The sequence below is a fragment of the Ruegeria sp. YTSC199 genome (genome assembly GCF_059609725.1).
This window is the reverse complement of the sequence record NZ_JBXWMF010000008.1, coordinates 111,813-168,794: the sequence shown is the minus strand read 5'-3', so window position 1 is coordinate 168,794 and position 56,982 is coordinate 111,813. Positions and strand designations below refer to the sequence as shown.

Annotated in this window: 52 protein-coding genes, 1 tRNA gene and 2 pseudogenes (2 of these 55 running past the window's edge); 32 read left to right on the top strand and 23 right to left on the bottom strand. The window is 59.6% G+C overall.

All coding sequences use genetic code 11. The features are described from left to right. The 5 genes in view from AC2FEE_RS10270 to radC are tightly spaced (at most 35 nt apart) and all read left to right on the top strand, a layout consistent with a single transcriptional unit that may run on beyond the window. Window positions 1-924 carry the 3' portion of an ABC transporter substrate-binding protein gene (locus AC2FEE_RS10270; protein WP_496864897.1) on the top strand. 12 nt of this gene lie to the left of the window's left edge, so 924 of the gene's 936 nt are visible here — the last part of the coding sequence; its start codon lies off the left edge, out of view; the stop codon is at window positions 922-924. Beyond that, on the top strand, window positions 921-1,595 hold the full coding sequence (gene tenA, locus AC2FEE_RS10265) for a thiaminase II (protein WP_496864895.1): 675 nt from the start codon (window positions 921-923) through the stop codon (window positions 1,593-1,595). The genes AC2FEE_RS10270 and tenA overlap by 4 nt, the downstream gene beginning before the upstream one ends. Further along, window positions 1,592-2,320 (top strand): ABC transporter ATP-binding protein, encoded by a 729-nt coding sequence (locus AC2FEE_RS10260; RefSeq protein WP_496864893.1) that lies wholly within the window; start codon window positions 1,592-1,594, stop codon window positions 2,318-2,320. The genes tenA and AC2FEE_RS10260 overlap by 4 nt, the downstream gene beginning before the upstream one ends. Further along, on the top strand, window positions 2,317-3,051 hold the full coding sequence (locus AC2FEE_RS10255; RefSeq protein WP_496864891.1) for an ABC transporter permease: 735 nt from the start codon (window positions 2,317-2,319) through the stop codon (window positions 3,049-3,051). Before AC2FEE_RS10260 ends, AC2FEE_RS10255 begins: the two co-directional genes overlap by 4 nt. A 35-nt stretch (window positions 3,052-3,086) precedes the next feature. Beyond that, window positions 3,087-3,842: a RadC family protein gene (gene radC, locus AC2FEE_RS10250; protein ID WP_496864889.1), complete on the top strand. Its 756-nt coding sequence runs from the start codon at window positions 3,087-3,089 to the stop codon at window positions 3,840-3,842. A 4-nt stretch (window positions 3,843-3,846) separates the two neighbouring features. Here radC and AC2FEE_RS10245 read toward each other — a convergent pair whose 3' ends face one another. The 3 genes from AC2FEE_RS10245 to secA all read right to left on the bottom strand — a co-directional run bounded on the left by AC2FEE_RS10245 (window position 3,847) and on the right by secA (window position 9,170). After that, the gene (locus tag AC2FEE_RS10245) at window positions 3,847-5,403 is read right to left on the bottom strand and encodes a phosphate ABC transporter substrate-binding/OmpA family protein (protein WP_496864887.1); all 1,557 of its coding nucleotides are present in this window, start codon (window positions 5,401-5,403) and stop codon (window positions 3,847-3,849) included. A gap of 25 nt (window positions 5,404-5,428) precedes the next feature. After that, window positions 5,429-6,352, bottom strand: a complete 924-nt coding sequence (locus tag AC2FEE_RS10240) for a hypothetical protein (protein WP_496864885.1) — start codon at window positions 6,350-6,352, stop codon at window positions 5,429-5,431. 100 nt (window positions 6,353-6,452) lie between these two features. Further along, entirely contained in the window at window positions 6,453-9,170 is a 2,718-nt protein-coding gene (secA, locus tag AC2FEE_RS10235) for a preprotein translocase subunit SecA (protein ID WP_496864884.1), read from the bottom strand. A 176-nt stretch (window positions 9,171-9,346) separates the two neighbouring features. On the opposite strand from secA, the gene AC2FEE_RS10230 reads away from it, so the two are divergent. The 3 genes from AC2FEE_RS10230 to AC2FEE_RS10220 are packed head-to-tail and all read left to right on the top strand — an operon-like array spanning window position 9,347 to window position 11,883. Further along, on the top strand, window positions 9,347-10,195 hold the full coding sequence (locus tag AC2FEE_RS10230) for a peptidylprolyl isomerase (protein WP_496864883.1): 849 nt from the start codon (window positions 9,347-9,349) through the stop codon (window positions 10,193-10,195). A 6-nt stretch (window positions 10,196-10,201) separates the two neighbouring features. Beyond that, a complete protein-coding gene (gene argJ, locus AC2FEE_RS10225; RefSeq protein ID WP_496864881.1) occupies window positions 10,202-11,428 on the top strand; it encodes a bifunctional glutamate N-acetyltransferase/amino-acid acetyltransferase ArgJ in 1,227 nt (408 codons plus the stop codon). Window positions 11,429-11,484: 56 nt separating this feature from the next. Beyond that, window positions 11,485-11,883 (top strand): (deoxy)nucleoside triphosphate pyrophosphohydrolase, encoded by a 399-nt coding sequence (locus tag AC2FEE_RS10220; protein ID WP_496864880.1) that lies wholly within the window; start codon window positions 11,485-11,487, stop codon window positions 11,881-11,883. Between the two features lie 79 nt (window positions 11,884-11,962). Here the strand turns inward: AC2FEE_RS10220 and AC2FEE_RS10215 are convergent, their stop codons facing one another. Continuing rightward, window positions 11,963-12,382, bottom strand: coding sequence for a putative quinol monooxygenase (locus AC2FEE_RS10215; RefSeq protein ID WP_496864879.1), 420 nt, complete (start codon window positions 12,380-12,382; stop codon window positions 11,963-11,965). A gap of 330 nt (window positions 12,383-12,712) precedes the next feature. Here AC2FEE_RS10215 and AC2FEE_RS10210 point away from each other — a divergent pair, with 330 nt between their 5' ends. The 10 genes from AC2FEE_RS10210 to AC2FEE_RS10165 all read left to right on the top strand — a co-directional run bounded on the left by AC2FEE_RS10210 (window position 12,713) and on the right by AC2FEE_RS10165 (window position 23,622). After that, on the top strand, window positions 12,713-14,656 hold the full coding sequence (locus tag AC2FEE_RS10210) for an AMP-binding protein (protein ID WP_496864958.1): 1,944 nt from the start codon (window positions 12,713-12,715) through the stop codon (window positions 14,654-14,656). A gap of 78 nt (window positions 14,657-14,734) precedes the next feature. Further along, window positions 14,735-15,553: an ABC transporter ATP-binding protein gene (locus tag AC2FEE_RS10205; protein ID WP_496864878.1), complete on the top strand. Its 819-nt coding sequence runs from the start codon at window positions 14,735-14,737 to the stop codon at window positions 15,551-15,553. A 29-nt stretch (window positions 15,554-15,582) separates the two neighbouring features. Beyond that, window positions 15,583-16,569: a branched-chain amino acid ABC transporter permease gene (locus tag AC2FEE_RS10200; RefSeq protein ID WP_496864876.1), complete on the top strand. Its 987-nt coding sequence runs from the start codon at window positions 15,583-15,585 to the stop codon at window positions 16,567-16,569. A gap of 3 nt (window positions 16,570-16,572) precedes the next feature. Beyond that, complete coding sequence (locus AC2FEE_RS10195) at window positions 16,573-16,830, top strand: hypothetical protein (protein ID WP_496864874.1); 258 nt, start codon at window positions 16,573-16,575, stop codon at window positions 16,828-16,830. A 3-nt stretch (window positions 16,831-16,833) separates the two neighbouring features. Continuing rightward, entirely contained in the window at window positions 16,834-17,910 is a 1,077-nt protein-coding gene (locus tag AC2FEE_RS10190) for a branched-chain amino acid ABC transporter permease (RefSeq protein WP_480591815.1), read from the top strand. A 70-nt stretch (window positions 17,911-17,980) separates the two neighbouring features. Continuing rightward, window positions 17,981-19,264, top strand: coding sequence for an ABC transporter substrate-binding protein (locus AC2FEE_RS10185; RefSeq protein WP_496864872.1), 1,284 nt, complete (start codon window positions 17,981-17,983; stop codon window positions 19,262-19,264). Window positions 19,265-19,335: 71 nt separating this feature from the next. Continuing rightward, window positions 19,336-20,169, top strand: coding sequence for an ABC transporter ATP-binding protein (locus tag AC2FEE_RS10180; protein WP_496864870.1), 834 nt, complete (start codon window positions 19,336-19,338; stop codon window positions 20,167-20,169). 19 nt (window positions 20,170-20,188) lie between these two features. After that, the gene (locus AC2FEE_RS10175; RefSeq protein ID WP_496864868.1) at window positions 20,189-21,409 is read left to right on the top strand and encodes a phenylacetate--CoA ligase family protein; all 1,221 of its coding nucleotides are present in this window, start codon (window positions 20,189-20,191) and stop codon (window positions 21,407-21,409) included. Window positions 21,410-21,638: 229 nt separating this feature from the next. After that, the gene (locus AC2FEE_RS10170; RefSeq protein ID WP_496864956.1) at window positions 21,639-23,195 is read left to right on the top strand and encodes an ABC transporter permease; all 1,557 of its coding nucleotides are present in this window, start codon (window positions 21,639-21,641) and stop codon (window positions 23,193-23,195) included. A 76-nt stretch (window positions 23,196-23,271) separates the two neighbouring features. Next, entirely contained in the window at window positions 23,272-23,622 is a 351-nt protein-coding gene (locus AC2FEE_RS10165) for a DUF2794 domain-containing protein (protein ID WP_496864867.1), read from the top strand. On the opposite strand, the gene AC2FEE_RS10160 is transcribed toward AC2FEE_RS10165, so the two are convergent. The 3 genes from AC2FEE_RS10160 to AC2FEE_RS10150 all read right to left on the bottom strand — a co-directional run bounded on the left by AC2FEE_RS10160 (window position 23,619) and on the right by AC2FEE_RS10150 (window position 26,188). Continuing rightward, complete coding sequence (locus tag AC2FEE_RS10160) at window positions 23,619-24,356, bottom strand: C40 family peptidase (RefSeq protein WP_496864866.1); 738 nt, start codon at window positions 24,354-24,356, stop codon at window positions 23,619-23,621. The two genes, AC2FEE_RS10165 and AC2FEE_RS10160, sit on opposite strands and share 4 nt — an antisense overlap. Then, the gene (locus AC2FEE_RS10155; protein ID WP_496864864.1) at window positions 24,353-25,735 is read right to left on the bottom strand and encodes a leucyl aminopeptidase family protein; all 1,383 of its coding nucleotides are present in this window, start codon (window positions 25,733-25,735) and stop codon (window positions 24,353-24,355) included. The genes AC2FEE_RS10160 and AC2FEE_RS10155 overlap by 4 nt, the downstream gene beginning before the upstream one ends. A gap of 63 nt (window positions 25,736-25,798) precedes the next feature. Next, window positions 25,799-26,188, bottom strand: coding sequence for a hypothetical protein (locus tag AC2FEE_RS10150; RefSeq protein WP_496864863.1), 390 nt, complete (start codon window positions 26,186-26,188; stop codon window positions 25,799-25,801). Window positions 26,189-26,332: 144 nt separating this feature from the next. Between AC2FEE_RS10150 and AC2FEE_RS10145 the strand changes: the two genes are divergently transcribed. From AC2FEE_RS10145 to AC2FEE_RS10110, 8 genes are all read left to right on the top strand, one after another. Then, the gene (locus AC2FEE_RS10145; protein ID WP_496864862.1) at window positions 26,333-26,983 is read left to right on the top strand and encodes a carbonic anhydrase; all 651 of its coding nucleotides are present in this window, start codon (window positions 26,333-26,335) and stop codon (window positions 26,981-26,983) included. A 104-nt stretch (window positions 26,984-27,087) separates the two neighbouring features. Continuing rightward, window positions 27,088-27,624 (top strand): SRPBCC family protein, encoded by a 537-nt coding sequence (locus tag AC2FEE_RS10140; RefSeq protein WP_496864861.1) that lies wholly within the window; start codon window positions 27,088-27,090, stop codon window positions 27,622-27,624. 130 nt (window positions 27,625-27,754) lie between these two features. Then, window positions 27,755-28,891 (top strand): LacI family DNA-binding transcriptional regulator, encoded by a 1,137-nt coding sequence (locus tag AC2FEE_RS10135; RefSeq protein ID WP_496864860.1) that lies wholly within the window; start codon window positions 27,755-27,757, stop codon window positions 28,889-28,891. 17 nt (window positions 28,892-28,908) lie between these two features. Then, the gene (locus AC2FEE_RS10130) at window positions 28,909-30,264 is read left to right on the top strand and encodes an ABC transporter substrate-binding protein (RefSeq protein ID WP_496864859.1); all 1,356 of its coding nucleotides are present in this window, start codon (window positions 28,909-28,911) and stop codon (window positions 30,262-30,264) included. A gap of 57 nt (window positions 30,265-30,321) precedes the next feature. Further along, complete coding sequence (locus AC2FEE_RS10125; protein WP_496864858.1) at window positions 30,322-31,554, top strand: carbohydrate ABC transporter permease; 1,233 nt, start codon at window positions 30,322-30,324, stop codon at window positions 31,552-31,554. Continuing rightward, complete coding sequence (locus AC2FEE_RS10120) at window positions 31,554-32,762, top strand: carbohydrate ABC transporter permease (protein ID WP_496864856.1); 1,209 nt, start codon at window positions 31,554-31,556, stop codon at window positions 32,760-32,762. Before AC2FEE_RS10125 ends, AC2FEE_RS10120 begins: the two co-directional genes overlap by 1 nt. 5 nt (window positions 32,763-32,767) lie before the next feature. Beyond that, on the top strand, window positions 32,768-34,015 hold the full coding sequence (locus tag AC2FEE_RS10115; protein ID WP_496864855.1) for an MGH1-like glycoside hydrolase domain-containing protein: 1,248 nt from the start codon (window positions 32,768-32,770) through the stop codon (window positions 34,013-34,015). Beyond that, window positions 34,015-35,061, top strand: coding sequence for an ABC transporter ATP-binding protein (locus AC2FEE_RS10110; RefSeq protein WP_496864854.1), 1,047 nt, complete (start codon window positions 34,015-34,017; stop codon window positions 35,059-35,061). Before AC2FEE_RS10115 ends, AC2FEE_RS10110 begins: the two co-directional genes overlap by 1 nt. 69 nt (window positions 35,062-35,130) lie before the next feature. Here the strand turns inward: AC2FEE_RS10110 and AC2FEE_RS10105 are convergent, their stop codons facing one another. From AC2FEE_RS10105 to AC2FEE_RS10090, 4 genes are all read right to left on the bottom strand, one after another. Next, window positions 35,131-35,661, bottom strand: a complete 531-nt coding sequence (locus tag AC2FEE_RS10105) for a hypothetical protein (RefSeq protein WP_496864853.1) — start codon at window positions 35,659-35,661, stop codon at window positions 35,131-35,133. Window positions 35,662-35,850: 189 nt separating this feature from the next. Then, window positions 35,851-36,873 (bottom strand): aspartate-semialdehyde dehydrogenase, encoded by a 1,023-nt coding sequence (locus AC2FEE_RS10100; RefSeq protein WP_496864851.1) that lies wholly within the window; start codon window positions 36,871-36,873, stop codon window positions 35,851-35,853. 110 nt (window positions 36,874-36,983) lie between these two features. Next, window positions 36,984-38,018, bottom strand: coding sequence for a glycosyltransferase family 4 protein (locus AC2FEE_RS10095; protein WP_496864850.1), 1,035 nt, complete (start codon window positions 38,016-38,018; stop codon window positions 36,984-36,986). Between the two features lie 23 nt (window positions 38,019-38,041). Further along, the gene (locus AC2FEE_RS10090; RefSeq protein ID WP_496864849.1) at window positions 38,042-39,214 is read right to left on the bottom strand and encodes an MFS transporter; all 1,173 of its coding nucleotides are present in this window, start codon (window positions 39,212-39,214) and stop codon (window positions 38,042-38,044) included. A 142-nt stretch (window positions 39,215-39,356) separates the two neighbouring features. Here AC2FEE_RS10090 and AC2FEE_RS10085 point away from each other — a divergent pair, with 142 nt between their 5' ends. Continuing rightward, a complete protein-coding gene (locus AC2FEE_RS10085; protein WP_496864848.1) occupies window positions 39,357-40,499 on the top strand; it encodes a DUF3095 domain-containing protein in 1,143 nt (380 codons plus the stop codon). A gap of 4 nt (window positions 40,500-40,503) precedes the next feature. Here the strand turns inward: AC2FEE_RS10085 and AC2FEE_RS10080 are convergent, their stop codons facing one another. Both AC2FEE_RS10080 and AC2FEE_RS10075 read right to left on the bottom strand, forming a co-directional pair. Further along, a complete protein-coding gene (locus AC2FEE_RS10080) occupies window positions 40,504-41,274 on the bottom strand; it encodes an HpcH/HpaI aldolase family protein (RefSeq protein ID WP_496864846.1) in 771 nt (256 codons plus the stop codon). A gap of 10 nt (window positions 41,275-41,284) precedes the next feature. Continuing rightward, entirely contained in the window at window positions 41,285-42,697 is a 1,413-nt protein-coding gene (locus tag AC2FEE_RS10075) for a pyridoxal phosphate-dependent decarboxylase family protein (protein WP_496864844.1), read from the bottom strand. 238 nt (window positions 42,698-42,935) lie between these two features. Between AC2FEE_RS10075 and hpaR the strand changes: the two genes are divergently transcribed. Beyond that, a complete protein-coding gene (hpaR, locus tag AC2FEE_RS10070; RefSeq protein WP_496864843.1) occupies window positions 42,936-43,370 on the top strand; it encodes a homoprotocatechuate degradation operon regulator HpaR in 435 nt (144 codons plus the stop codon). A 439-nt stretch (window positions 43,371-43,809) separates the two neighbouring features. Further along, a pseudogene (locus AC2FEE_RS10065) lies at window positions 43,810-44,456 on the top strand (fumarylacetoacetate hydrolase family protein). Between the two features lie 3 nt (window positions 44,457-44,459). Here the strand turns inward: AC2FEE_RS10065 and AC2FEE_RS10060 are convergent. Next, window positions 44,460-45,668: a winged helix-turn-helix domain-containing protein gene (locus AC2FEE_RS10060; protein WP_496864842.1), complete on the bottom strand. Its 1,209-nt coding sequence runs from the start codon at window positions 45,666-45,668 to the stop codon at window positions 44,460-44,462. A gap of 4 nt (window positions 45,669-45,672) precedes the next feature. Next, a complete protein-coding gene (locus AC2FEE_RS10055) occupies window positions 45,673-46,698 on the bottom strand; it encodes a LacI family DNA-binding transcriptional regulator (RefSeq protein WP_496864840.1) in 1,026 nt (341 codons plus the stop codon). A gap of 115 nt (window positions 46,699-46,813) precedes the next feature. Here AC2FEE_RS10055 and AC2FEE_RS10050 point away from each other — a divergent pair. Beyond that, window positions 46,814-46,890: transfer RNA gene (locus tag AC2FEE_RS10050), tRNA-Arg, on the top strand. 351 nt (window positions 46,891-47,241) lie between these two features. After that, window positions 47,242-47,548 (top strand): annotated as a pseudogene (locus tag AC2FEE_RS10045) (IS3 family transposase); the annotation flags it as partial. A 108-nt stretch (window positions 47,549-47,656) separates the two neighbouring features. Here AC2FEE_RS10045 and AC2FEE_RS10040 read toward each other — a convergent pair. The 5 genes from AC2FEE_RS10040 to AC2FEE_RS10020 all read right to left on the bottom strand — a co-directional run bounded on the left by AC2FEE_RS10040 (window position 47,657) and on the right by AC2FEE_RS10020 (window position 52,891). Continuing rightward, window positions 47,657-48,658: an endonuclease/exonuclease/phosphatase family protein gene (locus tag AC2FEE_RS10040; RefSeq protein WP_496864839.1), complete on the bottom strand. Its 1,002-nt coding sequence runs from the start codon at window positions 48,656-48,658 to the stop codon at window positions 47,657-47,659. Between the two features lie 11 nt (window positions 48,659-48,669). Beyond that, entirely contained in the window at window positions 48,670-49,716 is a 1,047-nt protein-coding gene (locus AC2FEE_RS10035) for an ABC transporter ATP-binding protein (protein ID WP_496864838.1), read from the bottom strand. An 11-nt stretch (window positions 49,717-49,727) separates the two neighbouring features. After that, window positions 49,728-50,621 carry an ABC transporter permease subunit gene (locus AC2FEE_RS10030; RefSeq protein ID WP_496864837.1) on the bottom strand — a complete coding sequence of 298 codons (894 nt, stop codon included), beginning with the start codon at window positions 50,619-50,621 and terminating at the stop codon, window positions 49,728-49,730. A gap of 11 nt (window positions 50,622-50,632) precedes the next feature. Next, window positions 50,633-51,514, bottom strand: coding sequence for an ABC transporter permease subunit (locus AC2FEE_RS10025; protein ID WP_496864836.1), 882 nt, complete (start codon window positions 51,512-51,514; stop codon window positions 50,633-50,635). Window positions 51,515-51,586: 72 nt separating this feature from the next. Beyond that, on the bottom strand, window positions 51,587-52,891 hold the full coding sequence (locus AC2FEE_RS10020) for an extracellular solute-binding protein (protein WP_496864834.1): 1,305 nt from the start codon (window positions 52,889-52,891) through the stop codon (window positions 51,587-51,589). 233 nt (window positions 52,892-53,124) lie between these two features. On the opposite strand from AC2FEE_RS10020, the gene AC2FEE_RS10015 reads away from it, so the two are divergent. Further along, window positions 53,125-54,138 carry a LacI family DNA-binding transcriptional regulator gene (locus tag AC2FEE_RS10015; protein WP_496864832.1) on the top strand — a complete coding sequence of 338 codons (1,014 nt, stop codon included), beginning with the start codon at window positions 53,125-53,127 and terminating at the stop codon, window positions 54,136-54,138. Between the two features lie 18 nt (window positions 54,139-54,156). Here AC2FEE_RS10015 and arsB read toward each other — a convergent pair whose 3' ends face one another. The 3 genes in view from arsB to AC2FEE_RS10000 are tightly spaced (each overlapping or abutting the next) and all read right to left on the bottom strand, a layout consistent with a single transcriptional unit that may run on beyond the window. Beyond that, window positions 54,157-55,209 (bottom strand): ACR3 family arsenite efflux transporter, encoded by a 1,053-nt coding sequence (gene arsB, locus AC2FEE_RS10010; protein WP_496864830.1) that lies wholly within the window; start codon window positions 55,207-55,209, stop codon window positions 54,157-54,159. Further along, window positions 55,206-56,471, bottom strand: coding sequence for an organoarsenical effux MFS transporter ArsJ (gene arsJ / locus AC2FEE_RS10005; RefSeq protein WP_496864829.1), 1,266 nt, complete (start codon window positions 56,469-56,471; stop codon window positions 55,206-55,208). Before arsJ ends, arsB begins: the two co-directional genes overlap by 4 nt. Continuing rightward, a protein-coding gene (locus AC2FEE_RS10000) for an ArsJ-associated glyceraldehyde-3-phosphate dehydrogenase (protein WP_496864827.1) crosses the window boundary here: on the bottom strand, window positions 56,468-56,982 show its 3' portion. It continues 484 nt past the right edge of the window; the window shows 515 of its 999 coding nt (coding positions 485-999); its start codon lies off the right edge, out of view — the gene reads right to left on this strand; its stop codon occupies window positions 56,468-56,470. The genes arsJ and AC2FEE_RS10000 overlap by 4 nt, the downstream gene beginning before the upstream one ends.

Sequence of the window (56,982 nt, the reverse complement as noted above, 5' to 3'; positions counted from 1 at the left end):
ATCACAGCTATCGCCCTGCTGGCCGCCGCGCCCGCCTGGGCCGAGGATAAGATGACCGTTCTGCTGGACTGGTTCATCAACCCCGACCACGGCCCCATCATCGTGGCGCAGGAAAACGGTTACTTTGCCGATGAAGGACTTGAGGTCGAAATCATTCCGCCCGCCGATCCCTCGGCGCCACCGCGTCTGGTGGCCGCTGGTCAGGCCGATCTGGCGGTGTCTTATCAGCCCCAGTTGCACCTGCAGATACACGAGGGCCTGCCGCTGAAACGCGTCGGCACGCTGGTTGCCACTCCGCTGAACTGCCTGCTGGTGCTTGAAGACGGCCCGATTGAAACGCTGGCCGACCTCAAGGACAAGAAGGTCGGGTTCTCTGTCGCCGGTGTGGAAGAGGCGGTTCTGTCCGCGATGCTGAACACTCATGACGTCGCGCTGGACGATATTGAGATGATCAACGTGAACTTCTCGCTGTCGCCGTCGCTGATGAGCGGTCAGGTGGATGCAGTGATCGGGGCCTTCCGTAACTTTGAACTGAACCAGATGGATATCGAAGGCGTCGCGGGCCGTTGCTTTTATATCGAGGAAGAAGGCGTACCGCCCTATGATGAGCTGATCTATGTGGCCAACCCCGAAACGATGGACGCCGACAAGGTCGCGCGTTTTCTGGCTGCCACCGAAAAGGCGACCCAGTTCATCGTGAACAACCCGGAAAAAAGCTGGGAGATTTTCGCCGCCACCTCACCCGAGTTGCAGGACGAGCTGAACGCCCGCGCCTGGGTCGACACTCTGCCCCGCTTTGCATTGCGCCCCGCGGGTTTTGACGCTGGTCGCTATGCCCGGTTCGAGGCGTTCCTGAAAGACAGCGGCATGATCGACAGCATCAATCCGGTCAGCGCCATCACCATCGACGTGACCGAGCAATGAGCAGCTATGGCACAGCTTTCAAGCTGATGCGTGATGCGGCGCAGGGGCCGTGGCGGGATTATACCCGCCACGCCTTTGTCGAAGGCATGAAGGACGGCACCCTGCCGCGCGCGGCGTTCCTGCACTATCTGCGGCAGGACTACGTGTTCCTGATCCACTTTTCCCGCGCCTGGGCGCTGGCGGTGGTGAAATCCGAGACACATTCCGAGATGCTGACAGCCGTTGCGACGGTCAACGCGCTGGTGGCCGAAGAGATGCAGCTGCATATCGGTATTTGCGCGGCAGAAAGCATCTCGGGCGAAGAATTGTTCGCGACCGAGGAACGGGCGGAAAACATGGCCTATACTCGCTTCGTGCTTGAGGCCGGGTATAGTGGCGATCTGCTGGATCTGCTGGCCGCGCTGGCGCCCTGTGTGATGGGATATGGTGAGATCGGTGCCCGGTTGGCCGCCGAAGCCACATCCGATACCTATCAGGACTGGATCAACACCTATGCCAGTCCAGACTTCCAAGAGGCGTGTCAGGCGGTTGGACAACTGCTGGATTCGGCTCTAACAAGGCGCATTGGCGCGGATTTTCAAGCGTCCCCTCGTTGGCGGCGCCTGTGCAAGACCTTCCGCACCGCAACCGAGCTTGAGGTCAATTTCTGGGAAATGGGTCTGACCCCGTGACCCCGGCACCCGACCTGACCATCACCGGGTCGGCCACAATCGGCAGCGCGACTCTGTTCGCACCGTTGACCCTGACCCTTGGGGCAGGGCAATGGACGTGCCTGTTGGGCGGGTCGGGTGTTGGAAAAACCACGGTTCTGCGCTTGGTTGCAGGACTGGACACCGGGGCCGAGTTCACCGGCCAGATTGAGGCCAGCGATGGTCAGCCGGTGACCGAGCGCGTGGCCTATATGGCGCAGGACGATCTGCTGTTGCCCTGGGCGACAGTGGCGCAGAATGTTTCACTGGGCGCACGGCTGCGGGGTGAGAAGCCGGATCTTGACCGCCGCGACCGGCTGATCGAACGGATGCGCCTGCAGGACCATATGACCAAGAGAGCCAGCGAACTCTCGGGAGGGCAGCGGCAACGCGTGGCTTTGGCTCGCACGTTGATGGAGGATCGGCCGATTGTGCTACTCGATGAGCCGTTTTCAGCGCTCGACGCGCGCACGCGCGCGGACATGCAGGATCTGGCGGCTCAGGCTTTGCAAGATCGTACCGTCCTGCTGGTCACCCATGACCCGGCTGAGGCCGCCCGGCTGGGCCAGTCCATCATGGTGATGACGCGGCACGGTCTGACCCCCTGTCAGCCCCCAACCGCGCCCGCGCCGCGCAAGGTCGATGACCTTGGGTCGCTGGAGACACAAGGCGCGCTGCTGCGTCTTTTGCGAACGGAGGCGGCGTGAAGTACCTTTCGGCCCTTGCCGCGACCCTGTTTGCACTGACGGTATGGCAGGTCATTGTCTCGCTGACCGGTCTGCCCAATTTCATCCTGCCCGGCCCCGCTTTGGTCGCAGAAACATGGTGGCAGAACCGCTGGTTGATTGCCGAGCACACGTGGATTACTGCAATCGAGGTGGTGGTTGGCCTTGCCTGCGGCACGGTTCTGGGTGTTCTGACCGCATTGCAACTGGCCAATTCCCGCGCCGCGCGGGTTCTGGTGCAACCGATGCTGGTGTTCACGCAGGCACTTCCGGTCTTTGCTCTGGCGCCGCTGCTGACCCTCTGGCTGGGCTATGGGCTGTGGTCCAAAGTGGCGATGGCAGTGCTGATCATTTATTTCCCGATCACCTCGTCTTTTTTTGACGGGCTGATGCGGACGCCGCCCGGATATCTCGATCTGGCGCGCGCCATGCAGGCCAGCCCGCGCGCGGTGTTATGGCATATCCGGATACCTGCGGCCTTGCCCTCGCTGGCGTCGGGGATGCGACTGGCGGCGGTTTATGCGCCCATCGGGGCGGTGATCGGTGAATGGGTCGGCTCCTCGAAAGGTTTGGGGTATCTGATGCTGTTGGCCAATGGCCGGGCCAAGACCGATCTGATGTTTGCGGCGATGCTGACGCTGGGGGTGTTCTCGATCCTGCTGCATATGCTCGTCCGCCGCGGCACGGCCCGCATGGCAGGAGAGGCGCGTTAACCTTTCGGAAACCGATTCTGCGCCAGTCTTGGGGTATGACCCAGGACGCCTTTGCAGAAGCCCCGATGCTGTTTGAAACCGACGAAGCCCCGGAGCAGCCGCTGCCTTTGGGGCGGTTGCCATCCTATATCAAAGATCACCGCAAACGGCTGCGCGAAAGGTTCATGTCCGGTGGATCGGCGGCAATGCCGGATTATGAGCTGTTGGAACTGGCCCTGTTCCGATCCATCCCCCGGCAGGACGTCAAACCACTGGCGCGGGCGCTGATGGATACGTTCGGCGATTTCAACCGGGTGCTGACCGCACCCGAGGAACGGCTGCGCCAGATCAAGGGCGTTGGGGATACGGTCATCACCGATCTGAAAATCCTCGAGGCCTGCGCCCATCGCATGGCGCGTGCGCGGGTGATGCAGCGGCATGTGATCTCAGGCTGGGACGCGCTGCTGGATTACTGCCATACCACCATGGCCCATCGCGAGACCGAGCAGTTCCGGGTGTTCTACCTGGACCGCAAGAACGTACTCATCGCCGATGAGGAACAGGCCAAGGGCACCGTCGATCACGTGCCGGTCTACCCGCGCGAGGTGGCGAAACGGGCGTTGGAACTGAACGCATCGGCCCTGATTCTTGTGCACAACCACCCATCAGGCGATCCGACCCCGTCGCAGTCGGATATCGACATGACCAACCGGATTCGGGACGCCTGTCTGGCCTTGGGCCTGACACTGCATGACCACCTGATCATCGGTAAATCGAATGAACTGAGCTTTCGCTCTGAAGGATATCTGTAGTCGGTCACCTGACCCAGACCTCGACCCGGCGATTGACCTTGCGGCCCCAGTCGGTGTCATCGCAGGCCATCGGCATGGCCTCGCCGAATCCCTCAACATCAAGTTCGATACTGTCTGGGATCGCTGTTTCTATCGCTGCCAGCACCGCGTTTCGCACCGTTTTTGCCCTCAGCAGGGCAATCCGCGCATTGGCCGCTGCTTCGCCTTCGCCGTCGCTAAAGCCGACAAAGACCAGTTTGCGTGCATCCAGCGTACCGGCCTCAAGCTGCTGGGCCAGGTATTGGATGTTCGACCGCGATTGCGCATCAGGCCGCGAAGACCCTGCCTCGAACCGGAAAGACAGCGACAAACGGGACAAAGGCCGCAATGTCGTGACCATACGTTGCAGCTCTTCCAGACCAACCTCGGCACCACCCGAAGCAACGGCATTTGCAAACCGGTTTCCCTGCAGCTCGATGGGCATCCTCTCGGGTGCCTGATCGACAAAACCCGCATCGCGGATCACCATTTGGGCGTCAGAGCTTTGGGTATAGGCCAGAAACTGACGTGCGATACGGGGCAGGCGGCGCTGGGGCAGATACAGGAACATGGGCGAGGTCAGCGGGTAATCCTCGGTCTTGATCGTTTGCCGGGTGGCCATCAGAGCATGACCGCACCCCCCGGTCAGCGGCAGGGCACGGGCCATATCGGCCTCGGCCTGGCTGGCGATACCGATGGCAAAGGGATCATCGGCAACGGTACGTACTAGGTCGCTGCTGCGCGTATGTCGAAGGACGGCGTCCGACAGGGAGGCTTCGGCGGGGATCAGTAAACGATCCTCGACCCCTTGCGCTAATCCCGACCCGGCATCGGGCAGATGCAAGGCAATAGGTGCGTCCGGCCCACCCAAGGCGGACCAGTTGGCAATCTCACCGGACAGCACCAGCGCGAGATCGGATAGGGAAATATCAGGGACCGGGTTGTCGGGTGCTACAATTGGAACAAGCGCGTCCAGTGCCACAACCCGCGACCGGCGCGCACGGGTCAGGTCTCCCATACCGGCGGCCTCGGCAGCCTTGTTCTCAGCCGGGCGGATTTCACGTAAGGCCATCACGATATCGGTTTGCCCTGCGATCAGGTCGGTAAAACCGCGACCTGTATTGCTGATGTCGAAAAAGAACCGTCCAAGCGGGGCTTCGCGCCCGGTCTGGTGCAGTTCATACATCAGTTTGTCGCTTTGCTGCGTAAGGGGCGTTGCGGACAACCCCTCCTGTTCAGCAAAGCCCATCAGAAGCGCGGGCAGTACCTTCTCGGCCATAACGGACGATCCCGAAAACCGCAGCTCGGCCACGAAATCGATCAGATTGGGACAAGCGGGCCCGTCGCAGCTGACCCCTGAGCCGTCGACGGTCAGCTCGCCGAATTGGGTGTCCACGCGGTAAAACTCGCCATCGAATCCCAGAAGGGTTCCGGTCACCTCGACCTTACCGTCATGAGAGGTGAGCGTAATGTCTTGCGCCTGAACGGCCGAGGCAAATGTTGCCGAAAACAGCGCGGCTGTCGCCACACGAAGGAATGTCATTGGGAGTTCGAGCCTGCCTGCGGTTTTAATTTGCCGCGATTGTCAGGTTTTGAAACAGATTATTCAACACCAGAAACTCACCGGTTCTGGAACAATCCGGAAAGTTCAGCGTCAGATCGCGCGACCGCAGGCTCCGGTCATACTGCAGTTCCAGGGACTGAACGCTCAGGTCCTGACCGCAATTGGCCTCGGTCACCTCGGCCTCGACGGTCACTACGATCGAACCCGATTGGCGGGATTTCGCCGCCGGAAAGGAGTAGACCTCGACGTTGCGGGCATCGTGGAACGCAGGCTGGGCCAGATGCACGACGTTGCCGGTACCCTGCGTGTCGGACCCGGCCGAGACATGACCCGCGTCGCCATAGCTGGCGCCGAATTCCAGCGCATGCAGCTGAAGCTCGGTTTCACCCTGCCACTGCAGGGCGACGCGGGAATACTGGCCAATGTCGGGAATGTGAGTGGTGGCCACGGTCCCTTTCTGATCGTCAAGCGAGATCAGAAAGATCGCGTATTCCGACAGGGCCGGTATGGTCAGATCCAATGTGCCGTTTGCGTCTGTTTCCTGCGTGACGGTCAGGCCGCTGTGATGTACCTCGATTCGTTCATTGCCGTGGCAGGGGGCTTTGACGATCAGGCGGGCGGCGGCACCGGGGACGGCACGAGCCCGGGCGCTGAGGCCACAATCGGAGCGGTCAGAGGGGGTTGACCGGCTGGGCTTTAACGTCCGTTGCGTTGATGACGTGATCTGGTCTGTTCCCGGAGCGGCGGGCGAGGAAGTCAGAACGATATCCTCCAGCCCGGACACAGCTGCGTTCGGGGCGGCGGCCGCAATTTCAGGATCCTGCGAACCGTTTGGTCCGGCAGGAAACCCGTTTTGCATCAGGTAACCAATCGCCAACGCGCATACGACTGTGCCGCCGGTGGTCACGTAGTTCTTAATTACAAACAAGACACTCTCCCCAGTTGAAGGAGCGAGTCGCAGATTGATTGTGAAACACGGCCAATATGTGGCCGTGGGGAGGACTCAATGTGTCTGTAATCGGGTGACGTTAGGTCAGGCGCCCGTGGCAATGTTTGAACTTTTTGCCCGACCCACAGGGGCACCGGTCATTGCGCGAGGGGTTGCCCCATGTGTTGGGATCGTTCTCGTCAAAACCGGGCAGCGGATCGCCCGAGGCTTGGGCCTCGGCCGTGGCTTCGGCACGGTCCGTGGCCTGATCAACGGACTTTTGCGCCTGTGCCTGTTGAGCCGCCATCTGCGCCAGCATTTCCTTTTGCTCTTCCTCGGTTAACGGACGCACGCGAGACAATTGCTGGGTCACGGTTTCGCGCAGGCTGTCAAGCATGCCTTCGAACAGCTGGAAGCTTTCGTTCTTGTATTCGTTCAGCGGATCACGCTGGGCATACCCGCGAAAACCCACGACCGAGCGTAAATGCTCCAGCGTCAGAAGATGCTCGCGCCATTTGCTGTCAATGGTCTGCAGCAATACCTGCTTTTCGATGTTGCGCATGTTCTCAGGACCAAAGGCGGCCGCCTTCTGCGCCATCATCTCGTCGGCGGCGTTAATCAGACGTTCCCGCACCTGTTCGTCATCCACGCCTTCTTCGGCGGCCCAGTCCTGTACGGGGGTGTCGATGGTCAGCTTGTCCTTGATCGCCTCGTGCAGACCGTCTGTGTCCCACTGATCGGCATAGGATTTCGGCGGCATGTATTCGTCGATCAGGTCGTCGATCACCTGTTCGCGCATATCCGAGACGATCTCAGACAGATCGTCCGACGACATGATCTCACGCCGTTGGCTGAACACCACTTTCCGCTGGTCGTTCATCACGTCGTCGAATTTCAGAACGTTCTTGCGCATGTCGAAGTTGCGGCCTTCAACCTTGGACTGCGCGCGTTCCAGCGACTTGTTGACCCAAGGGTGAACGATGGCCTCGCCTTCTTTCATTCCCAGTGTGGTCAAGACCTTGTCCAGCCGCTCTGATCCGAAGATGCGCATCAGGTCGTCTTCGAGGCTCAGGTAGAACACCGTGCGGCCCGGGTCGCCCTGACGGCCCGAACGACCGCGCAGCTGATTGTCGATGCGGCGGCTTTCATGCCGTTCGGACGCCATCACGTAAAGACCACCAGCGGCAAGAACCTTTTCTTTCTCTTCTGCGTGATGTGCCTCTTCGGCGGCGCGCAACTGGGCCGGGTCGGCTTCGGGGTTTTCGGCCAGCGCCTGTAGAACTTTCATTTCCACATTGCCGCCCAACTGAATGTCGGTGCCGCGACCTGCCATGTTGGTGGCGATGGTCACTGCGCCCAGACGGCCGGCATCGGCGACAATTTGCGCTTCTTGCTCGTGCTGGCGGGCGTTCAGAACGTTGTGCGCGATGCCTTCTTTTTGCAGCAGCTGGCTCAGCAGTTCGGATTTCTCGATCGACGTGGTGCCCAGCAGGACCGGTTGACCCTTTTCCTGCGCCTCTTTGGTCTGTTCGATCATCGCGTTGTATTTCTCGGCACCGGTGCGATAGACCTGATCGTCTTCGTCCACACGGGCGATCGGCTTGTTGGTTGGAACCTCGACCACGCCCAGACCGTAGATTTCGGCAAACTCCTCGGCCTCGGTTAGCGCGGTGCCGGTCATGCCGCTCAGCTTGTCGTACAGGCGGAAATAGTTCTGGAAGGTCACGCTGGCCAGCGTCACGTTCTCGGGTTGGATCTGTACGCCTTCCTTGGCTTCGATGGCCTGATGCAGGCCTTCCGACAGGCGGCGGCCCGGCATCATGCGGCCGGTGAATTCGTCGATCAGCACGACATTGCCGTCACGCACGATGTAATCCTTGTCGCGCGTGAACAGCTTGTGCGCGCGCAGGCCCTGATTCACGTGGTGCACGACCGTGGTGCTTTCGGGATCATAAAGCGAATGGCCTTCGGGGATCAGGCCTGCGGCAATCAGCTGCTGCTCCAGAAACTCGTTGCCCTCGTCGGTGAAGGTCACGTTGCGGGATTTCTCGTCCAGAGAGAAGTGATCATCGCTCAGCGACGGAATCAGAGCGTCGATGGCGGTGTATAGGTCCGAGCGGTCCTGCGACGGGCCCGAAATGATCAGCGGCGTCCGCGCCTCGTCGATCAGGATCGAGTCGACCTCGTCCACGATCGCGAAGTTGTGGTATTTCTGGTAAATCTCGGCCAGATCGGCCTTCATATTGTCACGCAGGTAATCGAAGCCCAGCTCGTTGTTGGTAGCATAAGTGATGTCACAGGCGTAGGCGGCTTTCTTCTCGGCATCGGGCTGGCCCGACCAGATCACGCCGGTGGTCATGCCGACGGCAGCAAACACCTTGCCCATCCATTCCGAGTCCCGCTTGGCCAGGTATTCGTTCACCGTGACCACATGCACGCCCTTGCCGGTCAGCGCGTTCAGATAGGCGGGGAAGGTGGCGACCAGCGTCTTGCCCTCACCGGTTTTCATTTCCGAGATGTTGCCCTGATGCAGGAACGCGCCACCCATCAGCTGCACGTCAAAGGCGCGCAGGCCCAGCGCACGCTTGGCGCCTTCGCGGACATTGGCAAAGGCCTCGGGCAGCAGGTCATCCAGGCCTTCGCCGCCCAGCGCGCGTTTGCGCAGTTCGGCGGTTTTTTCGATCAGGCCTTCATCCGACAATTTCTCGAACTCCGGCTCCAGCGCGTTGATCTTTTCGACCAGCGGGCGGGTCGCCTTTATCTTGCGGTCGTTCGGTGTTCCGAACACCTTTTTGGCGAGCGTTCCGAGTCCCAGCATGTTCACTCCAGCGGATCTGTTCTTATCGTGGTTGCGACAGGCTTGCCCACCTTGCGCGCAACCCATAGATACGGGGGGTGAAAGGCGGCCCTGTCCAAGGCTTCAAAGCGATGTAAGCGGCAGGTCCCAGAGTGTCAACGCCACGCCCTGTCGCGGCAAAGAAATAGGATGATTACATGCCCAAAGGCCTCACTTTTTTGCCATCGCTGGCGTTTGCCGCAACGATGGCCTTGCCACTGGCCGCCGAAACCAAACCCGACGCCAGCACTGTTATCGCGCGCGTGAACGGGGATGAGATCACATTGGGTCACGTCATCGCCACCGGGGCAGTTTTGCCCGAGCAATACCGACAGATCGAAGATGACGTCCTGTACGAGCTGATCGTCGACCAGTTGATCCAGCAATCACTGCTGGGTCAGCAACAGGACGCATTGACCAAGCTGAATACGCTGGCGCTGGACAACGAGACGCGCTCGTTGCTGGCGGTGCAGACGGTAAACGCGCTGATCGAGGAAGAGCTGACGGATGAGGCGATCCAGGCGGCCTATGACGCGCAATACGCGGATTTCCAAGGTGCGGATGAGTTCAACGCCAGCCACATCCTTGTGGAAACCGAAGAAGAAGCCAAAGAGATCAAAGCCCAGCTGGATGACGGCGCCGATTTTGCCGAGCTGGCCAAGGAAAAATCAACTGGCCCGTCCGGTCCGAATGGGGGTGAGCTGGGCTGGTTCGGCGCGGGCCAGATGGTGCCAGCCTTTGAGGCGGCGGTGATCAGCCTGGAAAAGGGTCAGGTGTCAGAGCCGGTGAATACCCAATTCGGCTGGCACGTGGTCACCCTGAATGACAAACGCAAATCTGAAGCACCCGAACTGGATCAGGTCCGTGCCGAGCTGGCCCAGACCTTGCAACAAGAGGTCATTCAGGCCCGGATCGACGAATTGACTCAACAAGCCGAGATTGAACGCCCGGCACTGGAAGGTGTTGGTCCCGAAGTTCTGCGTCAGACCGACCTGATTCAGGAGTAAACGCTCGTGGCCACGATCACCAAGGTCTCTCCGCTGGCTCCGGCGGCTTTTCCCGATTTGCCTGCAATTGACGGTGTGCGCTTCGCCACCGTCGAGGCAGGCGTGCGTTATCAGGGCCGCACCGACGTTATGCTCGCGGTATTGGATCCGGGCACTTCGGTGGCCGGAGTCTTTACCCGATCGGCCACCCGCGCGGCACCGGTGCTGGATTGTCAGGACAAGATCGGTGGGGCCAGTGACGGTCCAGCGGCGATCCTTGTGAACTCAGGCAATGCCAACGCTTTTACCGGGCACCATGGCCAAACCTCGGTGGCCGAGGTGACGCAGGCTGTGTCCAAAGCCACCGGCGTTCCGGTCGAGCGGGTTTTTACCTCGTCGACCGGCGTGATCGGCGAACCGCTGCCCCATAACCGCATCGTGACGCAGCTTGAGGCGTTGAAATCCGGCCTCAGCCGTCATGCCATCGAGGATGCCGCGCGCGCCATCATGACCACCGACACTTTCCCGAAAGGGGCGTCGGCACAGGTCGAAATCGACGGCAAGACAGTCTCTATTGCAGGGATTGCGAAGGGCTCGGGCATGATCGCGCCGGATATGGCGACGATGCTGGTTTACATCTTCACCGACGCGCTGGTCGAGCAATCGGCGCTGCAGGCGATGCTGGGCGCGCAGACAGATCGGACGTTCAACTGCATCACCGTGGACAGCGACACCTCGACCTCGGACAGCCTGCTTCTCTGCGCCACCGGAGCTTCGGGCGTCGATGCCACTGGCAACGCAGCCTTTGCAGACGCGTTGGAAACCGTGATGCTGGACCTTGCGCAGCAGGTGGTGCGCGACGGTGAAGGGGCCACGAAATTCGTCGAAATCCGTGTGACCGGAGCGGCCTCGGACGCAGATGCCAAGGTGCATGGTTTGGCCATCGCCAACTCTCCGCTGGTGAAAACCGCTATTGCGGGCGAAGACCCGAATTGGGGCCGCGTGGTCATGGCCATCGGCAAATCCGGCGCGGCGGCGGACCGTGACCTGCTGAGCATTTCCTTCGGCGACATTCTGGTGGCCGAAAAAGGCTGGGTCAGCCCGGATTACCGCGAGGAAGACGCCGCCGCCTACATGAAAGGTCAGGATCTGGTGATCGCCGTTGATCTGGGACTGGGCGCGGGAAAATCCACCGTTTGGACCTGCGACCTGACGCGTGGGTATATCGAGATCAACGCGGATTATCGCTCTTGAAGCCGGAGCAATTCCAGCAAAAAGTGGAGCCCGGATTTGCGTCCGGGATTGCAACCATGAAGACTGTCTTAGTGTCTGCTGTCGCCCTGATCGATATTGAGGGCCGGGTGTTGCTGGCACAGCGCCCCGAGGGCAAATCTATGGCCGGTCTCTGGGAATTCCCCGGCGGCAAGATCGAACCCGGCGAAACCCCCGAGGCCGCCCTGATCCGCGAGTTGCACGAGGAACTCGGCATCGACACCTGGGCCTCGTGTCTCGCCCCGTTGACCTTTGCCAGCCACAGCTATGAAGATTTCCACCTTCTGATGCCGTTATTTGCCTGCCGCAAATGGGAGGGTATCCCGCAATCTAAGGAAGATCAGGCGTTGAAATGGGTGCGTGCGAATGATTTGCGCAATTATCCTATGCCAGCGGCGGATGTACCGCTGATACCTATCCTGCGAGACTGGTTGTAGCCCAAAACGCCGGGGCTTTGAATTTGCTGGCTGTCTTTCGGTTCGGGCCAGCACGTTTGGCTGTTTACACTGACCTCGGTCAGCGGGCAAAGCCTGCGATCTTCTCCAGGTAGACAGCTGGTGCGTCTGCAAAGACCTCTTTGAGATCATCTTCGGCCGGGCCATAGACGGCTATGCTTTCGACAGTGAAGGTGGCAAAAAAATCGTCAGCGAAATTTGAGCCAAAGTTCCCCATATGGACCATTGCTGCCGCATTGTCGGCGTAACGTTCATAGATATGTACCGTGTCGCCGGACCGCATGTATTCATAGATCAATGCATCGGGTTCGTTGGTCATCGTTGCGTCCGACATCCGAGTCAACAGTGGCACAACGTTGTCCGCCATGCCTTCGTTGATGGACATAACAATGCTCCAGTGGACGTCGTCAGAACTCTGATCATCCGCCAATGCGCCGGTTGACGCAAAGGCCAGTATTATGACTGCTAAAATGTGTTTCATATCACTCTCCCAAAGAAAATAAGGTTCAGGATCGCATTCGAGTGTCCCTACGTCAACTTTCGGGCATCGTGAAGGGAGAGATGCGTTTTTTGCCACCTCACCCTTTCCCAATGAGACTACATTGGTTTGGCGCAGCACCTTCCCGGTCGCCTGTTACAATTCGTAATAATTGAGAAAACATCAGGCAAAACTTGACGCTGATCTTTCTCGCGTCCCTTATCGGGGCATTGGCGTTCGGGCACCATCCCGGACCCGCCATTTCCGACCCGGAGGAGGGGTCGGGTGGGGAGGAGAGAAAGATTGGCTCAGACGCAGTCGGGCGCGGACGGGATGGCCTCCCTTCCGGCGCTGCTACATCGGAATGCGACACAGTTCGGGGATGCCCCGGCCTATCGGGAAAAGGAATTCGGCATCTGGCAAGGCTGGAACTGGGCGGAAACTGCCGCCGAGGTCCGCGCGCTGGCGCTTGGATTTCTGGAGATTGGCGTTGAAAAGGGTGACCATATTGCCGTGATCGGTCGCAACCGTCCGGCGCATTACTGGTCGATGGTTGCCGCGCAGATGGTCGGTGCCGTTCCGGTGCCTCTGTATCAGGACTCGGTGGCCGAAGAGATGGCCTATGTGCTGGAGCATTGCGGCGCGAAATACGTGGTCTGCGGTGATCAGGAGCAGGTCGACAAGGTCATCGAGATTCAGGAAAACCTGCATCAGGTCAAACACATCCTCTATACCGACAAGCGCGGGATGCGGAAATATGACCATTCCCAAATGAATGCGCTGGAAGACATCATGGCCGAAGGTTATGCGGGCCATCAGCGGTTTGATGCGGAACTGGACAAGCGGACCGCCGCGATCACCTATGACGACACCTGCGTGATGCTCTATACCTCGGGCACCACAGGCAAGCCAAAGGGCGTGGTGCTGTCGAACCGCAACGTGATCGAGAGCGCCAAAAACTCGGCCAAGTTCGATCACCTGACCCGGAACGAGGATATCCTGTCCTATCTGCCGATGGCCTGGGTGGGGGATTTCATCTTTTCCATCGGCCAGGCTTACTGGTGCGGCTTCTGTGTGAACTGCCCCGAAAGCGCCGACACGATGATGACAGACCTGCGCGAGATCGGGCCTACTTACTTCTTTGCCCCGCCGCGCGTGTTTGAGACACAGCTGACCAACGTGATGATCCGGATGGAGGATGCGGGCAAGCTGAAGCAGCGCATGTTCCACCACTTCATGGCCCACGCCAAGAAGGTCGGCGGGCTGTTGTTGGACGGCAAGCCGGTGGGCTTTGGAGATCGCCTTAAATACGCGCTGGGCAACCTGCTGGTTTATGGGCCTCTCAAGGACACGCTGGGCTATGGCCGCTTCCGTGTTGGCTATACGGCGGGTGAGGCGATCGGGCCGGAGATTTTCGATTTCTATCGTTCGCTGGGCATCAATTTGAAACAGCTCTACGGCCAGACCGAGGCCACCGTTTTCATTACCGTTCAGCCGGACGGTGAGGTGCGTGCGGATACCGTTGGTGTACCTGCGCCGGCAGTCGAGTTGAAGATCGACGACAGTGGCGAGATCCACTATCGCTCGCCGGGTGTGTTCGTTGAGTATTACAACAACCCGGACTCGACAGCCTCGACCAAGGATGCCGAGGGTTGGGTAGCCACCGGAGATGCGGGGTTCATCGAGGAAAGCAGCGGCCATCTGCGGATCATCGACCGGGCCAAGGATGTGGGCAAGATGGCCGATGGTTCGATGTTCGCGCCGAAATATGTCGAGAACAAGCTGAAGTTCTTTCCCGATATTCTTGAGGTCGTGCTGTTCGGCAATGGCAGGGAATATTGCGTGGCGTTCATCAATATCGACCTGACGGCGGTCGGAAACTGGGCCGAGCGCAACAACGTGGCCTATGCGTCCTATCAGGAACTGGCAGGCCATCCGCGTGTGTTAGAGACTATCAAGTCCCACGTGGAAGAGGTGAACAAGTCCGTGGCGGCTGATGAGATGCTGTCTGGCTGCCAGGTGCATCGCTTTGTGGTGCTGCACAAGGAACTGGATGCGGATGACGGTGAAATGACCCGCACGCGAAAGGTGCGGCGTGGATTCGTCGAGGAGAAGTTCCAGGACATCATTGATGCGCTTTACGACGGGTCCAAGCGTGTCTCGACCACGACCGAGGTGACCTATGAAGACGGTCGTAAGGGTTCGATTTCAGCGACGCTGGAAATTGTCGATGCGCCTGTGGTTGCTACGGCTCAGCACAAGGTTGCAGCGGAATGAGGGCCGGTCATGCGCCGCTCGACCTGCGGTCGTCGCCCCGCCCGCCGTCCCGTATTTGCGTAAGTCAGGGAGTGACTGATGCTGGATAGTTCCGAAGGATATGTCACTGAAGACGGCCGCAAGATCGGCGCTGTGGTGATGGAGATGAAAAACATCACTCTGCGCTTTGGTGGTGTGGTGGCAATCAAAGACATCTCGTTTGACATCCGCGAAGGCGAGATTCGCGCCATCATCGGACCGAACGGGGCGGGCAAGTCCTCGATGCTTAACGTGATCTCGGGGTTCTATGTCCCGCAGGAGGGTGAGGTCTGGTTCCATGGCGCCAAGCGCCCGCCAATGCGGCCCTATGAGGTGGCACGGCAGGGCATAGCGCGCACGTTCCAAAATATTGCTCTGTTCGAAGGTATGAGCGTTTTGGACAACGTCATGACCGGGCGGCTGAACTACATGAAGACCAACCTGTTCCAGCAGGCCTGGTGGAAGGGCAAGGCCGAGGCGGAAGAGGTGGAAAACCGCGAGGCGGTTGAGAAAATCATCGATTTCCTTGAAATCCAGCACATCCGCAAGACACCCGTTTCCCGCCTGCCTTACGGTTTGAAAAAACGGGTCGAGTTGGCGCGCGCGCTGGCGGCCGAGCCCAAGCTGCTGCTGCTGGATGAGCCGATGGCCGGCATGAATGTCGAAGAGAAAGAGGACATGAGCCGCTTTATCCTCGACGTAAACGACGAGTTCGGCACCACCATCGCCCTGATAGAACACGACATGGGCGTGGTGATGGACCTGAGCGACCGGGTGGTCGTGATGGATTACGGCAAGAAGATCGGCGACGGCACACCGGACGAGGTGCGCAGCAATCAGGACGTCATCGACGCCTATCTGGGGGTCAGTCATGACTGAGCATCGGACAGACATGGGGAGAGGCGCAGATGCCTGAACAACTCGTATTCGCGATGGAGGTCATCCTCAATGGTCTGATGGCCGGGGTATTGTATGCGCTGGTCGCGCTGGGATTTGTGCTGATCTACAAGGCCTCGGGGATTTTCAATTATGCGCAAGGGGTTATGGCCCTGTTTGCGGCGATGACGCTGGTCGGGATCATGAACGGGCAGGTACCCTTTGCGCATGTGATCAACGCGACCTTCGGCACTCATGTGCACGATTTCGGCTGGAATGTACCAGCGTTGCTGGCGATCATCCTGACAATGGGCGTCATGGTGCTGCTGGCCTGGGCGGTGCAGCGGTTCGTCATGCGTCATCTGGTGGGGCAAGAACCGATTATTCTGTTCATGGCCACCATCGGCTTGGCCTATTTCCTTGAAGGCGTCGCCGACCTGATGTGGGGGTCCGAGATTAAGACATTGGACGTTGGCCTGCCGCAGGGCATCAACCTGTGGATCGATGAGAGCACCTTTAATATTTTCGGATACGGCTTTTTCATCGACAATCTCGACATCGTGGCGACCGTGATTGCAGCGCTGCTGGTGGCCGCACTGGTGGCGTTCAGCCAGTACACCAAGCAGGGACGGGCAATGCGCGCCGTGGCCGATGACCATCAGGCCGCGTTGTCGGTGGGCATCTCGCTGAACTTCATCTGGATCATGGTGTGGTCGGTTGCGGGTTTCGTGGCGCTGGTCGCAGGTATCATGTGGGGCACAAAGTCGGGCGTGCAGTTCTCATTGTCGCTGATCGCGCTCAAGGCGCTGCCGGTTCTGATGCTGGGCGGGTTCACCTCGATCCCTGGCGCCATCGTCGGCGGGTTGATCATCGGTGTGGGTGAGAAACTGTTCGAGTTCGCCATTGGCCCGATGGTCGGTGGTGCGACCGAGAACTGGTTCGCCTATGTGCTGGCGCTGATCTTCCTGGTGTTCCGACCGCAGGGCCTGTTCGGCGAGAAGATTATCGAGAGGGTGTAGGGCATGACAAAGCTGATTGCCATCATCAACATCATCTCGTGGGCTGGTTTCTGGGCCTTCGGCTATATCGCACTCACCTCGGACGATCTGACAGACGGTCAGCTGACCATCGCTGCGATCCTGGCCTTCGCCGGGCTGATCATGGGCGTGCTGGCCTATCTGAAACTGGTCCGCGCCTCCGAGGCGAGCGGATACGCCAAAGGCTCGAACCAACTTGACACTGAAGCCCGCAATCGGGCGCAGGAAGAATGGGAAAAGTAAGACATGTTCTATCGTGAGGCCGGGGACTTCAAAACCTCGTACATTGATGACAGCCAGACCTTTCCGATCAAGTTCGACCGGTATCGGTACTATGTCGTGCTGGCAGTGGCGTTTGGCATCATTCCCTTCCTGATCAACGACTATCTTGCCAACGCGCTGTTGCTGCCGTTCCTGATCTACGCGATTGCGGCGATCGGGTTAAATATTCTGGTGGGCTATTGCGGTCAGGTGTCGCTGGGCACCGGGGGGTTCATGGCCGTGGGCGCTTATGCCTGTTACAAGCTGATGACCGCTTTCCCGGATGTCAGCATGTTTATCCACGTGATCCTGGCCGGAGGGATCACGGCCTTTGTCGGCGTGCTGTTCGGTCTGCCATCACTACGGATCAAGGGCTTCTATCTGGCGGTGGCCACGCTGGCAGCGCAGTTTTTCCTGGTGTGGCTGTTCAACCGGGTGCCGTGGTTCTACAACTACTCGGCTTCGGGTCAGATCAACGCGCCGGAACGTGATGTGTTTGGCATTATCATCACCGGGCCGAACGCGCCCGCATGGGCGACCTATCTGTTCTGCCTGATCTTTCTGACCGTCTGTGCCCTGATCGCGCGGAACCTGACGCGCGGCACGACGGGGCGCAGCTGGATGGCGATCCGCGACATGGATATCGCGGCTGAGATAATCGGGGTGAACCCGCTGAAGGCGAAACTGACCGCATTTGCCGTCAGTTCGTTCTTTGTAGGTATCGCAGGTGCGCTTTTTTTCGCGGTCTATCTGGGCGCGGTCGAGGTTGGCGAGGCCTTCGGCATTCAGAAATCGTTTCTGGTGCTGTTCATGATTATTATCGGCGGGTTGGGCTCGATTTTCGGCTCGTTCGCGGGGGCGGCCTTTCTTGTGCTGCTGCCGGTGGTACTGAAAGTGGTGGGCGCCGACTGGCTAGGCTGGCCCACGGATATCGTGGCGCACCTGCAACTGGTGATTGTCGGCGGACTGATCATCCTGTTCCTGATCCTGGAGCCGCATGGTCTGGCGCAGCTGTGGCGCGTGGCGAAAGAGAAACTCAGACTCTGGCCGTTCCCGCACTAGGGCCGGCCCAATCAGATAACGGGTGCAAAGCCCGATCCCACATCGGATAAACCAAGGGAGGAGACACCCGATGAAATTGAAACTGGCAACCGCGGCGCTTGGCGCCCTGATGGCCGCAGGGCCGGCTCTGGCGGATCTTGTGATCCCCGATCTGAGCTATCGCACCGGACCTTATGCAGCTGGCGGCATTCCGTTCTCGGACGGGTATAACGACTATTTCACCCTTTTGAACGAACGCGATGGTGGCATCGGTGGCGTTCCGATCCGCGTGGTCGAATGCGAAACCGGCTACAATACCGAAAAAGGGGTGGAGTGCTACGAATCTACCAAGGGCGAAGGCGCGCTGGTGTATCAGCCGCTGTCCACCGGCATCACCTATCAGCTGATCCCGAAAGTGACCGCAGACAACATTCCGCTGCACACGATGGGCTATGGCCGGACTTCGGCCAAGAACGGCACCGTGTTCAGCCACGTGTTCAACTACCCGGCCAACTATTGGGACGGGGCCTCGGGTGCGATCAACTATCTGCTTGAGGAAAACGGTGGCGACCTGAGCGGCAAGAAAGTCGCGCTGATCTATCACAACTCGGCCTATGGCAAGGAACCGATCCGCACGCTGGAGGAGCTGTCCAAGAAGCACGGCTTTGAGCTGGTCGCCCTGCCGGTTGATCACCCGGGTCAGGAGCAGAAGTCACAGTGGCTGCAAATCCGCCGTGATCGTCCCGACTATGTCCTGATGTGGGGCTGGGGCGTGATGAACCAGGTGGCCGTGCAAGAGGCTGCAAATATCCGCTTCCCGATGGAAAACTTCATCGGCATCTGGTGGTCCGGTTCGGAGAACGACGTTGTGCCCGCCGGTGAGGCCGCGAATGGCTATAAGGCGCTGACCTTCCATAATGTGGGCACCGACTTCCCGGTTTTCGACGATCTGAAGACACACGTAGTTGATGCGGGCAGAGCCGCAGGCGCGGGCGATCAGGTCGGTACGGTTCTGTATAACCGTGGCCTCTACGCGGCCGTGCTTGCCGCCGAAGCGATCAAGAAGGCGCAAGAGCTTTCGGGCAATGCCGATATCACCGCCGCCGAAATGCGCGAAGGCATGGAAGCGCTTGAGATGACAGAGGCGAAAATGGTCGAGCTGGGCCTGCCGAACTTCGGTCCGACCTTCTCGGTATCCTGCGACAACCACGGCGGTGATGCGCTTGTGGGTGTGACTCAGTGGGATGCGGCGAACAAGACCTGGTCGCTGATCTCGGAGTTCAAACCGACTGATGGCGAAGTGATCGGCGCGCTGATCGACGAAGATTCAGCGGCTTACGCAGCAGAAAACAACATCGAATCGCGCTGCAACTAAGGCGCTTTTGAACACCGGGGCGGCGGTGATCTGCCGCCCCGAACCCCACACTCGCACAAGGACACGCGCAGATGCTGGATGCGGCTCAAAACACCGAAGTTCAGGCAGAAACCCTGCTTGAGGTGAACAACATCGAGGTGATCTACAACCACGTCATCCTGGTTCTGAAGGGTGTCAGCCTGACCGTACCCAAAGGGGGCATTACAGCTCTGCTCGGTGGTAACGGGGCGGGTAAGACCACGACGCTTAAGGCGGTGTCGAACCTGCTGCAATCAGAACGCGGCGAGGTCACCAAGGGCTCGATCAAATATCGCGGAACCAGCGTGCATGAAAGTGACCCGGCCGATCTGGTCGAAAAGGGCGTCATCCAGGTAATGGAAGGCCGCCATTGTTTCGAGCATCTGACGGTCGAAGAAAATCTGCTAACCGGCGCCTACACCCGTAAGGACGGGAAAGCGGCGATCCAGCAGGACCTTGATCTGGTTTACACCTATTTCCCCCGCCTCAAGGAACGCCGCCGAAGCCAGGCGGGTTACACCTCGGGCGGTGAACAGCAGATGGTGGCGATGGGCCGGGCCCTGATGTCGCGCCCCGAAACGATTCTGCTGGACGAACCCTCAATGGGTCTGGCGCCGCAGCTGGTCGAAGAGATTTTCAGTATCGTGAAGGACCTGAACGAGAAAGAAGGCGTGTCCTTCCTGCTGGCCGAACAGAACACAAACGTCGCGCTGCGGTTTGCCCATTACGGATACATTCTGGAATCAGGCCGCGTGGTGATGGATGGCCCGGCCGCCGATCTGCGTGAAAACCCGGACGTAAAGGAATTCTATCTGGGCATGTCGGATGAGGGGCGCAAAAGCTTCCGCGACGTACGCTCATATCGCCGCCGCAAGAGGTGGTTGTAAGCGGATGGAGGATATGGTCATGACGAATTATTACGACGCGCTCGAAACCCGCTCAGCCGACCAGCGTGCCTCCGATCATGCACAGGCATTGCGTGTTCAGCTTCAGCGGGCCTTGTCCGCGCCGGGGTTCGAGGCGCATCTGGCCGGTGCGAACACTGATGCTGTCGCCTCGGTCGATGATCTGGTGAAACTGCCGGTTCTGCGCAAATCCGATCTGGCACAGGCACAGGCATCGCGGCCTCCGTTTGGCGGGTTTACCGTCAAACCGGCGCGGCATTTCCACCATGTGTTTCAATCCCCTGGCCCGATTTACGAGCCCGGCAGCACCGATCCCGATTGGTGGCGCATGGGGCGGTTCCTGCATGCGGCGGGCGTTGGTCCGGGCGATATCTTGCAGAACTGCTTTGGTTACCACCTGACCCCTGCGGGCATGATCTTTGAAAGCGGCGCGCGGGCTGTGGGGGCAGCAGTGCTGCCCGCCGGCACCGGTCAGACCGAGTTGCAGGTGACTGCCGCGCGGGATGTGGGCTGCACGGCCTATGCCGGAACCCCGGATTATCTGAAGGTCATTCTGGACAAGGCGGATGAGATGGGCGTGGCGTTGGGTTTCAACGCCGCGGTAGTTGGCGGCGGTGCTCTGTTCCCGTCCTTGCGTCAGGAATATGCCGACCGGGGTATATCCTGCCTGCAATGCTATGCCACCGCTGATCTGGGCAATATCGCCTATGAGAGCGCCGCGATGGAGGGGATGATCATCGACGAGCATGTCATCGTCGAGATTGTCACCCCGGGCACCGGCAACCCAGTCGCTGCGGGCGATGTGGGTGAGGTCGTGGTGACCTCGCTGAACCCCGACTATCCGCTGATCCGGTTTGCGACCGGTGATCTGTCGGCGATTATGCCGGGGGAGTCCCCCTGTGGCCGCACCAATCTGCGGATCAAGGGCTGGATGGGCCGGGCCGATCAGACCACCAAGATCAAAGGCATGTTCGTGCGCCCCGAGCAGGTGGCCGCGCTGGTCGACAAGCATGAAGAGATCGTCAAGGCTCGCGTCATCGCCGCCCGTCAGGGCGAGATGGATACCATGACCGTTCAAATCGAAAGCCCCCGTGGCGATGACGCGGCCTATGCCAAATCAGTGGTCGAAGTGTTGAAGCTGAAAGGCGCGATCGAGGTTGTGGCCCCCGGATCGCTGCCCAAGGACGGGTTGGTGATTGAGGATCAGCGGGTTTACGAGTGACCCAGAAAAACGGCTCTGCGGCAGTATGTGCCGCAGATTTGTTTCGCAGCCCACTGGTGTTTCTTAGCGTTTTGGTCAATTAAAGGCGGAACCTGCGCCTTTGCCTGTCACAACCGGAAACATGGCCGAAATCGAATTTTCAGAACACGGAACGCGCCATAGGGGCGTGTTTGGCACCCGGCTGGTTGGCTCGGTGGCCTGTCTGGTGGCGGCCGCGTGTCTGTTGCCAATGGTGGCGGTTGTTCTGGCGGCGGTGACGGGTGGGACGGAAACGATCTCGCATCTGGTGGAAACGGTTCTGCCACGGTATGCGCTGACGACGGTGATACTGGTGGTTCTGGTGGCGATTGGCACCTTTTCCATCGGGGTGGGCGCGGCGTGGCTGGTGACGATGACCCGGTTTCCCGGTGTGCGTTTTCTGGAAATCGCCTTGGTTCTGCCGCTGGCCTTTCCGGCCTATGTGCTGGCCTATGCCTATACGTTCATTCTGGACCATCCCGGCATTGTCCAGACCACCCTGCGCGACCTGACCGGCTGGGGCCCGCGCGACTATTGGTTCCCCGAGATCCGCTCGACCGAGGGCGCGGCGGTGATGCTGATCCTCGTCCTTTACCCCTATGTCTATCTGCTGGCCCGTGCCGCGTTTCTGCAGCAAAGCGCCACCGCCTTTCTGGCGGCCCGCGCACTGGGCAAAAGCCCGTGGCTGGCTTTCTGGCATGTCTCACTGCCGATGGCGCGTCCGGCGATAGCTGGGGGTGTTCTGCTGGCCATCATGGAGACCATCGCCGATTTTGGCACGGTGGCCTATTTCGGCGTCCAGACCTTTGCCACCGGCATTTACACCAGCTGGTTCTCGATCGGAGACCGCGCCGCCGCCGCGCAGCTTGCCCTATGCCTGCTGGGGTTCGCGCTGGTCATGGCGATGGCCGAGCGGATACAGCGCGGCAGGGCGAAATACTATCAGGCGGGCAAAAGCCATGCGTCGCTGCCTTCGGCGCAACTGAAAGGCTGGCAATCTTTGGCAGCCTTCACGCTCTGCGCTGTTCCGGTTTTTCTGGGCTTTTTGCTACCGGTGTTCATCCTGATCCAGATGGGTCTTCAGTCGGAACAGAACCTGCTGTCGCGGCGTTATATCGGGTTCATCCAGAATTCACTGACGCTGGCAGGCACCGCGGCGGTGGTTACCGTGTTTGCCGCGATCTGCGTGGGGTTCTTTCAGCGCCTGCGCCCGGGGCGGGGATCGGCCACTACAGGCTATCTGGCGCGGCTGGGTTATGCGGTGCCGGGTGGGGTAATCGCAGTGGGCCTGATGGTGCCGTTCGCCAGCTTTGACAACGCGCTGGATGCGTGGATGCGACAAGCTTTCAATATCTCGACCGGGTTGCTGGTGACCGGCTCGATCTGGTTGCTGGTTGCGGCCTACATGGTGCGCTTTCTGGCCGCCGCACTCAGCGCCTATGAAGGCGGGCAGAGCACAGTTCACGCCAATATGGATGCCGCCGCGCGATCTCTGGGCCAGACACCGCTGGGCACGCTGCGCCGGGTGCATCTGCCGATCCTGACGCCATCGTTGCTGACGGCGTTGCTGATTGTCTTTGTCGACGTGATGAAAGAGCTTCCCGCGACCCTGATCATGCGCCCATTCAACTTTGACACACTGGCGGTGCAGGCCTATCGGTTGGCCTCGGATGAACGACTCGAGGGGGCAGCCGTGCCCTCTCTGGTCATCCTTGCAGTGGGCTTGTTGCCGGTGATTCTGATCTGTCGTCAGGTCGGGCGGCGCTAGGTCACGATTGACCAAAAAACCACACCTTGTTGTGCTCGGGCTTGATTCAAACGCATTTTCCGGCAAGGCTGAGGGTATGAACATGCAGCCTCCCAGCCGGTTTTCTGCAAACTCGGCCCATATGCCCGTCGCGTTTAACCGGCACGAGATGTCCCATATCCTATCCGTCTATGGCCGGATGGTCGCCACCGGAGAAATGCGCGACTACGGAATTTCGAATCTGCGAGACATGGCGGTGTTCTCCATCTTTCGACGCACGGCCGAGCATCCAATCTACCGGGTCGAGAAACACCCGCGCCTGCGGCAAAGGCAGGGGATGTATTCGGTGATCGGCATGGATGGCCGCATCCTGAAACGCGGCCATGACCTGCGCACTGTGCTGCGCGTGCTGGAGCGCAAGCTGATCCGCTCTGTCGACCTTGATTAGAGCCTTTTGTGGGCTGTAACGGGTCCGTCGCCCTGGTCCAGAATGCGGGTGATAGCCTGATCCATCGGCTCGAAGGTCACGTCCATGTGGTAGGCATTGGCGTGCAGCAGCATGTTTTCGTCATAGACCCAGGCGACATGACCCTTCCAGAACAGCAGATCGCCGTGTTTCGGTTCTGTCCCAGCGGGCAGGGCCTCGCCCAGTTCCCGTTCCTGATCGCCGCTGTCGCCGGGGCAGGGGATGCCGCAAGCCAGTAGGCCGGCCTGTACCAGACCCGAGCAATCCAGCCCGAACCGGCTGTTGCCACCCCACAGATAGGGCGTACCCAGAAACAGCTCGGCCACGGCGACCGGATCGGTCAGGTGAGTGGCATTGAACTTGGCGTGCACGGCAGGGATGAAGCCCAGTTCGGTTTCCAGAAACCGGTTCTGTTCCGACAGGACCTGAACCCTGCTACCGAAACTCAGCGAGACCCGGTCAGGGCTTTTCATATCCGGTTCCGCGTAGACATGGGTTGCGGGTGCGGTGATCCAGTGTGTGTCAGGAACCGGTGCCCCCAGCTGTTCCGAGGCCACCCAACCGGTGTAACTGTCCTTGTCTGCGATAACCCGGCTCCAGCCGCCTTGGGTTTCGGTCACGGTGACGGTGTCGCCAAACAACAGCTGCCGTTCCCGCGGGCCATCGGGGTGGCGCAGCAGGTTCACCACGGGGTTTATGATGCGCTGCTTGGTCATAGGTCCAGAATCTCGGGCAGGGCGGCCATCAGCGCACGTGGGCCTTGACCAAGGCCGCCCTTGCTGCGGCCCGGCGCTTTGCTGGATTGCCAGGAATAGATGTCGAAATGCATGTAGCGGCAGTCGCCGACAAACCGCCGCAGGAACAGCGCGGCGGTGATTGATCCTGCAAACCCGCCCGAGGGCGCATTGTCCAGATCGGCGATACCCGGTTCGATCATCGCCTCATAGGGTTCGTGGAAGGGCATCCGCCAGACCGGATCGGCGGCCTGTTGCCCGGCCCGCACCAGTGTTTCGGCGGCGCTGTCGTCATCGGTATAAAACGGCGCCAGATCGCCGCCGACAGCCACCCGCGCCGCACCGGTCAGCGTGGCCATCGAGATCACCAGATCGGGCGTACCCTCATTCGCAAGCGCCAGTGCATCGGCCAGCACCAGCCGCCCCTCGGCATCGGTGTTGTTAATCTCGACAGTCAGACCCTTGCGCGAGGTCAGGATGTCGCCAGGACGAAACGCGTTTCCGGCCACCGAGTTCTCAACCGCCGGGATCAGCACGCGCAGCTGGACCGGCAGTTTCAGAGACATGATCATTCGCGCCAAACCCAGAACATTTGCCGACCCGCCCATGTCTTTCTTCATCAGCGCCATCGAGTTGCCGGGCTTAAGGTTCAGCCCCCCGGTGTCAAAGCACACGCCTTTGCCGACCAGCGTCAGTTTGGGGCCGGAACTGCCCCAGTTCATTTCGATCAGGCGGGGCTCTTGCGCGGCGGCGCGACCAACGGCGTGGATCATCGGAAAGTTCTGGTCCAGCAGGGCCTGCCCCTTGATCACCTCGCAGGAGGCACCGAACTCCTGCGCCAGGGCCTCGGCAGCGGCTTGCAACTGGTCCGGTCCCATATCTGCGGTGGGCGTGTTGACCAGATCGCGGGTCAGGGCCTCGGACTGCGCCAAAACCTCGACCCGCGCTGCATCAATTCCTTCGGGGGCAATCAGACGGGCCTTGGCCTGAGACTGCGCGGCGTAGCGATCAAACGCATAGCCGGTCAGCAGCCAGCCCAGGCATTCGGTGTCCAACGCACCCACGGGCATGCCCGAGGCGATGTGATAGGTGCCTTTGGGCAAGGATTCGGCTGCGGCGGCCAGGGGAAACCGTTTGCGCGCGCGGCCTGCGGCTTTGCCATAACCCGCCAGAGCGAATTCCGGTGTGCCGTCCGAACCGGGGATCAATGCGGCCTGTCCCAGTGCGCCGGTAAAGCCGCTTGACTGAATCCAGTTCGACACGTGATCTGGCTGGCCGGCCAGCCAATCGTCCAGATCGGGTTGCGCGATGACATGCAGCGGTAGCGAAGGGTCAGAGGGCGAAGCAAAGGACAAGGTCATGTTTATCTCGGCTGGTTCGGTTTGCGCCCAGCCTATCCACCCACGGCCCGCCCGCAAGCCCCGTCAGACGGAAAGATCCTGCTGATCCCAAATCATGGTCAGCGATTTTTCACCGACTCGGATCAAACGCGACAGGGTGGCTCCGGTAGCCACCGCATCGCCCGTGTCCACGGTCTGCGCCACATCCCCGGCGACGCGGGCCAGTGCGACCATGCCGATCTGGTCCGCAATTGCCACCAGCGACCGCGCGCATTTGCGCAACCCCGCCCAGTCGCGCTGCCGCCAGAATCGTTCGCAGTTCGACAGACGTACGGCCAGTTCCTCGACCGTGCGGCACAGCACATCCAGCGCGTTCTTGTCGCCCAATTGTCTGTACAGTCCGCTCAGTTGGTCCAGATCCAGCCGGACGGTTTCCTTGTGTTCAAGCGTGAGTATCTTATCCACCACATTCACCCCAATTCTTTACGCCCCCACGGCATAGGCCGACTTTGAAGGTGAATTCCTTTGCAAAACCTTGCATCCGCGCAGGATAATTGCTCGAATTTTCCGCGAATTCCGGGTAGAGCAGCCTTCAGGAACTCGAAAATGGACAGAAGAATGGATTTAGCGAAACCCCTGCCGGGCTATTTGGTCAAACGCTATCACGGCTGGAAAGCCACCACCTATTCCGAAAACCAGGTCTGGTACCGCCGCCTGGCGACCGAAGGGCAGCGTCCGCGTGCAATGGTGATTTCCTGCTGCGACAGCCGTGTTCACGTGACGTCGATGTTCGGGGCAGATCAGGGCGATTTCTTCATCCACCGCAATATCGCCAATCTGGTGCCTCCTTTCGCGCCGGATGGTGATCACCACGGTACCAGTGCCGCGATTGAATACGCCGTCACTGCGCTGAAGGTGGCACATCTGATCGTGTTGGGCCATTCGCAGTGCGGTGGGGTTCAGGGTTGCATCGACATGTGCAAGGGCCAGGCCCCACAACTGGAAGCCAAAGGCAGCTTTGTGGGCCGCTGGATGGATATCCTGAAGCCAAAATACGAGCTGGTCGCCGATATCGAAGACAGTATCGATCAGGCTCGGCAGTTCGAACGGCAGGCGGTTGTTGCCTCGCTCGAGAACCTGATGACCTTCCCGTTTGTGTCCACGGCTGTGCAGGACGGCTCGCTCAGCTTGCATGGGCTGTGGACCGATATCGGTGAGGGCGGGCTGCAATGTTATGACCCGAAGGACAAGAAATTCGTGGTCGTCTGACCCACCGGAACAATCCGCAGTTTGACAGGCGTGGGATCAGGTCTCTGATTCCGCGCTATTTTTTGTTATAGTCGCTTGGTCCGGGTTTGGTTCGGGGACGTATCATGCGATTCATCAAACGCATTCTTCTGGCTCTGCTTGTGCTTGTTTTGCTGCTGATCGGGGTTTCCTACCTGTTGCCCGGAAAAGCCGAAGTATCGCGCAGTATCACCATCGACGCCCCACCTGGAGCCATCTTTCCTTACGTGAATTCGATGCAGGAGACCGAGAAATGGTCGCCCTGGCTGGGGCGCGATCCTGAAACGCAACTGACGTACAGCGGTCCCGAGGCCGGGGTGGGCAATACCCTGAACTGGAGTTCGGAGCATCCGCAGGTCGGGACCGGATCGCAGGAGATCATCGAAAGCGTCCCCGACCAAACGGTCAGAACGGCGCTGGATTTCGGGTCGATGGGCACCGCTTCGGCGACGTTCGCTTTGGTGCCCGAGGGCGATCAGACGCAGGTTACCTGGGGATTTGCCACCGATCTGGGCCTGAATCCGATGGCGCGGTGGATGGGTCTGATGATGGATGAATGGGTGGGCGGTGACTACGAACGGGGCCTGTCCAATCTGAAAATGTTGGTCGAAACGCAGAGTTAATGAACACGGCCCCTCGGTAAGTCGCAGCAACGGAATCAGAAATCCGAATAGGCGCTAAAAAATAACCAGTTTGCATCTTTTTTAACTTTTTCGTTGCCGAAACCGGTTTCGGAGCAAACAAATGTAAAAAATGGCTACGAATCGTTCATATCAATCGCGCGCGCCAGCGCATCGCACCTTGGTCTCTGGCCGGGTCAAGCTGGACGAATTGGCGGCGCATCTGGGCTTGTCGAAAAGCACGGTGTCGCGGGCGCTGAATGGTTATTCCGATATCTCCGAGATTACGCGCGCCCGGGTCGAGACCGCCGCCCGCAAACTGGGATACCGCCCGCTAAGCCACGCGCAGGCGATCCGGACCGGGCAAGTGCGCGCCATTGCGATGGTTCTGAACAGCGAAGAGCCCGACCAACACAACCCGTTCCTGCAGGATTTTCTGGCCGGTGCCTGTGAGGCCGCCAGCAGCCTTGATTGGACGATGACCATATCCACGGCGACGTCGGAACGCGACACTTTGAAAGTACTCAGCCGCCTGTTCGAAGAACGAAAAGCGGACGGCTTCATCCTGCCGCGAACGATGGTAAAGGATGCGCGCGTCGGGCTTTTGCGCAACCTCGAGGTGCCGCATATCCTTTATGGCCGCACCGGGTACGGGCAGTCGAACACGTGGGAGGAGACCTCATGGTTCGACATCGCCGGCGAAACCGCCATGCGCAATGCGGTGCTGCGGCTGGCAGGGTTCGGGCATACGCGCATCGGCTATGTCGGCAGCGATCCCAAGTTCAATTACAGCCATCTGCGCCGCGACGGCTATGCCGAAGGTCTGAACGAGGCAGGCCTGCCGCTTGACCCTGATTTGATCCGCGACGGCGCCCGGACGCGGGAAGACGGTTCAACGCAGGCGATGGCACTGATGCGACTGGACCTGCCGCCTACGGCGATTGTGTTTGCCACCGATTTGGCTGCTTTGGGGTTCTGTGCAACCGCGCAGGATCAAGGGTTCGAGATTGGCCGCGACGTCTCGGTGATCGGCTATGACGGCATTCCGGAATGCCGCTACGCCCGTCCGGCGCTGACCACTTTCGCCGTTGATTCGCGGATAGCCGGACAGCGGCTGGCAACCTTGCTGATCCGTCAGATCCGGGGTGAGGCACCCGACACCCTGCGCGAGTTGGCTGAGGCGACTCTGGTCGAAGGGGAATCGGATGGGCCGCCGCATCTGACACCGGCGGAACTGACGGTGAAACGCACACAGCTCAATAAAGACTAACCGGGAGGAGACCACACATGAAACTGACACCCAAAGTCGCCAGGCTGATGCTTGGATCGTCGTTGGCGCTGGCGCTGACTGCGCTGTCCGTGCAGGCCGACACAATCCGGTTTTGGACTACTGAGGAACAGCCCGAGCGTCTGGCCAAACAGCAGGAGATGGCCGATCAGTTCAAAGCTGAAACCGGCATTACGGTCGAAGTGATCCCCGTCACCGAAAGCGATCTGGGCACCCGCGCCACAGCGGCCTTCGCCGCCGGTGATCTGCCGGATGTAGTCTATCACACGCTGCAATACGCTCTGCCTTGGGCGGAAGCCGGCATTTTGGACACCGAAGCCGCGACCGAAGTGATCGAGGAACTGGGCGCCGACACCTTTGCCCCCGGTGCGCTGGCTATGGCTGCGTTCAACGGTGAAACCGCGTCGGTGCCAGTGGATGGCTGGACCCAGTTGGTCGTCTACCGCAAGGACCTGTTCGATGAGGCCGGTCTGGACGCACCCGACAGCTTTGCCGACATTCAGGCCGCGCTCGAGGCTTTGCACAACCCGCCGGAGATGTACGGCTTTGTCTCTGCTACCAAGGTCGACGAAAACTTCATGAGCCAGGTGCTGGAACATGTCTTCCTCGCCAATGGTGTAAGCCCGGTTGGCCCCGATGGGTTCCAACCACTGGACGAGGCCAAGACCACCGAGGTTCTGGACTTTTACAAGGCGATTTCCAAGGCGTCGCCTCCGGGAGAGCTCTATTGGAAGCAATCGCGCGAATTGTATTTTGACGGTAAGGCCGCCATGATCATCTGGTCGCCCTTCATTCTGGATGAGCTCGCAGGTCTACGCGATAGTGCCCCGCCGACCATCACCGACGACCCGACCTCGCGCGATCTGGCGGGCAAGACCGGTATTGTCACCAAACTGTCCGGCCCGTCGAACCCCGATGGCGCGGCCTGGGGGGACGTGCGATACTTTGGCATCACCAACGACGCTGATACCGACGCGGCGATGGACTTCGTGAAATATGCCATGGATCAGGGCTATACCCAGACGCTGGCCATCGCGCCCGAGGGCAAGTTCCCGGTCCGTCGCGGCAATGCCGACAACCCGACCGCCTTTGCCGAAGCCTGGGCTGAACTGCCCGTAGGTGTCGACCGCAAGGCCCCGCTGGGCGAGCTTTACGAACAGGCGATGATCGACGAAATCGTCGGAGGTCTGGATGTGGCACAGCGTTGGGGCGTGGTCGAAGGGCAGCTGTCGCTGGCCTCGAAGATGATAAACTCTCAGGCCATCAACCGGATCGTGCGTCAGTACATCGACGACGAGATCGACGCCGCTGCCGCCGTTGCGGCCATGAACGACGAACTGGCCAAGGTTCAGTAACCAACCGGCACCCGCAGCGGCGTCTGTGCCGCTGCGCGCAACCCTTCGAGGTATCCCATGTCTTCGGCCACCCCACCGACCGGAACCGGGGCGCTTGCCAGACGCGAGGGGCGTCTGGCCTGGGCGCTGCTGGCTCCGACCGTGATCAGCGTGTCTCTTGTGGTGATCCTGCCTTTGCTGGCGATCATCTGGATCAGCTTCAAACCGTTTACCCTGTCAGACCTTCGCCCACCTGCGCCGGTCGTGCGTGAAAGCCTGCGCGGATTGGGTGACGACCTGCGGATCGAATACCGCTTGCGCAACTCCAGCCAGGAAATCGCTATTGAGGGCGTGACCTTGGGTGATGTGCTGCCCGACGGTGTGACCGCTGGGGAGGTCACTGCGCCCTGTGTTCTGAACGGCCAGGAATTATTTTGCGATTTCGGCACTTTGGAAGGCGGTCAGCGTGAGCGTATCCGTATTCCGGTCTCGGTCGATGGTGACCCCGACGCCTTCGAAGATGTGGTGGAAGGGTCGGAACCGCGCGTTACCGGCAGCGGACCGAGTGTGCTGACCAATCTGGAATTCAGCCTTGAGAACTTCGCCCGCGTTTTTGACGGTTCGGAATTCTGGGGCGTGTTTTGGGTGACGCTGTTCTACACGGTGTTCGGCACCATTGGCGCGCTGGTCATGGGCCTGTTTGCCGCGCTGCTGCTGAACAAGAGCTTCAAGGGGCAAGGCTTTATCCGTGGTCTCTATCTTTTCCCCTATGTGGCCCCGGTGATCGCCGTGGCCTTCACCTGGGTCACGCTGTTTGATCCGTTCTCGGGTTCGGCCAATGCGCTGCTGGTGCAGATGGGGCTGAGCAGTGAGCCGATCAATTTCTTCGGGGAACGGCCGCTGGCTCTGATCATGGTCACTGTATTCGAGATCTGGCGCTATTTTCCGCTGTCCTTCCTGTTCATCCTTGCGCGGATGCAGTCGATCGACTCCAGCATGTATGAGGCGGCGGATATGGATGGCGCCTCGCCGTTCCAGAAGTTCTGGCTGCTGAGTATCCCGCAATTGCTGGGTATCCTGTCGGTGCTGTTCCTGCTGCGCTTCATTTGGACGTTCAACAAATTCGACGACATCTTCCTGCTAACCGGCGGTAATGCAGGCACGCGCACGCTGACCGTGAATGTTTATGAACAGGCCTTTGCGGTCTCGAATATCGGGGCAGGCGCTGCGGTGGCCGTGGTGATTCTGATGTGCCTGATCGCCTTTAGCTTTGTCTTCTTCCGCTACATCAGCCGTGAGGAGGGCCTGTGATGCGCAAAGGACATATCACCGGCCCGGTTCTGGGCGCGCTGTGGATGCTGGTGATTGCCACTACCATCGCTGTCACCATGTCCTTCGCCACAGGTGCTGCGTTTCGACCGCAGGTTCTGCTAAGCCTGATATGGGGCGCGGCGGCTGGGTTGGTCTATGTTCGCTTTCCGGCCCGCCGAGCACCCGCGCGTCTGGGCATGGCAGCCCTGCTGGGTCTGTCCTGCCTGACCGGCTTTGGCCCGGTTTTGATCGGATCGGACACAACGTTGCAGGCGGTGCTGGTCACCGTGATTGCGGTGGCTGTGGTGATGCATGTGTCACTGGCCGCGATCCTCAGGGATTTGCCGTTTGCGGAACTGACCCGCCACGAATTCGAGGATGCGGTGATCCGTTTCTGCACCGGCTTCGGTTATATCTTTTTCACCGCCATCGTGGTTATCCCGTTCTACGTCATGGTAATGACCAGCCTGAAATCACAGCAGACACTGCTGCAGAACCCGCTGGATTTCTCGGTCGATCTGAGTCAGGGCACGGCATTGTTCCGCAGCTATACGGAACTGTTCCGGGACTTCAACTTCGGCAGTTACCTTTGGACGTCATTTTACGTCTCGGTTCTGACCGTTTTCATCACCTTGCTGTTCAGCGTCCCGGGCGCCTATGCGGTAGCCCGGTTCCGGTTCAAAGGGCAAAAGGCGTTCTCGCGCTCGATCCTTTTGATCTACATGGTGCCGATGATCGTGCTGGCGCTGCCGATCTATATCGCGTTCTCGCTGACGGGTCTGCGCAATTCGATCCTTGGCATCGTCATGATCTACCCGGTCACCACAATCCCGGTCGCGCTTTACATGCTGCAGGGGTATTTCCGCGGCCTGCCGACCGAGGTGGAAGAGGCCGGTCTGATGGATGGTCTGTCGCGTCTGGCGGTGATCTGGAAAATCACCCTGCCGCTCAGCCTTCCGGCGCTGGCGTCGGTCTCGCTCTACGTCTTCATGATCGCCTGGAATGAATTCCTGCTGGCCTTCATGCTGCTCGACGATCCGTCGAAATTTACCCTGACCCGAGGGGTTACGATGCTGAACTCTTCGGAAATTCCCCGCCAACACCTGATGGCCGGTGCGGTGATTGCCACCGTTCCGATCATGGCCCTGTTTCTGGGGCTTGAACGTTTCATGACCAAAGGCCTGACCGCAGGCTCGGTCAAAGGATGACTGAGATGAACTACTACACGACGCCGAGTGAATCGGCACGCAACATCCTGATCACCAATGATCGGGGTGGTTACACGATCCCGACCAGCGGCCTTTATCCCTATCAGTGGAACTGGGACAGCGCGGTTGCGGCGCTGGGCTTTGCCGAGTTCGATATCGACCGCGCCTGGGTTGAGCTTGAGACGCTGTTCTCGGGTCAGTGGGATGACGGCATGGTGCCCCACATCCTGTTCCATCAGCCCGATCCTGGTTATTTCCCCGGGCCGGATGTTTGGGGCGGTACCGGGCCGATCGCGTCATCGGGTGTCACCCAGCCACCATTGGCCGCGACCATGGCGCGGCGGGTTTGGGACAGGGACCGCACGGTCGGCGAGGCGCGCCTTCGTACTCTGTTCCCGGCCATGCTGGCCTGGCATCGCTGGTTCATGGCGTGGCGCCTGGACGAGCACGGCGCTGTCTGCACCACCCATCCATGGGAAGCCGGGCGTGACAATGCGCCGGACTGGGATGGCGCGATGGCGGGGATCGACGCCTCGGATGTCGGCGAATATCAGCGCCGCGACATCAGTCATGTGAACAGCGCCGACCGGCCCACCAAATACGACTATGATCGCTATATCAAACTGGTGCAGATCGGGCGCGAGGTCGGTTGGGACCAGCAGAAACTACTGGACCTCAACCCGTTCCGCATCGCCGACCCGACCATGAGCTTCACCACCCTGCGCGCCGCCCGTGATCTGTTGGCGATAAGCGAGGAACTGGGGATCGAAACCGAGGGTCTTGACGCTGATGTGGTCCGGCTTGAGGCCGGTGCACGGTCGCTGTGGAATGAGGCGCTGGCTGCCTTTGACGCCCGCAATGCGCATACTGGCGAATGGGCAGAAAGTGTCTCTAACGCGAGCTATTTGTGCTGGTACGGAGGTATTGAAGCCCCTCAGATGCTGGACCGTGTGAAGACTGTGCTAACCACCGTCCCGCACCCGATCCCCAGCTATGATCCGAACATGCCCAAGTTTGACGAGCGCCGCTATTGGCGCGGACCAACCTGGGCCTTCATGAACATGCTGATAGGGTTCGGACTGTCAGAAATGGGCCACGGCGTCGAAGCCGAAGCCCTGCGCCTGAAAACTGCCCGCCTGATCGCGGGCCACGGTTTTGCCGAGTACTACGACCCGATCACCGGCAGTCCGGCCGGGGGCAATTCATTCACATGGACCGCCGCCGTCTGGCTGCATTGGGCAGGGAGGAACTGATGGGCAGCATCGAGCTCAAATCCGTCGAGAAATGGTTCGGCGACGTGCAGGTGATCAAAGGCATCGACCTGCAGATCGAAGAGGGTGAGTTCGTCGTCTTCGTTGGCCCCTCGGGCTGCGGTAAATCGACCCTGTTGCGGATGATCGGCGGGCTCGAGGATATCTCGCGCGGGTCGCTTCTAATCAACGGGAATGACGTCACCGATCACCCGCCCTCAAAGCGCGGGTTGACCATGGTGTTCCAGTCCTATGCGCTTTATCCTCACCTGACCGTGGCCGAAAATATGGGTTTCTCGCTGAAAGTGGCGGGGGTTTCGAAACCCGAGATTGCCGAGCGCGTGGGTAAGGCCGCCGAGGTGCTAAAGCTGGAACCGTATCTGGAGCGCCGTCCCAAGGACCTGTCCGGAGGGCAGCGTCAGCGCGTGGCGATCGGCCGGTCCATTGTGCGCGACCCCACCGCGTTCCTGTTCGACGAGCCTCTGTCCAACCTCGACGCCGCCCTGCGGGTCGAGATGCGATACGAGATCGCAAAGCTGCACCAAAGCCTCAACCGCACCATGATCTACGTGACCCACGATCAGGTCGAGGCGATGACCTTGGCCGACCGCATCGTAGTGCTGGAATTTGGCAAGATCGCTCAGGTCGGCACCCCGCGCGAGTTGTATGAACGCCCCGCTAACCTGTTCGTGGCGCAGTTCATCGGCAGTCCGAAAATGAACGTCTTGCCCTGCACCGTGTCCGGGGATCGGTTCCAACTGGAAAACGGCGGCAGCGGACCGTTTGACCGCACCGGCGCGGCCACGATGCTGGGCATCCGCCCGGAACACATCAGTGTGGTCGAACCGGACGCAGGTCACAGCGACGGGATGGTTGAGGTGGTGGAATATCTGGGCGCCGATATGTTCGTCATCGTCGATTGCGGGACCGAGGAAAAGGTCACCGTTCGCCTTGGTGGCGATACCGAGATCAAGGCTGGTGCAAAGATCGGTCTGCACTTTGCGCCTGAGAAGCTGCAATTCTTCGACGCAGAAGGGCAGGCGCTGTGATCGCTCCGGGATGGTGCGGAGAACTGCCGCACCATCCAGCTTCGATACCTTTAGCTTTCGAAGTCTTTACTACTGTTCGAATGTGTAGCTTACATCGAATGTGGATGCTGCCGGACCAGCGGTCAAAAATGTCCCGCCATCTTCCAGCAGATTGTGTACCCAACCAAAACCATCTGAATTCATCAAGTAATCAGTTTTGGAAATACCTATTGAGCCCGTCGTCGTTTCGATCGAGATACTTGTGAGCCTGCTGTATTCATAGACTTTCATCAAAAACGGCGAATACTCACTAACCTCATGTTTTTTGAACTGTCCCTTGTACTCCGATGCTGCGTTGCAAAGGTCTGTGATTTCGAGCTCTTTGAGTTGCGTTTTCGTTTTGTCACCTGAAACGACCGCTAGATCGTACAAACACGTATCCTTGAACGAACAGTCCTTCGAATAGGTCAATATGATCGGGTAGAATTTTGGAAAACTGACAGTTGAGCCATCCTCTGATCGGTTGATCACGATCTGCCCGGATGCACAAAGGTCTTGTGCAGAAGCTGTTCCGACTAGAAAAGAGCTTACGACCGGCGCAAGCAGCGCGCGCAGAAACATTCCAGTGTTTCCGAAATTCATTAGAGCTTTCTAACCTCCGCCTTTCCAATACAGAATGCCAAGAATTAGAGACCGAAGAATACGACGTTAATCAATTCGGCAACTGTCTGATTTCAAATCTCCTTAGCCACAAATAAAAAACCCCGCCGACGGTGCGACGGAGTTTAAATGATCTTCTGAGCGTCAAGATCAGCCTTTTTTCAGAACCTCACGGCCCAGAAGTTCAGCGATCTGTACCGCGTTCAGTGCGGCACCTTTGCGCAGGTTGTCAGACACGCACCACAGGTTGATACCGTTCTCAACGGTCGAGTCCTGACGGATGCGGCTGATGAACGTGGCGAAATCGCCCGCACATTCGACCGGTGAGACGTAGCCACCGGCTTCGCGCTTGTCGATCACCATGATGCCCGGAGCCTCGCGCAGGATGTCGCGGGCTTCGTCTTCGTCCAGGAATTCTTCGAACTCAATGTTCACGGCCTCGGAATGGCCGACGAAGACCGGTACGCGGACGCAGGTTGCGGTGACCTTGATCGACGGATCGACGATCTTCTTGGTTTCCACAACCATCTTCCACTCTTCCTTGGTCGAGCCGTCTTCCATGAAGACGTCGATCTGCGGAATGACGTTGAAGGCGATCTGCTTCTGGAACTTCTTCGGTTTCACCTCGGTGGTGGGGTTGTAGATGGCCTTGGTCTGATCCCAAAGCTCGTCCATACCCTCTTTACCGGCGCCCGAAACCGACTGATAGGTCGACACGACAACACGCTTGATCTTGGCACGGTCATGCAGCGGCTTCAGCGCCACAACCATCTGCGCGGTCGAGCAGTTGGGGTTGGCGATGATATTCTTCTTCTTGTAGTCGTGGATCGCCTCGGGGTTACACTCCGGCACGATCAGCGGAATCTCCGGGTCATAGCGATACAGCGACGAGTTATCGATCACCACACAGCCGGCTGCGGCCGCCTTGGGGGCATACGTCTTGGTTGCGTCCGAGCCGATGGCAAACAGCGCCATGTCCCAGCCGGTGAAGTCGAAGGTGTCGATGTCCTGGGTTGTCAGTGTCTTGTCGCCAAAGCTTACTTCGGTACCCAGCGAACGACGGCTTGCCAGGGCGGCAAGTTCATCGACCGGGAACTGGCGTTCCGCCAGGATGTTCAGCATTTCGCGGCCCACGTTACCCGTGGCGCCGGCGACAACGACGCGATAGCCCATTTCATGTCTCCAAAGTTAAGGACGCGCGTTCATAGCCGCGTTGCAGCGAAGAAAAAAGGGTTTTCGGGTATTATTCCCCCAATGACGCCGATTTAACGCGGCAAGGGGCGTCAGGCGTCGTTCAGAAGCCGTTCGTATAGCGCCACAAGGGCCTTGGCCTCGCCATTGATGTCGAAATTCTGCTCGACATGGGCGCGGGCGGTGATACCGGATTGCGCTAGGGAATCGCGGTCGGTCAGCATTTCGGCGGCAGCATCGGCCAGCGCGGGAATATCACCGGGCTCGACCACCCGGCCCAGCGACGGGTCGGTGACAATCTCGGAAAACGCGCCTACATCGGTGGCGACAACCGGGACGCCGCAAGCCATCGCCTCCAATGGGGTAAGGCCGAACCCTTCCCAACGTTGCGGGGCGACGAACAGGTCCAGCACCTGATACCACTCGGCGATCTGATCCACGGTGACTTCGGGCATGAACAGAATGCGATCGGACAGACCCGCCTTGGCGACCTTGTCTTTCAGATCAGCCAGAAAACCGGTGTGTTTTTCGGTGGCGCGACCCATGACGATGCCGTGGACGCCGTCGAAGCGACCGCACAGGTCGATCATTGCGTCAACAAAGGCGTCGGTGCCTTTCTGGTGCCGAATACGACCGTAACAGCCCAGCAGGAGACCATCCGGCAGGCCCAGCTGGGCACGCACCGCCTCTTTGTCTTTGGGCGGTGTGAAATCCTGCAGGTTGATGCCATGCATGATGACCTGTGCGTCGCGCTCCAGATACCCGGCGGTTTTGTGAGAGGTGGCCACGACAGCGTCCATCTTGTCGATCAGCCATTTTGTATAGCCGGTATGGGCCCGTTGCGAGGCGCTGGTGAACAGCAGTTTCAGCCGCAGCCGCAGCGCGTTGCGCAGGAACAGACCCAGCAGCATCTCGGTATTGCGACGAGCGTGCCAGACGCGCAGAGTTTTGCGCGACAGAAAGGGCAAACGACCCAGCGGGATATGTGGGATGTCGGCAGGCAGGCCCGGTCCGGTTGCTGCGATGTCGATCCATTGCACCTGCAGCGGCACCAGCCGGGCAATCGTCGCCGTCACGCCCGAAAGCCTGCGTTTGAGATTGGGGGCAATGACGCGCGGGTCGGACATAGGTGCTCCTGACGGTTTCAGCGTCAGTCGACGCTGTCGCGGCTGAATAGGTAGATCAAGCAGCCGAAGGCAAGTGTGATCGCAAAAAAGCCGAATATCGCTGTGTAGGGCGCAGTTGGGCTTATGTCCACCGTGGCGGCATGAATGCGCCCCGTGACGAATTGCGCAATGCCAACACCACCGATGCCAAAGAGGTTCAGCAGGGTCATGCCGCGCCCGACCAGGTGCGGGGCCACAAAGGCCCGGCCATGCGCCATGATCACCGGAAAGCTGGCCCCCATGAACCCGATCACCGCCATCAGAACGACTGATAACCAGACCGCGCTGTTGATCCATACACACAACAGAACCAGTGCCGCCGTGCCCAGCGCGTTGCCGCCGAAGATCACCCATTTCCGCGTGCCCAGCAGCCGGTCGAGCGGGCCATAGGCGAAGGTTCCGGCAATCATTGCAGCCCCCATGATCAGCGTCGCCGTCCCGATTTGCGTGGTGCTGAGGGCGAAGATATCGCTCAGATACGGTCCGGCCCACAACCCGCGCGTGGCCGCCGAGGGCGCATAAGCCACCAGCATCAGTGGCAGGATCGCCCAAAGCGCGGGCTCTTTCAGCAGGTCCAGCACAGATCCCCGGTGCTCGGTCTCAACCCGTTTGGGATCATGCACGGTGATCCAGATGCCCAGCGCAATCGCGCCCGAGAACAGGGCAAGCATCCAAATCGTCGCTCGCCATCCGATCAATTCAACCGCCAGTGCGGTGGGGTACGAGGCCACAAGATTGCCCACCGAACCCACGCCCAGCATAACCGCGGCCAACGTTGCGAACCGAGCTGGCGGATATTCGCGTGCAAAGATGTAATATGACGCCATCAGTACCGGAGAGCACCCGACACCGATCAACCCCATGGCAACAGCGACATGAAACGGTGTGCTGGCCACAGCAAACAGCGCCGCGCCGCCCGCTCCGCCGGCCAGCAACAGCACGGCGGCCGTCAGGCGCGGCCCGATCTGATCCAGCGCCCAGCCTACAGGCAACTGCATCGCCGCAAAGACCAGAAACCAAAGCCCCGAGGCAAAGGCCAGATCTTCCGGCGTGGCACCAATATCGCGACCCAGATCGACACTGAGTACCGCCAGAAAGGCGCGAAAGAACTGGCTGAGCACATAGCCCAGGCACAAGACTACCAGACCTGCCTTCATGAACCGCCCCTTCTCCCCCAAGCTGCGCAGAAATGCTTGGCACGTCCCGGTGCGCCACACAAGCTTGTGTGCTATACTGTTTTCACCGGACAGCGTTCGCATTCGGGCTATTTGTTCCGATACCCATCACCCCGAGGTGCCAATGAAAGACGCACAGGCCGCCTTTTATGACAGCCTTCCCCGACAGCGGGACTTCACCAGCCTGGCGCAGCCAGCGCGGTTTACGCCGGTGCCGGGTGACTGGGCGCTGGGCGTGGCCGATATCGTCGATTCCACCGGTGAGATTGCAAGGGGCCGCTATAAAACCGTCAACGTGGTGGGCGCGGCGGTGATCTCGGCTATGATAAACGCGCTGAAGGGGCAGGAGTTTCCCTATGTTTTCGGTGGCGATGGCGCCGGGTTTGCAATCCCCGCAAGCGCCGTCGATACCGCCCGCACGGTGCTGGCCGAGCTGCGACGCTGGGCCGATGAAGAGTTCTCGATCGCATTGCGCGGGGCATTGGTGCCGGTATCCGAAATCCGCCTGGCGGGCCGGGACTTGCGAGTGGCACGCTATGCGCCTTCGGACGGTGTGGATTACGCCATGTTCTCGGGCGGCGGGCTGGTCTGGGCCGAAACGCAGATGAAATCCGGTACGTTCGAGGTGCCGCCCGCCGAACCGGGCGCACTGCCTGATCTGACCGGCCTGTCCTGCCGCTGGTCCAACAGCAAGGCGCGTCATGGGCAGATCGTGTCTCTGGTGGTGCAACCAACCGCCAAAGCAACCGAGAGCGACTTTGCCGATTTGGCCCGGTCGGTTCTGACCGCCTTGGAACGGTTGGAGCGCGCGGGCCATCCGGTGCCGGAAAACGGCCCTCCGATCAGTTGGCCACCACCGGATGTCGAGCTTGACGCTCGTGTCTCCCGCGCTGGGCGTAACCTGCTTGGGCAAAGGATAAAGCTGCTGGGGCAGAACCTGCTGATTGCGTTGTTGTTTAAAACCGGTAAGCGGTTGGGTGAGTTCGATCCCGGCCACTACAAGCACATGGTCAGCCGCAACGCAGACTTCCGCAAGTTCGATGACGGGCTGAAGATGACGCTGGATTGTGATCCGGGCACGCTGAAGCAAATCAAGATCATGCTGGAACAGGCACGTGAACAAGGCAAGGTTCGCTATGGGCTACACGCGCAGGACGAGGCGATGATGACCTGCTTCGTGCCTTCGGCCACGCGGGACGACCATGTGCATTTCGTCGACGGGGCCTCGGGCGGTTACGCGCAGGCCGCCGCTGCAATGCAGGGCTAGCGCGCTATTTTGCCTTCCACTTAGCGGCCAAGGCCGCTGCGGCCTGCGCCAACAGCATCACGTCGATCCCCACTGCCAGAAACTGCGCACCCATTTCCAGATAAGCCTGATTTGTATCGTCATTGGTGCCCAGAATGCCGGGTGCTTTGCCCGCGGCTTTGATCCGCGCGATGGCATCGGCGACGGTGGCGCGTACTTCGGGTGCGGCGCTGTTGCCTTGAAACCCCATATCGGTGGACAGGTCTGCTGGGCCGATGAACACGCCATCGACGCCATCAACCTGCAGAATATCGTCCAGTGCCGCCATCCCAGCGCGGTTTTCCACTTGCACCAGCAGGCAAATCTGCTCATCCGCGGTCTGAATATAGTCCGAGACCGCGCCATATCCCGTAGCCCGTGCCGCCCCGGCACCGACCCCGCGCAGGCCTTCGGGCGGATATCGGCAGGCCCGCACCAGTTCGCGTGCCTGTTCGGCGCTGTTGACCATTGGCACTAAAATGGTCTGAGCGCCGATATCCAGCACCATCTTGATCAGTGCGGTATCGCCCACCGGCACCCGCACCACCGGATGCGAAGGGCTGGCGGCCAGCGCCATGAGCTGATCCCGCAGCGAGCGGATGTCATTCGGCGCATGCTCGCCATCAATCACCAGCCAATCGAAACCTGCGGTGCCCATGATCTCGGCCGCGACGGGTTCGGCAAAGCTGCTCCAACAGCCGATCAACTGATCTCCCTTTAATAGAGCCTGTTTCAACGAGTTATCAGGTGCAGCCATTTGGGAACCTCTAGGTAAGTGAGCGGGCGATTTCGGTGATGACATCATAGGCCATGCGGACGTCATCCTCGGTGGTTTCGAACTGACCGGCCTGAAAGCGGATCACCAGATCACCATCGACGCGGGTCTGGGTCAGATAGATGCGGCCATCATCGTTGATTGCGTTGATCAAACGCAAGTTCAGATCGTCCAGGTCAGTATGCCCATCAGGTATGTAGCGGAAGGTCCAGAGCGACCACATCGGCGGAGTGACGATTTGAAAATCCGGCTCAACCGCCAGCCGGTCATGCAGGCCAATGGACCAGTTGACATGGTTGCGCAGCCGTTCGCGCAGCCCCTCCAACCCATAGGCGCGCAGCACGAACCACAGTTTCAACGCTCTGAACCGGCGGCCCAGTGGCACCGACCATTCCGAATAGTTGATGATCCCGTCCTTGCCGTGCGTCTTGAGGTATTCCGGGCTGATCGCTAGCGTCTGCACCAGATCGTCGGGGTTCTTCAGGAAATGTGCGCAACAGTCGAACTGCACACCCAGCCATTTATGCGGGTTGAACACAATGCTGTCGGCCTGCGCGATCCCGGGCCAATAGTGGCGGTATTCCGGACAGATCATAGCTGACCCGGCCCAGGCCGCGTCCACATGGGAATACAGCCCGTATTTCTGCGCGATCTTCAGACATTCATCCACCGGATCGGTTGCTCCGGTACCTGTCCCCCCGACACATAGAATGACGCCCGCGGGTTGCAAACCAGAGTCTAAATCTAACTGAATCGCCGTTTCCAGCGCCTCGGGGTTCATGCCCCGCCAATCCCCCTTGATCGGGATACGCACCAGATTGTCCTGCCCGAGCCCAGCCACCCAAATGGCGCGATCCACCGAGGTATGCACCTCGGCCGAGCAATAGACACGCAGCGGCTTCTGCCCGAACAATCCCTGCCGGTTGCCTTGCCAGTTCAACGCCTTTTCCCGCATTGTCAGCACGGCAGCCAGTGTCGCTGAGGAAGCGGAGTCCTGAATGACGCCGGCAAACCCTTCGGGCAGGTCCAGCGCCTGACGCAGCCAGTCCATCATCCGCGTCTCCATCTCGGTCGCAGCGGGTGAGGTCTGCCACAACATACATTGCGGCGCGATGGCACTGGTCAGAAACTCGGCCAAAACTGACGGAGGCGACGTGTTCGCATTGAAATAGGCGAAAAACCGGGGGTGTTGCCAATGGGTGATCCCCGGCATCACGATATCCTCGAAATCGCGGAAGATATCCTCCATCGCCTGCGCCTGTTCCGGCGGATTGGCAGGCAGGGCGTCCAGAACCTCGCCCGGTTCGGTTCGGGCGCGAACGGGCCTGTCACCCACGGTCAGGTGGTAATCCTGCGCCCATTCGGTGATTTTCTTGCCCCAGTCAGTGAACTCATCCCACTTCATCGCAGACCTCATTTTTGACCCGGCGCGTGTCTTACCTGACCGGCTTTTACTCTGCCGACAGTGATGGTCATCCGTGGCCTAAGGTCAACGATCTTTCGATCATGTGGCAGTTCAAAAACCCTGAACACAGTAAAGTGTGCACGACAATTCAGTGTCTATTTCGGGCTAAATCCGTATAAACACCCAGAAAAACGGATTGGCCCGTTGCAGCGCAGCCGGAATTCGGCGAGAATTTCCTATGACCAATGAAGTACCATTGACGTCACGTTCATTGCCCATTGCGTTACTGCGGGCCAGAGAACGGGTCATGGGACCCATTCGCAAGATGCTGGCGGATGTCGGTGTGACCGAACAGCAATGGCGCGTGTTGCGCGTTCTGGAGGAGGAAGGCCCGCAAGAGCCGACCCATCTTGCGGACCGGGCGTGCCTGCTGTTGCCCAGCCTTACCCGCATTCTGCAAAAGCTCGAGGCCAAGGGGATGATCCTCAGGGAAGTCCACCCCGGCGACAAGCGCAGGCAGATCGTCGACATCTCGGCAAAGGGAAAGCAGATTATCCGCGACAACATTCAGGTGACCATTCATCTGGCCGAGGATTTGCGCACCAAGCTGGGCCCGGAACGCCATGAGGCGCTGCTGGATCTGTTGAATGAACTGCGTGATCTGGAAACGTGACACCCCACATTCGAACCCCGCCGGAGAAAGGCATTCTCTCCGGCGGGGCGGCCAGACGTGTACTGGATTATGTGCCTGGCCCGAGGCCGGTTGCGTCGGATAGGTCCCGACGGTCCGACCTGCGCTTCAGAAAACGTGCCGGACCGAAATAAACCAGCTCTCCGGCGCAAAGTCTTTGGGGGTAAAGTCTTTGGCCTTAGTTCTCTGAAGTATTCGCACCCGATAACGCCGCGTGGTTCGCGGGATTACAGGATGTCTTCACGTCCAGACGGGTGCATGTTTACCCGCCGTACCTGTGAGCGGCGGCCAGAGCGCGCCGTACCCCGATTAGTCGGCGAAATCGCTCTGCCACTTTTCAATCTAGAACTGTTCCGGTGGTTTCCAAGGCGGGACGCCCATATTGTGAACAGACATTGCTCAGGTTTCTTGGAATGACGGCTTGTTCTGCTGTACCCGGTTATGCGCAAAACCGACAGTCTTGTCCTGCCCGATCGCGGCACACGCGGCCGAAATGGGGCACGAGATCGATCGTGAGGCTCCATTCTATTTCACCAAATCCGCGTCCAACGCTGTGCTGACCGGGGCAACCGTGCCGTATCCGCCGGGCACTGGGGATTTTCATCACGAGATGGAGCTGGCCGTTGCCCTTGGCAAACCCGTCTTCCGCACTACCAGCGCGCAGGCTTCGGATGCGTTTTACACCTATGGCTGTGCGCTGGACACGACTCGCCGTGACCTGCAAATCCGCTAGCGAAACAAGCAGCGTCCCTGGGATCTGGACAAGGACCTTGAGGCCGGAGCGGTGTTTGCGTCGCTGACTCGTGCGGCGGACTGGTCGCCGCAGAATGCCACCCGTATTCATCTGAGCGGGAATGGCGAAACCGACAGGATGAAAGGCTGAGCGAGCTAATCTGGAAGATTGACGAGATCATCAACCATCTGCCCGGCTATTGCCACCTGCGGCCTGGAGACCTGATCCTGACCGGCACACCTGCCGGCGTCGGCCCGGTGCAGGCCGGCGATGTGATAGACGTTGGAATTGATGGGTTACAGCCGATTCAATTTACGCTGGCGGAAGCAGAATAGACCCTATTTAGGGTCTTTCAGCCAGTCTTTTGCAAACTCCACGTCGTCCAGCCCGGCAAACCGGCGGACCCGGTCCAGTTCCGATTGCAGCCGCCGGGTGCGGGCATCCGACCAGCGTACGGATCGCTCCGGCCATAGTGCACTGACTTGCAGAACACTACGGTCACGCTGCGCCTTCATATCGATGCGGCCAATCATCCGGTCACCCTCCAGCAGAGGGAAGACATAGTACCCATAGGTCCGCTTGGCGGCGGGGACGAAAACCTCGATCCGATAGTGGAACCCAAACAACCGCTCGGCACGGTTTCGATCGCGCAACATCGGATCAAAAGGGCTGAGCACCCTGATACGCCCCGGCGCTACAGGTAGCTCAGCCTCGGCAAGACCAGGACGTGCCAGCAGTTTCCGCACCGGTCCTTCGGCACAGGTGACTTCGATTTCCTCCAGAATCCCCTGTGTTAGGCCCCGTTCACACCATTTTTTTGCCTCGGATACGCTGACCGTATCCCAAAACGCCGCCAACTCTCCGGATGTGGCAAAGCCCAGCCGATCCAGCGCGGCATTGCACAGCCAGTCCACGGTTGTCTCGGCGTCACAGGCCATGTTGCCCGGGCACAGATGCGTTTCGATTACCCGTTCGGTCAGGTCATAGCGTTTCTGAAACCCGCTGCGGCCAATTACCGTCAATGCACCCGACCGCCACAGGAATTCCAACGCGGTCTTGGAAGGATGCCAGTCCCACCAGCCGCCTGATCCCTTCTTCTCGTCCTTGCCCACATCGGAGGACGACACCGGCCCATGATCTCGGATATGCTGCAGAACAGTGGCAAATTGCTGTTCGAACCCGTCTCGGCGCCAGTTCTTCCAGCGGGATTTCAGCAGATCGGCATCCCGTTGAAACCGCAGATGCCAGTGCGGATAAAACGCCATCGGGATGACCGCGGCGTCATGAGTCCAGTGCTCGAATAGCGCTTTGTCGCGTTCATAGAGGCGTTTGAGGTTTTTCGCGCGGTAGGCCGGCCGGCGCGAAAACAGGATCATGTCATGGGCGCGAGCGACGGTGTTGATGCTGTCCAACTGCACGAACCCCAGTCGGTGGATCAGGTCCAGCAAATCCGCGCCCTTGGCCCCACCCGAAGGCTGTTCGGCCAGCGCATGACGGTCCATGAACAGCACACGGGCCGCCTTGTTGTCCAACCGTTTCAGCGCCATGGCACTAGCGCCGTTTCAGTGTGTCACCAAAGCTGATCTTGGGGGTCAGGGTCACGCGGGTGTCGATCTCGGCTTCCGGCTCGGCCAGTTGCCGGGCGATGATCTCAGCCGCCTTGCGTCCGATCTCCAACCGGCAGGCATCCATCGTGGCCAGCTTGCGCGGCAGGCCTTGCAGCAGCTCGACATTGTTGAACCCGGCCAGACCGATCTGCCCCGGTATGTCGATGCCCTGTTCCAGCAGGTACAACAGTCCGCCCGCGCCAATCATGTCGTTGGAATAATAGAGGAAGTCCAGATCGGGAGAACGTTCCAGCATGGCCTGTGTCATCTCACGCCCTTTGGCAAGGGCTGAACCTCCGGAATAGAACTCGCGATCCTCGATCTCGACACCGCTCTTGCCGAGAACTTCGGTGAAGCCTTCAAAACGTTTCCGCGCACGGTGGTCCAGCGGCATCTTGGTGCCCATGAAACCGATATGTTCGTAACCCGCCTTCAGGATCGCCTCGGCCATTTCGCGCCCGGCCCGGCGGTGCGAGATGCCAACCATCGCATCCACCGGTTTGCCATCGGTATCCATGATCTCAACCACCGGAATACCCGCCGAATCCAGCATGGCACGGGCGGCCTCGGTATGCTCCAGCCCCGCGATGATCACGCCTGATGGCCGCCACGAGAGCATCTCGTAAAGGACCTTTTCTTCTTTCTCAGGCAAATAGTCTGTGACGCCGACAACAGGCTGCAATTCGGTATCTTCCAAAACCTGATTGATGCCGGTCAGCACCTCGGGAAAGACCATGTTTGACAGCGACGGGATGATCACTGCGACCAAGTTTACCCGACTTGAGGCCAGTGCGCCCGCGATCTTGTTGGGCACATATCCCAGCTCTTTCGCCGCGGCCAAAACGCGGGTGCGGGTGGCGTCGGACACGTCGCCACGGTTCCTCAGAACCCGGCTGACTGTCATCTCGGACACTCCGGACGCTTCCGAGACATCACGAAGGGTAAGCGGACGTTTTGTTTCTGTGGTCACGGAGGGCACCTGCACTGTTGTTTTGCCCGATGGTAGCGTGAACAGGACGCGTTTTACAACTGTTGTGCAAAACTCATGACAACCGGAAAAAACACAGGTACAGAGGGCCTTGCGCGGCCCCGTGGCTCAACTGGATAGAGCAGCCCCCTCCTAAGGGGCAGGTTGCAGGTTCGAATCCTGCCGGGGTCGCCATTCCCTGAACTGCACGATAATTTCTCCAATTTTGCAGCGGGTTGCGCGGGTGTGTCCCGTTCTTGGGTAGGCGTTTCCCATTTTGGATAACCCCCGCCAGAAATTTCACCATGCGCTCTCGATCCGCTGCTCGGGTATATCGCTTGATTTCCGAAAGACTCATTTGCCCCGCCATCGCGGAAGTTTTGGTGCGTGCTGTGTCTCCGAACTCGTTGCCCAGGCTCTCAGCCTTAAAGGGTTGGCCCTTCTTGGTCAGGACAAAGGCAGAGGCAATGTCTGGGGTGCGGTCGGTCGCTGGAGTGCCCTATTTGATTTGGACCACCGCTGTGTTCGAGAAACGGCTGACTGAAAATGGCGAACAAGAGAAACAAGCCGGAAGAAATAGTTCAAAAGCAGCGACAAGCTGATGTGCTTGTCGGAAAGGGCATGATGCGCGTGGATGCGATCCACTGGGTTCGCCTAACGGAAGAAACCTATTACCGGTTGCGCAGCAATAGGGTGGTATCGGAACCGACCTGCTGAAGGAACCAAAACGCTTGCAGAAGGAGAATGAACGTCTTCGCAAGGCTGTTTTTGACCTGACGCTTGACAAGCACATCCTGAAGGAAGCTGCACAGGGAAACTTCTGAGCCCCGCCCGACGGGGTGCCTGCGTCGACCTGATCACAAGCGAGATGAAGGACAAGTCCGTTTAAGCGCCATTGGTTCAATCCCTGCTTTGGCTTGGTTTTTCGACAACTATTCCAAGTCTGCCGGTGTCGCCAGTTTCAGGCTGTTTCATTCCGCGGGCGAATTGTGCTCCAGACGCAATCGTGGTCCGACAAAGGGGTGCCCGAGGCGGAAATTGAGGATAGAAGTCCGTTTTCGACAGGTGCGAGTCCTCGACCCGCCAGCCAGTCCAGTTTCATCTTGCGGTTCGGGTGCGGGGTGATCAGGCTAGGCCGCGTCGTGTGCCCCGGCGGGGTGAAAGCCCAGGAATAGCCATGACCCTCGGCCAGATCGAACAGTGTTTCCTGCCGCCAGTCGAAATCGGGCGGAAGGTGGTTGCCGGTGTTCAGGTCTCCGCCGATGAGAACCGGGAGGCCCGGTGCAAAAGCATCCACAGCCTGCAGCAACCGTTCAAACTGAGCATGCCGGTGCGCGGTGTCCGCGTTGCTTTCCAGGTGGGTCGAGACTACACAGACAGGGCCGTTGAAACCGGGGATCACTGCCGCGATGGCAATTCGACCGCCGACGCGGGGTTGATCGGGGTCGACCGCGCCGGCTTCGGGCGTGAACCAGTGGCCGTGATCGTCCAGACGGATCAGGGCGGTGCGTTCGAACGGGACCGAGGAAAGGATCGCGTTGCCGTGCCAACCCCATTCGTTGAATGCATCGGTGCAGAAGGACCGCTCGGTCGGGCCGCCCAGGTCAAGCTCATGAAATTCGACCCCGAAAGCGTAGACCATGCCCAGGGCGCGCGCCATCTCTTCGGTAGTGTGGCGCTGCGCGGTGCGGGCCATGCCGTGATCAACCTCAGACAACAGAACAACGTCCGGAGTGATCGATTTCAGGTGAGCGGCAGTGTCTTCGGGGAACAGACAGCGTTCAACATTCCAAGCCGCGACGGTGAATTGCGCGGACAGTTGGGCAGCCGAGCCCTCACCCCCCACTTGCAGCGCGTTCATGGCGGGCAGGCCGGACAACAGGCCCCGGTGAGCCTCAGACGTGCGTGGCGCGGCCAGAATTTCCCGACGCTGATCCGGGGTCACAGCGGGAAGAGCCTTCAATATTTCAGTAATCAAAGGACTTTTCCCGTTTCCACATCGAACAGTCGCAGGGCGTCGGGCTTAAGGGTGACGCGGATCTCGCCGGTTTGAGCATCGTGGTCCTTGCCGACCATAACCGTAAAGGGCTGATCCGCAATCGCGCCGTGTAGCAGGCGGTGGGCGCCCAGTTCTTCCAGAATGTCGACTCGGAACGTGACGGAACCCTGATCGTCCAGCTCAACGTCCTCGGGTCGGATGCCCATCGTGACGGGGCCGACATAGGCGGCGGGGGCGGGCATCAGACTGTCATACCCGTTGATCCGGACCTGCTGTTCGGCCACCTCAGCCTCGATCAGATTCATCGGTGGTGCGCCCATGAAGGAAGCAACAAAGGTCGAGGCCGGGTTGTGATAGATCTCATATGGGGTGCCGATCTGTTCGATCCGGCCGTTGTTCAGAACGATGATGCGATCCGCCATCGTCATTGCCTCGACCTGATCGTGGGTCACGTACACGGCGGTGGTGCCAAGGCGACGTTGCAAGGCCTTGATTTCGATCCGCATCTGGTTGCGCAGCTTGGCGTCCAGGTTCGACAGCGGTTCATCAAACAGGAACAGCGCCGGATCGCGGACAACCGCGCGGCCCATGGCAACGCGTTGGCGCTGACCGCCGGACAGCTGCGCGGGCTTGCGGTCCAAATACTCGGTCAGGTTCAGCATTTTGGCGGCGTCTTCCACCTTGGCCGCGATCTCGGTGGCCGGTGTGCCGCGGTTCTTCAGCCCATAGCCGATATTCTTGCGCACCGTCATATGCGGGTACAAAGCGTAGTTCTGAAACACCATCGCGATGTCCCGATCCGCCGGATCGACATCGTTGACCACCCGGTCGCCGATTTTCAGTGTGCCCTCGGTGATATCCTCGAGCCCTGCGATCATCCGCAGCAGGGTGGATTTACCGCAGCCCGAGGGGCCGACCAGAACGACGAACTCGCCATCCTGAATGGTGAAGCTGGTGCTCTCAACCGCCTGAAAGCCGTTGGGATAAACCTTGCGGATGCCCTCCAAAGAAACCTGAGCCATGCGCGTATTCCTTATTTATCGGATTCTGTGAGGCCCTTGACGAACCAGTTCTGGAAAAAGATGACGATAGCTACGGGCGGGATCATCGCCACAATGGCCAGCGCCAACGCCTGCCCATGTTCGGGGATCTGGCTGTCGGTATAAGACAGCACAATCTGTTTGATGCCCCGGACCAGGGTAAAGAAGCTTTCATCGGTGGTGATCAGGGTCGGCCACAGATACTGGTTCCAGCCAAAGACGAACATGATGATGAAGATTGCTGCGATCATCGTCCGGCTGAGGGGCACAAGGATGTCAATGAAGAACTTCCACGGGCCTGCGCCGTCGATGCGCGCGGCTTCGGCCAGTTCTTCCGGAACCGACATGAAGAACTGCCGGAAGAAAAACGTGCCGGTTGCCGAAGCGATAAGCGGCACAATCAGGCCAGTATAGGTGTTGGTCAGGCCCAGCTTCTGGATCGCTTCGTAGGACGGCAGGATACGCACCTCAAGCGGCAGCAGCAGGGTGGTGAAGATTATCCAGAAGGCCAGTGTGGCAAAGCGCAGGCGGAAATAGACGATCGCGTAGGCGGCCATCATCGAGATGATAATCTTGCCCACCGCAAAGCCGATACCCAGAATGAACGAGTTCATCAGCATCAATGTGCCGTCGACCGTTTGGGTAAAGCCGCCCTTTTCAAGCATGGCAGCGTGGAAATTCTTGCCCAGATCGTCGCCCAGCGTCAGTTGCAGCCCTTCACGGTGGATCGTCACCGCATCGTGGCTGGCTGTGGTCAGCGCCAGCAGTGGCGGCAGGATCATCAGCAGGGAGCCGAGGATCAGGACGACGTGATCTCCGACTGTCTCCCAGCGAATGCGGCGGGGGCGGCGGGTCTCGGCGTTTGTTTCAAGCGTTGTGTCAGCCATGACAAGCCCCCTCAGGTATAGTGAATCCGGCGTTCAACCAGCCGGAACTGAAAGACGGTCAGGATCAGTACCAGAACCATCAGGACAACGGATTGCGCCGAGGACCCGCCCAGATCATTACCCCGGAACCCGTCCAGATAGACCTTGTAGACCAGCGTCATCGGGTTGTTGCCGGGTTCGCCCTTCATCAGCGCGTCGATGATGCCGAACGTGTCGAACAGCGCATAGGTGATGTTGATGATCAGCAGGAAGAACGCGGTCGGCGCCAGCAGGGGGAAGGTGACTTGCCAGAACCGTCCAGTGGCCGAGCGGTTGTCGATCATCGCTGCCTCGCGCACGGAACGTGGAATGGATTGCAGGCCCGACAGGAAAAAGATGAAGTTGACCGGAATCTGCTTCCAGACCGACACGATGATCATCGCGGTCGCAGTGGCGTTGTTATCAACGCCTAGTTTGAAATCCCAGCCGAACATCTGGAAGAACTTGGTCATCGGGCCGGTACTCTGGTCGAAAAACAGGATGCCAAGGAAGCCTGCGACAGGCGGCGCAATGGCGTAGACCCACATCAGCAGCGTCCGATAGGTCTTGGCCCCGCGAAGCACCTTGTCGGCCTTCACCGCCAGCAAAAGCGCAATGGCCAGCGAGAAGAAAGTGACAAGGACAGAAAAGACAACGGTGAACCATGCGATGCGCTTGTACTGATCATTGCCCAACAACGAGGTGTAATTGTCTGCCCCGACAAAGGTCGATCCGAACCCGAAAGGGTCCTGCAGAAAGAACGATGATTGCAGCGCCCAGCCCGCAGGCCAGTAAAAGAAGATGCCGATGATCATCAATTGTGGCAGCAGCAGCGCCACAGGTAGCCATATATTGTCGAAGCCCGCGCGTTTCATGACCCGTCCGTTCAGAATGGAAGGGATGGCCGCGCCGTGAAGACGCGACCATCCTGGGGGTGATCCCGGGGCTTAACCCTGGGTCTTGGCGAAGCGGGCCAGCAGTTCGTTGGCTTCCTCTTCGATGGTTTTGAAACCGGTTTCCACGTCGGTTTCACCTGTCAGGATACGGCCATATTCTCGGTTCATGATGTCGCGGATCTGAACGTAGAAGCCCATGCGATATCCCTTGGTGTTCTCACCGGCCTTTTCCTGCAACTGGTTGACACCAACCTGGGCGGCCGGGAACCGGTCATAGTGGCCATCTGTTTTGGCAAGTTCATAGGCGGCCTCGGTGATCGGTACGTAACCGGTTTCCTGATGCCAGAAATACTGAGTTTCGGGCGATGTCAGGAAGTCAAAAAATGCCGCGGTGGCCTTGTTCTCTTCGTCCGATTTACCTGACATTGCAAACAGGGCAGCGCCGCCGATGAAGGTTTGGGTCGGCTCAGCTGTTACCGCCTCCCAGTAGGGCAGCCCGGTCGCGCTGAATTCAAAAGGCAGGTCTTTCTGCAGCAGACCACCGAACGAACCCGACGAACCCAGCCACATGGCAACTTTGCCTTCTTCGAACGGCTTGGCATTGTCGCCCCAACCGGTGCCGTACCATTCAAACATGCCGTTGTCTTTCCATTCGTTCACGGCAGTGAAATGTGCCTTGATGGCATCGTTATTGACCAGAATTTGTGTGTCTGTACCGTCATAGCCGTTGTTGTTGGTCGCAAACGGCAGGTCATGACGCGACATGAAGTTCTCGGTAAAGATCCAAGGCAGGTGTGACTGGCTGAGCGCAATGTAACCGGCGTCCTTCAGTGCCGGAGCGGTGGTCGATTGAAACTCTTCCCAAGTTTTCGGCGGGGTCACGCCCGCAGCTTCCAGCGCGTCGACGTTGTAATACAAAATCGGCGTCGAAGAATTGAACGGCATGCCGATCATCTTGCCATCGCTGTCGGCGTAGAAGTAGCGAACACCAGCGATATAATCGTTGATGTCGAAATCAACGCCGTTATCGGCCAGCAGGTCCTGAACCGGAACGGTCGCGCCTTTGGCAGCGATCACGGTGGCAGCACCGGCGTCGAAAACCTGCATGATGTTGGGCTGTTCTCCGGCACGGAAGGCCGCAATACCCGCAGTCAGCGTCTCTTCGTAGCTGCCTTTGTAGATCGGAGTGATTTTATATTCGTCCTGCGAAGCATTGAACTTCTCGGCAACCTTGTTGACGGTTTCCCCCAACTGTCCGCCATGGGCGTGCCACCAGGTGATTTCGGTTTCTGCAAAGGCCGCAGTCGCGGTGAACGCGAGTGCTGCGGCTGTTGCGCAAAACTTCAGGTTGGTCATTTCGATCCTCCGGTTCGATTTCGGCCCCCTGCAGCTAAGAGACCGGTGGCAACAGATGCCAGGTTGTTGCGCAGGCTCTCCTGCAGCGTTGTTCAACGTGCAGCCCTCCGACCTGCATAGCGAGCCGTGTCTGGATTCTGCACACGTGCTCACATAATGTTAACGTATGACAGTTCGATGAAAGATTTCTAGCAATATTGACAAATTAATCCAAAAAAGAGGACAGATTTGGCGTGACAGACGACAGCAGCAAACCCGCCGAAAGGCCCCGCCGCGTGACGGCGCAAGCCGTTGCAGATGCGGCTGGAGTGTCGCGTTCCGCCGTCTCACGCGCCTTTACGCCGGGTGCTTATCTTGATGTAAGCAAAAGAAAAAAAATCCAAAAGATAGCTGCGCGCATGGGTTATCAGCCCAACGCTTTGGCGGCAGGGTTAAAGGGGGGGCGGTCGCATCTGGTGGCGGTTTTTGTCGGCAACATGCGCAGCACTTACGATTCTGAATTCGTGAACCGTTTGGTGGGTCGGCTGAATGCATTGAACAAGTGGCCGATTCTGATTGATGGCGGTGACGACCGCGCCGAAGCAGCCATTGACCAGGTGATGCGATACCCGCTGGACGCCCTGATTCTGCGCGGCGGCAGTATGCCCGGCCCGCTGGTCGAGCAGTGCAGCAAGTTCGGCGTCCCCATGATCTCATCCGGCCGCATCGTGGATGCGCCGGGGGTCGATAACGTGTGTTGTCGAAACGCCGAGGGTACGCGGATCGCGACGCAAACACTTATTGATCAGGGGCGCACGCGCTTCGGGTACATCGCAGGCGCGACTTGCTTTGCTTCGTCGGCTGACCGCCGGGCGGGCATGTTGGCTGCCCTTGAAAAGGTCGGGTTATCCCTGATTGCGGAAGAGATGGGGGAATTTACCGTCGAGGCCGGGTATAACGCGTCGATGAAACTGCTGCGGGATCACAGCCTGGATGCGCTGGTCTGTGCCAATGATGCCAGCGCAATCGGCGCGCTGACTGCGGCGCGGGAATTGGGGTTGGATGTACCCGGTGCGCTGTCGATTGTCGGCTTCGACGATATCGAAATGGCCCGATGGCCCACCTTCAACCTGAGCACCGTGAACAACCCCATCGACCAGTCGGTCGAGCACGTGATCCACTTGCTCGAACGCCGGTTGTCCGAGCCCGCCAGGGCGAGTGAAACCCTTCTGATCGATCCCTATTTCGTGCCGCGCGGGACTCACTGATCACCTGTGGTGCCCGCGCTAAGGCTTGGGTTTCTCGGTGCTCAGCCTGTTGAAATCGGGGGGTTCGGGAAACCGGGCACGCGTGCGGTTGGCGAACGCAACCAGTGACAGCATCACCGGCACTTCGACCAGAACGCCCACCACGGTGGCCAAGGCGGCGCCCGAGTTCAGTCCGAACAGGCTGATGGCGACCGCGACCGCCAGCTCAAAGAAGTTGGACGTGCCGATCATGGCGCAAGGGGCGGCAATACGATGGGGGACTTTCAGCGCATAGGCCGCTGAGTAGGCCAGGGCGAAGATCCCATAGCTTTGGATCAGGATTGGTACGGCGATCAGGACAATCACCAGCGGTTTCGCAAGAATGGTTTGCCCCTGCAGGCCGAACAGGATAACAACGGTGGCAATCAGGCCCAGCACCGACCACGGTTTCACCCGGGCCGAAAACGCGTCGATGGCGTCTTGCGAGCCCAGTTTCCGGCGCGTGATCAGCCCCGCGATCAGGGGCAGCACCACATAAAGCACGGTTGCCAGCACCAAAGTCTGCCACGGGACTGAGATATCGGTGACCCCAAGAAGAAATGCGACGATGGGGGCAAAGGCCACGACCATGATCAGATCGTTGACCGAGACCTGCACCAGCGTGTAGGTCGCATCCCCCTTGGTCAGTTGCGACCAGACGAACACCATTGCGGTACAAGGTGCCGCGCCCAGCAGGATCAGACCGGCGGTGTATTGCGCTGCATCTTCGGGGTGAATCCACGGTGCGAATACATAGTCGAAGAACAACACCGCCAGCAGCGCCATGGTGAAGGGCTTGATCAGCCAGTTGACCACCAGTGTCACGATCAACCCTTTCGGTTGGCGTGCCACGCCCGCAACCGCGCCGAAATCGACGCTGACCATCATCGGATAGACCATGGCCCAGATCAGCAGGGCCACCACCAGATTGACGTTGGCCACCTCGGCCGAGGCGATCAGCCCGACTAAACCCGGTGTGGCCAGACCGATCAGCACGCCTCCGACCATGGCGAGGGCGACCCAGACGGTCAGGTAGCGTTCGAAAATGCTCATGAGTGGGCTTCAGTGAATTGATCGGTCAGCTTGCCCGACGTCAGCGCCGCCAGCGCGACCATCACGGCGGCGGTGCCCAGAACCAAAGGCAGCCCGCCGATCTGATATGTCAGCCCCGACAGCACGGTGCCCACAAGGCGACCCGTCGCGTTGGCCATGTAGTAGAAGCCCACATCCATCGTCACCCGTTCGGATTTAGTAAACGCCAGGATCAGGTAGGAATGCAGCGACGAGTTGACCGCAAAGATTACCCCGAACACCAGCAGGCCCATAACCAACGTGACGGTCAGCCATGTTTGCGGACCCGAGGACACCAGCACCGCAACCGTCAGCGCCGCCGGAACACAAAACAGGGCAGTGGCCCAGCTGCGGGCGGCGTGGATCAGGTCGCCCTCGCTGCGTTCTGACGCGCGCAGGATCTTGGGTGCGCTGGCCTGAACGGCACCGTAGAGGATGACCCAGACCGCCATGAAGGTGCCGATCATGAAGAATGCGGCGCGGTTGCCGTCCTCGGTGCCATCCGAAAGCACGGCATAGAAATAGATTGGGATGCCGACCACGAACCACACGTCGCGCGCGCCGAACAGGAAAACCCGCGCCGCTGACAGCCAGTTGACGTTGGAGGATTTCGAGAAAACTTCGGAGAATTTCGCACCCTTTCGCCCTTTGGGCAGGCCCGGTGGCATCAACAGGACGACAGCGACCAAAACGACCGCCAGCACAATTGCCATGGCCAGCGTGGCCCACATAAAGCCCAGCGTGGCCAGCAAGGCGGCGCCCAGCAGGAACCCCAAACCTTTGACGGCGTTCTTCGAGCCGGTCAGAACGGCGACCCAGCGAAACAGCCCGCCGCCTTGGGTCGGGGCCAACAGTTTCACGGCGGATTTCGAGGACATCTTGGCCAGATCCTTGGCAACCCCACTGGCCCCTTGCACGATCATGACAAAGACAACTTTCGCCGGAATTGCCCAGTTAGGGTCTAGTTGGGTGAGAATAAGCAGTGCCCCCACCTGCAATGCCAAGCCTGCATACAGCGTCGATGTCAGCCCGAACCTTGCGGCGATCCAGCCCGCCGCAAGGTTCGTCCCCATCCCTGCGATTTCATAGAGAACAAACAGATATGCCAACTGAACCGGCGAGAACCCCATCGTATGAAAGTGCAGCAGCACCAGCATCCGCAGAGCCCCGTCGGTCAGCATAAAGGTCCAATAGGCCGCCGTGACCGCGATATAGGCCGACAGTCCCTCGGGCCGGGGTGTCACAGCGAAGCTCCGACCTTCAGTGCGACATCGACCAGACGGTGGGCATATCCCATCTCGTTGTCATACCACGCATAGATTTTCACCTGCGTCCCGTTCACCACCATGGTTGAGGGTGCATCGACGATCGATGACCGCTCGTCGTTGGTGTAATCGGTTGAGACCAGCGGGCGGGTCTCATAGCCCAGAATACCTTTCAGCTCGCCCTCGGCGGCAACCTTGAAGAAGGCGTTGACCTCTTCGACGGTGGTTTCGCGCTCTACCTCGAAAACGCAGTCGGTCAGCGAGGCGTTCAGCAGAGGCACCCGTACCGCGTGGCCGTTCAACCGACCCTTCAGTTCCGGATAGATCAGCGTGATCGCGGTGGCCGAGCCCGTGGTGGTCGGGATCAGCGAATTCAGCGCCGAGCGCGCGCGCCGCAGGTCTTTGGCCGGGCGATCCACGATAGTCTGTGTGTTGGTCACGTCATGGATCGTGGTCATCGAGCCATGGCGGATACCGAGGTTCTCATGGA

Excerpts from the sequence above, each read along its gene's own strand:
- tenA (WP_496864895.1), top strand. The coding sequence starts at position 921 with ATGAGCAGCTATGGCACAGCTTTCAAGCTGATGCGTGATGCGGCGCAG.
- radC (WP_496864889.1), top strand. The coding sequence starts at position 3,087 with ATGACCCAGGACGCCTTTGCAGAAGCCCCGATGCTGTTTGAAACCGAC.
- AC2FEE_RS10245 (WP_496864887.1), bottom strand. The coding sequence starts at position 5,403 with ATGACATTCCTTCGTGTGGCGACAGCCGCGCTGTTTTCGGCAACATTT.
- secA (WP_496864884.1), bottom strand. The coding sequence starts at position 9,170 with ATGCTGGGACTCGGAACGCTCGCCAAAAAGGTGTTCGGAACACCGAAC.
- AC2FEE_RS10230 (WP_496864883.1), top strand. The coding sequence starts at position 9,347 with ATGCCCAAAGGCCTCACTTTTTTGCCATCGCTGGCGTTTGCCGCAACG.
- AC2FEE_RS10220 (WP_496864880.1), top strand. The coding sequence starts at position 11,485 with ATGAAGACTGTCTTAGTGTCTGCTGTCGCCCTGATCGATATTGAGGGC.
- AC2FEE_RS10215 (WP_496864879.1), bottom strand. The coding sequence starts at position 12,382 with ATGAAACACATTTTAGCAGTCATAATACTGGCCTTTGCGTCAACCGGC.
- AC2FEE_RS10210 (WP_496864958.1), top strand. The coding sequence starts at position 12,713 with ATGGCCTCCCTTCCGGCGCTGCTACATCGGAATGCGACACAGTTCGGG.
- AC2FEE_RS10205 (WP_496864878.1), top strand. The coding sequence starts at position 14,735 with ATGCTGGATAGTTCCGAAGGATATGTCACTGAAGACGGCCGCAAGATC.
- AC2FEE_RS10200 (WP_496864876.1), top strand. The coding sequence starts at position 15,583 with ATGCCTGAACAACTCGTATTCGCGATGGAGGTCATCCTCAATGGTCTG.
- AC2FEE_RS10195 (WP_496864874.1), top strand. The coding sequence starts at position 16,573 with ATGACAAAGCTGATTGCCATCATCAACATCATCTCGTGGGCTGGTTTC.
- AC2FEE_RS10190 (WP_480591815.1), top strand. The coding sequence starts at position 16,834 with ATGTTCTATCGTGAGGCCGGGGACTTCAAAACCTCGTACATTGATGAC.
- AC2FEE_RS10185 (WP_496864872.1), top strand. The coding sequence starts at position 17,981 with ATGAAATTGAAACTGGCAACCGCGGCGCTTGGCGCCCTGATGGCCGCA.
- AC2FEE_RS10180 (WP_496864870.1), top strand. The coding sequence starts at position 19,336 with ATGCTGGATGCGGCTCAAAACACCGAAGTTCAGGCAGAAACCCTGCTT.
- AC2FEE_RS10175 (WP_496864868.1), top strand. The coding sequence starts at position 20,189 with ATGACGAATTATTACGACGCGCTCGAAACCCGCTCAGCCGACCAGCGT.
- AC2FEE_RS10170 (WP_496864956.1), top strand. The coding sequence starts at position 21,639 with ATGGTGGCGGTTGTTCTGGCGGCGGTGACGGGTGGGACGGAAACGATC.
- AC2FEE_RS10165 (WP_496864867.1), top strand. The coding sequence starts at position 23,272 with ATGAACATGCAGCCTCCCAGCCGGTTTTCTGCAAACTCGGCCCATATG.
- AC2FEE_RS10160 (WP_496864866.1), bottom strand. The coding sequence starts at position 24,356 with ATGACCAAGCAGCGCATCATAAACCCCGTGGTGAACCTGCTGCGCCAC.
- AC2FEE_RS10155 (WP_496864864.1), bottom strand. The coding sequence starts at position 25,735 with ATGACCTTGTCCTTTGCTTCGCCCTCTGACCCTTCGCTACCGCTGCAT.
- AC2FEE_RS10145 (WP_496864862.1), top strand. The coding sequence starts at position 26,333 with ATGGATTTAGCGAAACCCCTGCCGGGCTATTTGGTCAAACGCTATCAC.
- AC2FEE_RS10140 (WP_496864861.1), top strand. The coding sequence starts at position 27,088 with ATGCGATTCATCAAACGCATTCTTCTGGCTCTGCTTGTGCTTGTTTTG.
- AC2FEE_RS10135 (WP_496864860.1), top strand. The coding sequence starts at position 27,755 with ATGGCTACGAATCGTTCATATCAATCGCGCGCGCCAGCGCATCGCACC.
- AC2FEE_RS10130 (WP_496864859.1), top strand. The coding sequence starts at position 28,909 with ATGAAACTGACACCCAAAGTCGCCAGGCTGATGCTTGGATCGTCGTTG.
- AC2FEE_RS10125 (WP_496864858.1), top strand. The coding sequence starts at position 30,322 with ATGTCTTCGGCCACCCCACCGACCGGAACCGGGGCGCTTGCCAGACGC.
- AC2FEE_RS10120 (WP_496864856.1), top strand. The coding sequence starts at position 31,554 with ATGCGCAAAGGACATATCACCGGCCCGGTTCTGGGCGCGCTGTGGATG.
- AC2FEE_RS10115 (WP_496864855.1), top strand. The coding sequence starts at position 32,768 with ATGAACTACTACACGACGCCGAGTGAATCGGCACGCAACATCCTGATC.
- AC2FEE_RS10110 (WP_496864854.1), top strand. The coding sequence starts at position 34,015 with ATGGGCAGCATCGAGCTCAAATCCGTCGAGAAATGGTTCGGCGACGTG.
- AC2FEE_RS10105 (WP_496864853.1), bottom strand. The coding sequence starts at position 35,661 with ATGTTTCTGCGCGCGCTGCTTGCGCCGGTCGTAAGCTCTTTTCTAGTC.
- AC2FEE_RS10100 (WP_496864851.1), bottom strand. The coding sequence starts at position 36,873 with ATGGGCTATCGCGTCGTTGTCGCCGGCGCCACGGGTAACGTGGGCCGC.
- AC2FEE_RS10095 (WP_496864850.1), bottom strand. The coding sequence starts at position 38,018 with ATGTCCGACCCGCGCGTCATTGCCCCCAATCTCAAACGCAGGCTTTCG.
- AC2FEE_RS10090 (WP_496864849.1), bottom strand. The coding sequence starts at position 39,214 with ATGAAGGCAGGTCTGGTAGTCTTGTGCCTGGGCTATGTGCTCAGCCAG.
- AC2FEE_RS10085 (WP_496864848.1), top strand. The coding sequence starts at position 39,357 with ATGAAAGACGCACAGGCCGCCTTTTATGACAGCCTTCCCCGACAGCGG.
- AC2FEE_RS10080 (WP_496864846.1), bottom strand. The coding sequence starts at position 41,274 with ATGGCTGCACCTGATAACTCGTTGAAACAGGCTCTATTAAAGGGAGAT.
- AC2FEE_RS10075 (WP_496864844.1), bottom strand. The coding sequence starts at position 42,697 with ATGAAGTGGGATGAGTTCACTGACTGGGGCAAGAAAATCACCGAATGG.
- hpaR (WP_496864843.1), top strand. The coding sequence starts at position 42,936 with ATGACCAATGAAGTACCATTGACGTCACGTTCATTGCCCATTGCGTTA.
- AC2FEE_RS10060 (WP_496864842.1), bottom strand. The coding sequence starts at position 45,668 with ATGGCGCTGAAACGGTTGGACAACAAGGCGGCCCGTGTGCTGTTCATG.
- AC2FEE_RS10035 (WP_496864838.1), bottom strand. The coding sequence starts at position 49,716 with ATGGCTCAGGTTTCTTTGGAGGGCATCCGCAAGGTTTATCCCAACGGC.
- AC2FEE_RS10030 (WP_496864837.1), bottom strand. The coding sequence starts at position 50,621 with ATGGCTGACACAACGCTTGAAACAAACGCCGAGACCCGCCGCCCCCGC.
- AC2FEE_RS10025 (WP_496864836.1), bottom strand. The coding sequence starts at position 51,514 with ATGAAACGCGCGGGCTTCGACAATATATGGCTACCTGTGGCGCTGCTG.
- AC2FEE_RS10020 (WP_496864834.1), bottom strand. The coding sequence starts at position 52,891 with ATGACCAACCTGAAGTTTTGCGCAACAGCCGCAGCACTCGCGTTCACC.
- arsB (WP_496864830.1), bottom strand. The coding sequence starts at position 55,209 with ATGAGCATTTTCGAACGCTACCTGACCGTCTGGGTCGCCCTCGCCATG.